The sequence below is a fragment of the Psychrobacter sp. NG254 genome, from assembly GCF_015277735.1.
Classification (GTDB): Bacteria; Pseudomonadota; Gammaproteobacteria; order Pseudomonadales; family Moraxellaceae; genus Psychrobacter.
Map to the genome: position 1 here is coordinate 230,686 of NZ_JADHDA010000001.1, position 57,671 is coordinate 288,356.

A 57,671-nucleotide genomic window follows, 5' to 3' on the forward strand; every position below is an offset into this window, starting at 1 on the left:
CTAAAAATGTTGTCAAAGGGTAATGGTATCTGCCAATTCGACTATCCAGAAGTCTTCGTTTTAATACTCACCGTTATATTACTCACGTTTCATTATGGGTTTCGTCCGACATCGATGGCATTATCGATTATCATTATTCTACCCAGTTTAATGATTTTTATTTATAACTATCGACGCAAAACCAGTTTTTGGACGTCCAATATTGTCATTATTTTACTGGCAGTAGTGATTGGTGCGATACAGTTCTGCATGGTTATATCGCTCAGTCTAGCGTCTTTAATTGCTATGCGAATCATCCTAAACAAGCCTGAAAACCATTTACGACTATTTACGGTCGCTTTAGTGACCACTATTGTCTTCTATTATGTCAGTAATATTTTGGATGCTGGTGGTATGGACTGCAATGACAGCTGGTTGCCACCTGTTATATTGCTGGCAAGCATGGCGGTTATTCTCTGTCAATTTCGCCGAACTCATAAAAAGCACACTGACTATAAAGAAAGTGCCTATCAGGCAGGCGGACGTTTGAGTACGATGGTTTCAGTCATCAATAAACTGACTCGCTTTGTACCACCCCAGGTTTGGGAGCCTATTGTCAGAGCGGATATGCCAGTTACTGTCTCTAATAAGCGTGCAAAGCTGACCATTATGTTCTCGGATATTGTGGGTTTTACGGAACTATCTGACAGCCTGAGTGCGGATAACTTGGCGGATATCTTAAACACTTATATGCACTGTATGACTATGATTGCTGACAAACATGGCGCGGTTCTGGATAAATTCATTGGTGATGGCATGGTGTGTTTCTTTGGCGAACCTGATAGCCGCGGTTCGCGTCAAGATGCACTAGATTGCGTGGCAATGGCTATAGACATGCGCCGCGAAATGCGCACACTGCGTCAAAAGTGGCGATTAATGGGCTTTGAGGGTTTGTATATACGTATCGGTATTACCACTGGCTACTGCCATGTGGGTAATTTTGGTAGCAACAATCGACTTAGTTATACACTGATTGGTAAAGAGGCTAATTTGGCTTCTAGGCTCCAATCATGCGGCGGCAAAGATGAGATATTGATCAATGAAAGCACTTATGATTATGTGTGTCATAACTATGAATGTCAGTACATTGCAGCACTTGAGTTGAAGGGCTTTGATGATAAGGTCAACGCATGGCAAGTGTTAGACCCTGATAGCCATGGAGGCTATCTCTCTAAATGGGTAGATCATACATTACCTGGATTTAACCTACATCTAAATTTCAAAGATATGAAAGATGAGGATTATCAAGATATCAGGTCACGCCTAAATGTCGCGCTTGAACGGGTTGAGAAAGAGGAAGAAAAAGTGGCTGCAAGCATCGCAGCAGAAAGCAAACGTCATAAGACTGACCAGAGATAACCGTTCAGCGGATAATAATAGCAAGTATGGCCGTGGTTGTCATGACTGACAGCTCGAATGATGATACAAAAAACGACCCGTTATTAATATTTAATAACGGGTCGTTTTTTTGTACACAAGTGAAGCATGCTAAGCGTATTTAGTGATTTTCTTTTGCATGATTGAGTGTGTATTTAGGCACTTCAATAATCAAATCTTCGTCATCGAGCATCACCTGACAAGACAGGCGTGAGTCAGGTTCTAACCCCCAAGCGCGATCAAGCAAATCTGCTTCGATGTCATCCATTTCATCTAGACTATTAAAGCCTTTGCGTACCACCACGTGACAAGTGGTACATGCTTTTGACATCTCACATGCATGCTCGATTTTGATGCCTTTTTCTAATAATGCTTTACACAAGTTTTCGCCAGCTTTTAGCTCAACTTCTGCACCCTCAGGGCAAATTTCGTGATGAGGTAGTACGGTAACCTTTGGCATAAATTATCTGTCCAATGCTAATCAATTTAATATAAAAAAACGTCAACTTAGTACGATAACTAAGATGTCATTTGGAGCGTATTTGCTACCAATCTTGGGCGCTTGTGCCTGCCATGCTGGCTTTAACGCTTTGATTCATAATACGAGCCGCAAAGGCGTCGCTATGTGGTTTAAGCTGTGCCTGTTGAGCTTCGATCACGGTTAGGTCGTCAGTGCCAAGGGCAGTCGATAATGCTTGAATGTGCTCAGCCAAAGTACTTTGTTCTTCAGCAGACAATAATGTGGCAAATTCGTTCAATGCAGATTGTAGCGCCAGTACTTCACGCTCCGCTTCCACTTTGGTTTCGATCAGTGAGCGCGCGTTTTTGTCTTCTTCTGCGTATTTAAAGCCTGCTATTAACAGTTGCTCTTTTTGCTCATCTGATAGCCCATAAGAAGGCACAATCTCGATTTTGCTTTCTGTCTTGGTGGTCGTTTCCTGCGCACTAACTGTCAGCTGGCCGTTGGCATCAATACTGAAAGTGACTTCGATACGAGCAAACCCAGCCTTCATAGAAGGAATGCCATACAATTCAAAACGTCCAAGCGAGCGGCAGTTATCGACAGTTTCACGTTCACCCTGAACCACATGAATGACCATGCCTGTCTGACCGTCTTGATAAGTTGTAAACACCTGACGTTTTTTGACAGGGATAGGCGTGTTGCGCGGTATGAGCACTTCGACTAGGCCACCCATAGTCTCAAGACCAAGTGATAGTGGCGTCACATCCAATAAGAGCAAATTGTTGTTGCTATCACCATTGACCAATTGGTGCGCTGTCTGGGCCGCACCCAAGGCAACGACTTCATCTGGATTGAGGCGACAAAGCGGCTGCTTGGAAAAAAACTCAGTCACAACTTGCTGTATCGCAGGCATACGTGTCGAGCCACCAACCAAAATAACTTCATCCAAATCTGCAGCAGATAGCTTGGCATCACGCAGTACTTGTTCGCACACGCTTAAGGTGCGGCGACTGACTGGCTCGACGATCGTCATGATGTCTTCACGGCGTAATATACCTTGATAAGACTGGTCGTTAACGGTGATGTCGATATCGACTTGTTCGGCATCCGTCAATGCTTGCTTGTAAGCTTTGGCTTGTTGCGCCAGTATCGACTTATCGTGGCGACTGACGTCTTTTGGGTCAATATTAAGTTGTTTGATGAACCAATTGGTAATAAGACGATCGATATCATCGCCACCTAGGGCGCTATTGCCACCAGTTGCCAAGACTTCAAAGACTCCATCGTTCAATTTTAAGATAGAGACGTCAAACGTGCCACCACCCAAATCATAGATTAGATAATAGCTTTCTTTATCACTATGCTCGTGATGCTGGTCAAGTCCATAAGCGACTGCCGCTGCAGTAGGTTCGTTTAATAAACGAAGTACATTGATGCCCGCCGCTTGCGCTGCGTCTTTCGTTGCTTGGCGCTGCGCTTCATCAAAATAAGCCGGTACAGTAATGACTGCACCCTCGATACTGTCTTCAGGTAATGCACTCGCTGCACGTTGCTCAAGCGCCGCTAATATACGGGCAGACACCTCAACAGGAGAGACTTCACCTTGAGCAGTCACAAACGCTGGCATAGCATCTTCACTGCCAGACAACTCATAAGGATGTGAGAATTTGATATCAGCTTGGCTACGACCCATAAAACGTTTGGCCGAGACGATCGTATTTTTTGGATCATCCGCTAAGTGAGCCAATGCATCATAACCGACTAAAGGATTACCAGTCGCTGGATAATAGACCACAGAAGGCAATAGGGTATCTGTTGCAGCACTGGCCTCTAAAACTTGCGCCTTACCCGAACGTACGACAGCGACCAACGAGCGCGTCGTGCCAAGGTCGATACCGAGACCAAATCGATGTTGGTGAGGTTGGGCGCTTTGATTGGGTTCGGCAATTTGCATTAAAGACATAAGACAACTCAGAGATAAAGTAAATAAGAGAAACGGAGCAAATACAGTATGGGTACTATGACAGCGTCAAGACGGTATTTTCACTCCAAATATAGGAGGATTTGCCAGTCAAGGGTGTTGGCAATCAAAGATTACATATACAAATCATCGTCATCTGATTGATCCGCTGTGGCAACATCATCGAGACCCGCTGTAACGTCAGCATTCAATTTGACCAAAAACTTTAGCTTTTGCGTCGCATCGATGGCTGTTTGCCAATCTTGAGTGATATAAGCGCTACTAAACCGCTCAGATTGTTTGGCTAGTCGTTCTGTGATTTGAGGATGTAACTGTTGCAAGGCTGACAGATTTTTTCCTTCAATGGCGTCATCTAAATCCATTCGCATTTCCATCGCATCTTCTAAAAAATCTAAATCAGCGATAGAGTGCTCTATGTTTTGCGCTTGGTTCGCCATATCTAATAGGTAACCTGCACGGCTATCAGGCGCACTCAACGTCTGGTATGCTTGATTAATGAGTGCGGAGGTTTGCTCTGACTGCTGCTTTGCTTGTGCGGTATCGGCTTGGTTTTTTGCGACGTTGTCAGGATGATAGAGTTTTTGCAATAGACGTAGATGCTGATCGAGACTGTCTTGATTGATTTCAAATTGTACAGGCTGCTCAAATAAGGCAAAAAAGTTATCGAACTGCGTTTTTGAAAGAGTGTCTGTCATATCTTACGCCTTGCTTTTTTATTGATTTTTAAAATGCTGATCTGGTTCAGGATTTATCTACCACCTTATCCGATGGCCAGACATATCATGATTACGATGGTTCTGATCATGAAGCATCGCCGTTCGAGTATTCACAGTTAGTAACGATGGTTTTTAATTATACAATTAAATGCATAGATTCAGTGAATCATTAAACGGTAAAGGACTCACCACAACCACATTCGCCTTTCTGGTTAGGGTTACTGAACTTAAAGCCTTCGTTGAGACCTTCTTTTTCATAATCCATCAACAAACCATCTAAATATACCAAGCTTTTAGGATCGATAAAGATGCTAACGTCTCGGCTTTCATAACGTGTGTCGTTTTCGTCAGGTGTATCTACAAACTCTAAAACATAAGCTAGACCTGAGCAACCCGCTGTGCGGATACCGACTCGAATGCCTTCGCCTTTGCCGCGATTGTCCAAAAAGTCTCGAACATGCTGAGCGGCGCGTTCTGTCATTTCAATCATGCCAACTCCCATTGACTATTAATTATAAGTATCAATAAAAAAATCTGTATAGACTGGCAACTGAAATTACGAGATTGCCAAGATAATATGCTAGCGGCTCTTAGAAAATAAAAGGTGACAATTACATAAGTGTCATTGTCACCTTTTTAGCATCAGTAGCTGTTTAACGTGTTGCTACTATAGCGCTGCTAAGACCACACAGTGCATAGGCTAGTAGGTTTAGCCTTAGATAACAGCTTCTTCAGTTGCTGCTGCTACGCCATGCTTACCTTTATAGTCGCTAATAGCGGCTTTAATAGCATCTTCTGCAAGTACAGAGCAATGCACTTTTACTGGTGGCAATGCCAATTCTTCAGCAATGTGACTGTTCTTGATTTCGCCAGCTTGGTCTAGACTCTTGCCTTTTAGCCACTCAGTAACGAGTGAGCTTGAAGCAATTGCTGAACCACAGCCATACGTTTTAAAACGTGCATCTTCGATGATACCGTTATCATCAACTTGGATCTGTAGACGCATCACATCGCCACATGCTGGGGCACCGACCATACCGGTACCGACATTTTTGGCATTCTTATCAAGATTGCCAACGTTGCGTGGGTTTTCGTAATGATCAATAACTTGGTCGCTATAGGCCATGGGGTTTTCTCCTGGTTAGATGATGAGTAGTCCTTTATTAACTTTAAGTGTCTAACTACTCATCGATAATTGGGGTCAAACGTTAGTTTACATTGTCTGATTAATGTCTTGTTCGACAGGGTTTGTACCCTGTCTTCTTAATATTAGTGCTCAGCCCATTCAACTGAATCTAAATCAACACCTTCTTGATACATATCCCAAAGTGGCGATAGGGCACGTAATTTATCAACTGCCTCATGCATCTGCTTGATAACGGTGTCGATATCTGCTTCAGTCGTATAACGACCAAAGCTAAAACGGATTGAGCTGTGTGCTAGCTCATCTGGACGGCCAATAGCACGTAATACATATGATGGTTCAAGCGTCGCTGACGTACAGGCTGAGCCTGATGAGACAGCTAAGTCTTTTAGTGACATCATGAGTGATTCACCTTCAACGAAGTTAAAGCTTATGTTCACAATGTTAGGAACGCTATGCTCTAAGTCGCCGTTTAGGTAAATCTCTTCAATATCTTGTAGACCATCCCACAGCTTTTGACGTAGTTTTGCTGCATGGGCATTATCTTCTTTATAGCTGTCATTGGCTAGAGCAAATGCAGCACCAAGGCCGACGATTTGATGCGTTGGCAAAGTTCCTGAACGCATGCCACGCTCATGACCACCGCCATGTTGCTCAGCTTTTAGACGAATACGTGGCTTGCGGCTAACAAACAAAGCACCGATACCTTTAGGACCGTAGGCTTTGTGACCTGAGAAGCTCATCAAGTCGATTTTCATCTCTGCAAGGTCGATCAATACTTTGCCTACTGATTGCGCGCCATCCACATGGAAGACCACACCAGCTTCGCGAGTGATTTCACCAATCGCAGTAACATCGGTAAGCGTACCAAGCTCATTGTTCACCATCATGAGTGATACTAAGATAGTATCTTCACGTAGGGCTTCTTTAACTTGCTCTGGCAAAATAAGACCGGTGCTTGGTTGCGGCTCAAGATAAGTAATTTCAAAACCTTCTTGCTCAAGCTCACGGCAAGTATCTAATACTGCTTTGTGTTCAATCTTACTGGTGATGATGTGCTTACCGCGAGACTGATAAAAATGGGCGGCACCTTTAATAGCAAGGTTATCAGATTCGGTTGCACCAGAGGTAAAGACGATTTCGCGTGGATCAGCATTGATCACTTCCGCCACTTGGGCACGAGCAGTTTCTACTGCTTCTTCTGCTTGCCAGCCGTAACCGTGTGAGCGCGAGGCTGGGTTGCCAAAGACGCCATCTACCGTCAGATACTCGCTCATTTTAGCAGCTACTGATTTAGCTACTGGAGTAGTGGCGGCATAATCTAAGTATATAAGGTTGTTATGTTGGCTCATGCTGGGTTTGCCTCGCTGTTCGATAGAGTAATAGTGTTAATGTCTTTTATGGAGAAATCTTTTGTAGAGTTGTGCTGACGTTCTGAAACTGACTGCACGTTTTCCATATCTAATAATTGCGCTAATGTGATATTTTTCAAGTACTGTTCAATATGATTTGATAGTGCACACCATAGATCATGGGTTAGACACATGGTACCACCTTGGCAGTCACCGCGTCCTTCACACTGCATTGCATTGACGGATTCATCAACGGCAGATATGATGCTCATCACATCAATCTCATTCAATGGTTTGGCTAAATGATAACCGCCAGCTGCGCCGCGAATACTGGTGACAAGGCCACGCTTGCGAAGTTTTGAGAACAGCTGCTCAAGGTATGAGATGGAGATTGATTGCCGCTTGGCGATATCAGATAAAGATACTGCGCTTTCTTGTTGGCTAGTCTGTAACGCTAAGTCTAGCAATGCAGTAACGGCGTATCTGCCCCGAGTAGTCAAACGCATGTGTTATCTCCAAACTTTTATGTCATTTTGTTTAACAACGATTTATTCAACAGTAACTTTAACCAAAAATGCTATTAAAATACTAATAAGCGACATGCTGGTTAAGTCATGTTTTATCGCTAGTAAACAGCAGATGATGAACTCGATGTGTGTAACGATTAAGTCAATTATACTTAATCCCGAGTAATTTAGTCAAGATTAAAGTGTGGATGAATGGTTAATCCAGCTTATCGCGATGATTGATAAAAACAATGGTATTTAGAGGCGGTCATAGAACCGTTTAGTGGTGGTGATTATAGAGATTGTGCTTAGAGCTTTTGAATGTGTTAAAAAGCAGAAGATTGTAAGTTTGTCTGCGTACTATGTTGAATAGACTAATTATTGAGTTGATTAAGTATTGAGGTGGTAAAGAAGCAAAAAGCGGCTGATATCCTGTAATAGATATCAGCCGCTTTTTTATCAAGCTATTGTTTTAAACTACGATGTACCATTGAAATCAATTCATCACCAGTGCGATGAGGGCACCAACCATAACGACTAAAGCGGCTATGGTAACAATCATTAATGTTTTTTGCTTACTTTGTAGTTCCTTTACCGTGGTTTCAAGTTCACGATTTTTGATGGTCAAAGTGTTGATTTGGGTTTGCTGCTCTTTGATGCGTACTTTATAGTGTTCTTTCTTTTCTGCCATTTCAGCATCAGTCGGCTTGGGCTTTGATTTGCCACCTTTTATCTTTTTGATGATACCTTGAATCAGACTGCCAAGACCCAGCTGCATAATGAACTGCTTAACCAATTGTACTTGAACCGTTTCACCGCGCATTTGTAGTTTTTCGGTCGTTTCGCTGTCATGAGTGGTGATGGCATTGATGACTTGAAGACTATAGGCATTGATGACCACGTCCGGCTCACTACGGCCAATAGGCAACTGTGCATCGAGCAATACGCCTTTGGTACTAAACGTCGCAAATACCTCTACATGAGGTAGATATAAGCGAAGTGCGACCACGGTGCCTTGCTTGGCAAGTGGATAAGCGGCCTTACGCAATTCAGGGTCCAAACGTAACAGTAGTGTCAGCGCTGACTCGATAAACACTAAAATGATATTAAGAAAAGAGTGAGACAACGTAGAACGCTTCATGTAAATAATCCGTTTTTTATTTAGCAAATTGAGTGTATCAAAGCCATGTGGGATGGCACTTATGCAAAATTTGCAGTGATATTTTGCTTATAGTAACGTCTTTATAATAAAAAGTAACGCTAGTTTCTGTCAGCAGCTACATTATTACAGTACAATTTAGTCCTCAATAAAGACACTGCTATTTGTGACTCGCAATATAAAATATAGACAAATAAGCGTTTCAAAAGCCAAAATTTAATTACACTAAAACTGCTTAGATTGAACTGCGTCATTCAAACAATAATAATGTTGGCTATTTGGGCTACAATCGTAGGCTATATGCGCCAGATTTGCGTTTCACGCCATAATGGTGAGCCTATTGTAAAATAGCTTGGGCGTGAAGATTGCAAGATTGTACGGGCGTTGCAGATGTTTTGCGTAACATTAGGTGTCAAATACGTAGTACATGGCACAAAAATATGTAAAATCGCTTGCACTCCTTATGCTGCCTTGATATAAAGACGATAACAATGCGAGACCTGTTGATACGCCAGTGCAGTATTTTTTATTGCGTAAGTACCGCGTGAGCGTTACAATATTTGGCGTGAGCGTTTATTACCCCCTTAAACTTGAAGGAAATTTTATGAATAAGTCAGAATTAATTGATAGCATCGCAGACAAAAGTGGTCTAAATAAGACTCAAGCTGGTGAAGCTCTGAATGCTGTTATGGAAAGTGTTGGCGAAGCGCTAGAAGCTGGCGATAGCATCTCATTAGTTGGCTTTGGTACTTTTAGCGTAAAAGATCGCAAAGCACGTACTGGCCGTAACCCTAAGACTGGTGAAGAACTAAGCATCCCAGCAAGCAAAGTACCAAGCTTTAAAGCGGGTAAAAACCTAAAAGAGCGTTTGAACTAAGCCTTTTTTAGTCGTAATATGATTTAAGGCTGCTTTGGCTGTTGTTTTAAGCCAAGCGCCAAGAGAGCACCTAACTATTAGGTGCTTTTTTTGTCGCTATAGTTTGTATCATATGATGTGAATATTTTGAGTCTGCATCAAAAATCACGTATCATAGGGCGCGCGATAGATGCGTTGTTTGGGCAAGGTTTTTTGATCGAGCCTTTTTATCAAGTCCTGTGTCGTCTTATATAACGCACACGTCTTTACTCTTACCATTGCCAGCTTAGACAGCACTGATATTAATGGGCCGTATTGAACATGCCCAAACAGTATTACAATGGTTTTTCATCAATATAGGTTAATAAAGCAGAGATAACTATGGATAAATTGCGCGATTTCTTAAAAAGCTGGCCAGGTCGCATTTTATTGATTTTATGCCTATCGCCACTTGCCTTATTGGGTGTCGAAAGTTATTTTGGTGGTGGCGTTGACCCCAACCAGATCGCTCAAGTAGGTGATGCAAGCGTAGGACTGTCCGAGTATCAGACTGCCGTAAATAATCGTCGCACTGAAGTATTGGAGCAGGTTGAGGATGCCAGTCTACTGAACGAAGATGTATTGCACGAGCAAGTATTGAAAGGGTTGGTTGATCGGACTTTGCTCGAGCAGCAAGCAGGTAAGCTTGGTATGACAGTCTCTGATGACACGATCAATCGTCTGCTGCGTCAAGAAGAGATATTCCAAGATGCAGAAGGCAATTTTTCTAATGATCAATTTGCCAACTTTTTGCGTCAGCGCGGCATGAGCAAAGACCAGTTGTTTGCAGAGTTTCGCAATCAGTTGAGTCTCGATCAGCTAAATGCCAGTATTGTTGGCACGGCTGTATATCCAATGCAAGCAGTCAGTCAGCTGATTGATCTACAACTTGAGTCGCGCAACGTGTGGATACACCGTTTCAATTGGCAGGATTATCAAAGCCAAGTTAAGCTGAGCAAAAGTGATATTCAAGGGTACTATGATGCCAATAAAGACACACTCAAAAGTGCGGCAATGGTCGATCTGGCTTATATCCAACTCAGTCCGCAAACCATCAAAGTAGATGATATCACTGCTGAAGATTTACAGCAGCAGTATGAGGCCTACAAGCAAAGCATAGCGGCCACCGATGAGCGCAAAGTTAGCCAAATTTTATTGACGGGTACTGATGCTAAAGCCAGAGCCGATAAGGTAAAAGCGCGTCTAAACAAAGGCGAGGCCTTTGCTGCACTGGCCAAAGCTGAGTCAGATGATCCATCAGGAGACACAGGTGGCGATATCGGACGCTTCAACCCTTCAGTGTTTGGCAATGACGCAGATACGGTTCAAAAAGCGCTAGAAGGCTTGAGCGTTGGTGACGTTACTGCACCTATCAAAACCAGTTTTGGCTACCAGATATTTACCGTCACTGAAGACAATGGCAAAAAGACACCAAGTCTGGACAGCATGCGTGATGACTTAACGGCCAAAGCCAAAGAATATAAGCGTCAGGAAATCTATGCTGATAAAGTAACGTCGATTAATGATTTGGCAGCAGATGGTTTCAGTATCGAAGACATCGCTCAGCAAGAAGGTGTGACACTAAAACGTCTCAAAGATTATCGCAAAGAAAATAACAAGTCAGTACTGTCGCAACCAGCCGTGGTCAAACAAGCCTTTGATGAATTTACGATTCAAGATCAGGCAGTGACGTCAGGTATAGAAGTGGGTAATGGCAATGTATGGGTACAACCGACCAACTATCGTCCTACCAAGACACTGACGTTGGCAAATGCAACGCCAAGAATCACTCAAATATTGCGTCAACAAAAAGCATCTGCGCTGGCATTAAAAGAAGCCAAAGCAATTGCTGCTGGTATCAAAACGCCAGCTGATATTGCTAAGCAATCTGTCAGCTTTCAAGCATTGGGTGAGATTAATCGTCAAACCACCAGATTGACAAACAAAGAGCGTGGGTTGGCATTTAGCCAACAAGCGGCTACCAATGGCGTGTCAGCTATCGCTAGTGAAACCGAGATGGGCGTAACCCTACTGGTAGGTGATCGCATCAAAACGGAGCAACAGTCGCCACTCTCTGATATGCAACGTGCACAAACAGCGAGCATCATTCGTGATAACTTAGGTCAAGATCAGCTACAAGACTACTTAGACTATCTGCGTTTGGTGTATCCGGTTGAGATTAATGAATCTAACATGGCAAACGCACAAGGACGCTAAGTACTTATCATTTAAGCAGCCCTAAACGTTGAACATAAAAAAGCCACTGTCGCAATTGAGACAGTGGCTTTTTTAATGGGTGCTGCTTTTATCATAGACCGTTGTAAAAAATTATCACAAAGGCTAAACATGAATGACAGTCAAATATAGCGACTACCATTCATATCAATCTGCTAAGTCACATAACCATCTAATGACGGAAGTGGCGCATACCCGTGAATACCATCGCAATACCATGCTCATTAGCGGCTGCAATCGTCTCGTCATCACGCATAGAGCCGCCTGGCTGAATGATCGCAGAGATACCTACTTCGGCTGCGTTATCGATGCCATCACGGAAAGGGAAGAAGGCATCTGATGCCATTACCGCACCTTCAGTGGCAAGTCCTGCATGTTCAGCTTTGATAGCCGCAATACGTGCTGAATTGACACGGCTCATTTGACCTGCGCCAACCCCAATAGTGCGCTGACCTTTGGCATAAACGATGGCGTTTGATTTGACGTATTTTGCCACGTTCCAGCTAAACAATAGATCGGCGATTTGCGCCTCAGTAGGTTGTACGTCAGTCACGACGGTAAGATCGGCTGCGGTCATCAGACCAAGATCTTGCTCTTGCACAAGCAGGCCACCGTTGACACGTTTATAGTCAAGTTGGATATCACGTTGATCTGGCGCTGGCAATTCACCGCACACCAACACGCGTACGTTTTTCTTAGATGCCGTTGCCTCAAGTACACCGTCTTCGATACTAGGAGCGATGATCACCTCGACAAACTGATTGTCGATAATGGCTTTTGCAGCGTCTAGTGTCAATGGACGGTTGAATGCAATGATACCGCCAAAAGAAGATTCAGGATCTGTGCTAAACGCCGTACGATAAGCCGCGACTTGGTCGTTATCCACTGCCACACCGCAAGGGTTGGCATGTTTGACGATGACGCAAGCGGGCGTACTAAAGGCTTTTACGCACTCAAGAGCGGCGTCGGTATCAGCGATATTATTATAAGATAAGGCCTTACCTTGTAATTGCTTGGCTGTAGCAATAGAAGCTTGCTGGCTCTTTGATGACTGGTTTTCAGTATAAAAAGCGGCGTTTTGGTGTGGGTTTTCGCCATAGCGTAGGTCTTGTGCTTTCACCATTTGCACGTTGAATGTGCGAGGGAAGTTCTCAGGCGTTTGTGTCTCATTGACACGGCTGCCCAAGAAATTTGCAATCATGCCGTCATACTGTGCGGTATGTTCAAAGGCTTTAACGGCTAAGTCATAGCGTAGAGTAGTCGTCAATTCAGTGCCACCATTTAAGGCTTCAAGGACGCGATTATAATCTGCTGGATCGGTCACGATACCTACGTGAGCGTGGTTCTTTGCGGCTGAGCGTACCATGGTTGGGCCACCAATATCGATATTTTCGATGGCATCGTTCATGGTGACATCAGCGCGTGCAATGGTCTCAGCAAACGGATATAAATTCACGACAACTAAGTCAATGCGCTCAATGGCATGCTCGCTCATCACAGCATCATCAGTACCGCGGCGACCCAAAATGCCACCATGGATTTTAGGATGCAGTGTTTTGACACGGCCATCCATCATTTCAGGAAAGCCTGTATAGTCTGATACTTCTGTCACAGCGACGTTGTTTTTTGTGAGCAATCGATAAGTACCGCCAGTAGAGAGCAAGCCGAAACCTGCTTTAATAAGGCCTTGAGCAAATTCAATGATATCGGATTTATCAGAGACTGATAATAGGGCAAGTGGGGTTGTACTCATAAAAAATCTTCCATAAAAAAAGCCTGACGTAAACGTCTGGCAAGGTGATGATGACAATAACGGTAGACTGCATCACGACAAATGACGCCGTGAACAGCGAATGGCCAAGCATGATGATTGGCAGTGATAATGGCTGAGCTCATATAGCAGGGTTACATCAAATGGTAGGTTTTGAGTTTTTTACGTAATGTGCCGCGATTAAGACCTAAAATTTGCGCACATTTTGTTTGGTTGCCACGTGTTTTTTCTAGCACAACCGATAATAGAGGCTCTTCGACCTGTTTTAAGATAAGCTCATATAGGTCGGTCGGTATCTCATCGCCTAGCATCGCAAAGTACTGACGGACAACGCGCTCGACATGGACACGTAGCGGCTGCTGCATGTGACCGGTGTGGCTATCTAGAGATAACTCAAAATCATGAGTAGGGGAGTGGTAATCTTCTTTATTATAATCGGCAAGGTGCTCAGAGCTTTTAGCAAAATGATTGGCATTATGCTGTGCGTGAGGTGCCATAAGATACTATCCTTAAGATGAAAAAAGAGTCAAACTATTAAAGGTCAGAATAACAGTATATCAAATTAATATCGTCTAGCGCTGACAGATTACTCGCAATCTAAATAGAACAATTGCTCAAACTGACATCGATTATAAGTAGCCTACAGAATCAAAGCTATTCTATGAAGTACCACTTAATAAAGTGGCGTCATAGTCACCTGACGAATTTGGGTATTGGCAATGGGTACTGTAAATAGCAATCGGCGTTGATCAGCAGCAGGCAGTTGGCTTTGTTTGCCCAATAGGTAGTCACTAGGCGCTGCGATAAACACGCCAATGAGAGCGTTATCACCATAGACGCTGACTTTTACATTCGGATACAGTTGCGCCTGAGCGCTTTGGTTATTCAAAGTTGCGCCGATGTCACTAAAGGCGCCCGTTGTTTTTATTTGACTGGATCGATGAGTGGTATTGCTGACTGTGAGTGCTGATAGATCTGCACTTGGTAACCGGCAAGCAGCGATAGAGCATATTGCTTGCAAGCGCTGAGCATGGTTGGGGTTTTTAATTAACGTGTCTAAATTGAACATGACATACTGCGCTGCAAGCAGCAGTGCCAACACCAAGCAGCCAAGCACCCATAAAATAGATGCAATGGAATGTGTCGTTGGTGTTGAAGCAAAATGTGACTGCGATTTTTTCAAACGTTCTTCAAGTGAGCTCTCATCTGTTCTGATCGGCACACCCATATCTAACAAAATTTGCGATAAATCGGTATCATCAGCGGGCATCTCTTCGCGTTTACTTTGCTCTTCGAGAAGTTTTTCTAACCATGAATGATCTGAGGTACTATCGACATTGGCATGAATACTATTGGCCTCGGAGGAGCTGATAGATTTTTTTGAAGGTGGTGAGGATGCTGCTGACGTCTTGGGTAATGAGGAAGGTGCAGCTACACTAATATTCTGGTTAGTGTGCTTGGATATTGTAGGCTTATCCGTAACTGCGGCTATAGGTTCGCTATGGCTCACTTTTGTCAACCAAGCGTCCATGCCGTCTAAGGACTCGTCGATGTCCATATCATCATGGATTAAACCGTCAGGAATTGAAGATTTGGATGCTTGCTGTTTAGTCACTGACGGTTTAGCATCGTTTGATAGGTTTTGACTCTGCTGCTGACTCTTAGGCGATTGTACCGCTTGCTTATTTATAGTTTGTTTATTGTTCGATGCGGTTGGCGCTATCTTTACTTTAGGAGGTGAGGTGCTAGCCACATCATGACTAACCACCAAATGCTTATTAACCAAAAAACTTTGGTGACATTGATCACAGCTGACCGTGGCATTGACTGTATTGAGCTGAGTTTGTTGGACTTTAGAGTAAGCTTGACAATGAGGGCACTGAGTTTTTATTGGCGTGGTCATAAGCGCGAATCCAAAAAAGTATGGTTATCAATACCGCATAGCCACTCACCAATAGCTCCCTATAATACAAATCGTACTTTTTGATTTCGATGTCATCATGGGCGACGATAGAGTGGCGTCAAATACATAACATTTGACTGCCACCTATCGTAACAGATGTAATGAAATGTTGCTAGCTAGTAAATGTACCAGACAAACGCTGCCAGTGTTGGTCTTCTTGCGCAGTAAAAGCATGCTTTGGATCGAGTGCAAAATAGGGCTGATATGCCTCAGTGACTTGTTCAGTTTGTGATTCGATTAATCCTGCTAATACGATGCGACCCTTTGGCGCGATTAGCGTAGAAAAATACGGTGCCAATCCGATGAGTGGTTTTGCCAAAATATTGGCGACAATAACCTCTACCGGTATGACCTCGTTTTGTGAGCAATAATCAGTGAACTCTTCTGGCAAAAATGCTTGCAGACGATTACCAACTTGGTTACGTACGGCGTTTTGATTGGTTGCAAGCACGGCTTGTGGGTCGATATCTACTGCATAGACGTGGCGTGCACCCAGCAATAAAGCGGCAATGCCTAAGACGCCTGAACCACAGCCATAGTCAATAACCACTTTATCTGCCAAGTCTTGCTCGGTTAGCCAGTCAAGACATAAGCGAGTCGTCGCATGATATCCGGTGCCAAATGCTAGGCCTGGATCCATGATGATATTGGTTGCCTCTGGATTGGGCGGTGTGAGCCATTCTGGCACAATCCATAAATCATTAGCACATTGAATAGGATGGTAGTTGCTCATCCATTCGCGCTCCCAGTCCTTATCATCAACGGCAGTTAGCCAAGTACGAGTCGCTTGCACTTGGGCGGCGATTTCGTGACTGAGTTGCTCAATAGCTTGTTGAGAGCCCGCATCGGTGGTTGCATCAAACAATCCTGTTAGTATGACCTCATCCCATAGCGGTGACTCACCTGGTAGTGGTTCAAACAAGGGCTGATCGCCTGCATCGTCCAAGGCAATTGATAATGCACCTGCTTCTAGTAATAGCGCTTCAGCCAAGTCGACGTTTGATTTTTCACATTGTAAATGCAGTTGTTGCCATGCCATAAAAATAACCTTAAACGAAAATAAATGTATGTTTTGAATAAATCATGATGGCGTCGTATGTAACAAGCTAATGGATACTATTCTTGTGACCATCGCTCACACATAAACGCCTTAGTAAATTAGAAGCCAGTAAGCATTAACGCAGGGCTTTTTTTGCCTCACTGACCACTCGTGAATTGCCCTGAGCTTGTCCTGATTGCAATATGATTTGCCAGAGCGCTCGTCTGCGATTGGCATCCTGAGAGACACTAAGACCACGCCTAGCCATTGCTTCTGCTTTACGAGGTTGGTTTTTTTTCAATGCCACTTGTGCCAAATAAAAATACACCGCAGACGATTTCGGTGCCAAGCGCTGTGCACGCGTAAAGCTGTTCTCAGCATTGGTCAATTGACCTGATTTTAGCTGACTGACACCCAATTGCATCAAATTGCGAAACGCTGGCAAATTACTGTTGTTACTGGCCGCTTGTTGCGTTCTTTGCTGTGAGTTTCTGCGGGCGTGCTCTAGTAAATCGCTGTGTGACGGCACAGAGGACTCGGAGATTATATAGTCATTGCGAGAAGGTGCAACGACAATCTCCTCCGGTTGTGTGAATACAGGCGTAGGCGGCGTATAAACAGGCGTCTCTTGAGTCAGCGGATTCGATGGCTCAGATGATTCGGGTGGAATATAGGGCTCGACTGGGTATTCGTTCTCATCATCAGATCTGACCATTGGTGCTTGAGTCACGGTGGTTGTGGTCACTGGCGTCTGTGATGATACTGCTGGCTGAACAGGCATTGTTTTCATCGGCGCCGATGAACTGGGTACTGTCTGACACGCACTTAGGCTCAGCATGCCAATGAGCGCGCTACCTGCCAGTGCTGTATTGGCTGACATGAGTTTTTGCTGCCACCGAGTCATTGTCTGTTTCATTGAAACCTTGTGCTGTGAAGATGAGACCATGTTCAGACCCTTTTTAAACGTTAAAAGCTAAATATTACGTATCATATTAAAACCACTCAACAGCACGGTCATACCAAGTATCAGCACGGTCTTGACCTTCACCATCATTTTGCCCATTGCCGTCTTCTGAGCCATCAGCATCAACCGCTTCACCATTTGGAATCTCTAAGCCTTCACGGCGACGTTGCTGATTGATCGCACCTTGTTGGTTTTGGAATTGGGTTTGTTCACGGGCACGGTCTTGTTGATATAAGCTCATCGCACAGTCACTGGCTTCTTCTGGTAGGTGTGCTGACATCACTGGCAAGTAACGTGCGTTGGCACAGCGTTCGTTAGACAACTTACCTGAGTTGTTTTCTAACCACAACCACTCAATACCTTCAGGCTCTGGCAGGGCTACAGGGGTCAGTTTGAGGCGTTTCATATAATCAACCCACACTGGCAATGCCCCAGTACCACCGCTCAAACCAATGGGCTTGTTGTCGTCACGGCCAACCCAAACGACGCTGACATAGTTGCCACTGTAGCCTGCAAACCACGCATCGCGGTAGTCATTGGTGGTACCTGTTTTACCCGCGAGGTTTAGATTGCTACCAAGCGACTGAGCACGTTTGGCCGTACCATTTGAGACCACTTGCTGTAGTGCATAGTTTGTCAAAAAATTGGTCTCAGGCGGAATGCTGCGCTGAGTGTTAAGGCCGGTACGCTGCAAAATACGGCCGCGATCATCAATCACGGTGCGAATACTGTGGATAGGCGTACGGAAACCACCAGTTGCAAAGACCTGATACACACCAAGCATGTCCATTGGGCTAAGATTGACTGAGCCTAATAGTGCTGATGGATAAGGTGGGATTTTTTCTTTGACACCCATGCGCTGTAGCTGTTTGGCAAACGTATCGACACCAAACTCCATGCCCAAGCGCACTGCCGCTTGGTTATAAGATTGTGCCAGTGCCGAGGTAAAGGGCACATAGCCATGATCTCGGTTGTCGTAGTTTTTTGGGTTCCAATCGGTGCCGTCTTTTAGATTGACTGTGATGGGCGAATCATCTACTGAACTGGCCAAATTATAACGGCCACTCTCAAGCGCAGTCATATAAATAATAGGCTTCAATAGAGAGCCTACTTGGCGTTTTGCGTCGACAGCTCGGTTAAATCCGGTAAATTCACTGCCACTACCCACCACTGAAACCAGCTCGCCAGTCTCTGGGTTGGCACTGACTAACGCGCCTTGCAAATCTTTGGTTTTGCTACCACTACGGCGCAGCTCGCCAAGCTTTTGATCCACGGCTTTATCGGCGGCCAACTGAGCGATAGGGTCTAAGGTACTGATAATGATCAGACCTTCGTTTTTGAGATCGTCAGAGTAATAGACGTCATTCAGCTCACGTTTGACAATATCCAAAAAGTCAGGGAATTGGCTCTTGCCTTCAGCAGGCTTATCCACGATACCAAGCGGTTGTTTTAGGGCTTTGTCATAGTCTGCTTGGCTCAGTGAGCCCACACCCAGCATATTGTTCAATACCACATCGCGACGTGCTTTTGAATCATTAGGGTTACGACGAGGGTTATAAATACTAGGGCCTTTTGCCATACCAACCAACATGGCTTGCTGGTCTAAGCGCAGCTCGTTGAGTGGTTTGTCAAAATAGAACTGTGAGGCCAGCCCAAACCCATTGATAGAGCGGTTGCCATTTTGACCCAAATAAATCTCGTTCAAATACGTTTGTAGGATTTCATCTTTACTATAATGCAGCTCTAGTAATACCGCCATGAGTGCTTCATTGGCTTTGCGTTTTAGCGTACGGTCTGAATTGAGATAAAAGTTTTTGATCAACTGCTGGGTGATAGTCGAGCCACCTTGTCTGGCACCACCAGTAAAGTTATTGATCACAGCACGTGCAATACCACGTACTGATATGCCTTTGTGCTCATAAAAATCTCGGTCTTCGGTAGCAATGAGGGCGTCAATTAATGGCTGAGGCACGTCATCTAACGACACCACCATGCGATCTTCGTTACTGTCTGGGTAGATACCACCGATATTGACCGGCTCTAGGCGAATAATGCCACTTTTGGCAGGCAAGGTACTTTGAATAGATTCGACTTTATTGCCAGCAATGGTCATCTTAATCACTTGCTCAGCGTCTTTGTCGCTTGAGCTATAAGTGAAGCCGCGCGTATGGATAAAATACGTATTGCCCGATCTATGATATGTACCTGTACGATCGTACGATTTATTGCTTTGGTAATTGAGCAGCTCAAGCCACGTCTTCATGGTGTCTCGATCGACATTAGCCCCTTGATACAGCTCAAGCGGTTGAGAGTATACTTTGGCAGGGATGTCCCAACGCTTACCCTCAAACTTATGAGTAATAGTACGATCAAGCTTCACCAAATATAGTGCCAACAGCACCATACCTGCGATGATAACAATCAATAGAAGGCTACTAAACACCAAGCCGCGCTGCTGTGAGGGTAGCGTGTTTATAGCAGACCTAGAGGGCGGTGATATTTTGGTATTTGGTAACTTAGAATCGGATTTTTGCACGGATGTCGCACCATTTTTGGATAAAAAACTGCCTCATAATGACGCAAATTGACAAATTTTTCAATCTATCATCGTTAATGCAAGCATTAATTGGTCGCAGACTGTGAGCGATGATACTGCTCACAGCAATTGCTTATAGTATAATCACGATTAAAATACCGATAATTATCTTAAAGCACATGAATTATTAATCACTTTCAATCGGGTAGATAAGCACCATCTAAGATAGCAATTTATGATTGCTCGCATGATGTATTTTGTATGAATCCGCCGTTGCTGATTATTCATTATTATTAGCCCTCTGCTATTAGTCTCCTGCTACTAACTTTGTGCATCTAGTGGTGCCAAGGCTGTTAAAAGTGGCTATTTTGAATAAATAAATGCATTTTGAGCAAGCCTGTTAAAGGAAGTAAGCGCGATTATGTCTAGTATTCCCTCATCCGTATCAGCTGTTGCCAATCATCCTTATGAAGACAATTCTATCATCGATGGCTTAGTGCTCCCTCTTGCCGATCACTGTTTTCATTGCGGTGATCCCGTACCTCAGCCACCGTTTCATGCTCAGATATTGGGCAAGTCGCGTGAGATGTGTTGTATGGGCTGTCAATTGGCGGCCCAAAGCATTGTCGAGGCGGGTCTGGAGCAGTATTATCTTGATCGTTCGGAGATTAACCGCACGGCAAGCCTGCCAACTCAGCTGACGCGTCTTGAGGTCTATGATCATGACGAGATAAAATCGCAATTCGTTTATGCGCAAGATGGGATGTCGGTGGCGGAGCTGTCAGTCAATAACTTACGCTGTGCGGCTTGTACTTGGCTGATTGAGTCGCGTCTCGATGAGCTAGAAGGTATTCGTAAATGTCAGGTGAATTTGACCAATCAGCGCATGCGAGTCATTTGGAATGAAGACAAATTGCCGATCAGTCGCATTCTAGCGGTCATCAATGAAATCGGTTATGAGGCCAAGCCTTACAGGCAGGACACTCACGAAGCCATGCTGGCACGTCATAATAATCAGATGCTGCTACGCCTTGGTATTGCGGCACTGGGTTCGATGCAGGCGATGATGTATGCCGTCGCGCTTTATTTTGGTGAATACAGCGACATGCTGATATTCCAGCGGGACTTTTTGCGTTGGGTCTCTTTATTTGTTAGTACGCCAGTTTTTTTCTATGCTGGTATTCCTTTCTTTACCTCAGCATGGTCAGCGATTCGGGCGCGTCAAGTCAATATGGATGTGCCGGTCAGTCTGGCTTTGATCATTACGTTCTTTGCCAGTCTCTATGCCACTATCACTGGGCAAGGGGAGACATACTACGACTCCGTCAGTATGTTTATTTTCTTTTTGTTGGCAGGGCGTTATATCGAGCATAATGCCCGTCTAAAAGCTGCCACTATGGCCAATGATTTGGTTGTGGTCGAGCCAGTCTTGGTTCAGAAAATCGCTGAAGACAAAGCCGCGGCAGCGCTTATTTTACAGCAGCTCAAAGACTATGAGTCTCAGCAAGGTGAGAGTGCTAAAAGTGACACTATGATAGGTGATACTGCTACGATAAATGACAATACCATCACACAGAGCAGTCATCTAGCACTTGATAACGCGCAAGGTGCACCGAGTGTCATGGTAGAAACAATGCCTGACTTTATGAAGCAGATGGGTGCCCCTGTCCATCAGCTTACCGTACGTATTGCTAAGGACTGGCAGCTGTCACGCAACCACCGGACTGCGCCATCACAGCGAGAGGATGAGGTAGGCTCAAAGCAAATGGTGACCGCGCATAGCTTGCAAGTGGGCGACATTATTTTGGTTGAGGCAGGCTCAGAGATTATCAGTGATGGGATTTTGCTGAGTCCGACTGCGACAGTGTCACAAAGTCTGCTCACAGGCGAAGGTGATTTAATCATTAAGTCTCAAGGGGATTATGTCGTCGGCGGTGCACAAAACGACAGCCAACCGTTTGAGATGCTAGTCACCGCATTACCAAAAGACAGTCAAATCGGTTTGATTGATAGGCTAATGAACCGTGCTATGAGCGAAAAACCCAAACTGGCGCAGCAAGCGGATAAGCTGGCACGCTGGTTTGTCGCACGTATTCTAGTGTTGTCCGTCTTGGTATTTGTCGGCTGGTATATCGTTGATCCAAGCCAAGCCATTTGGGCCACCGTTGCAGTATTGGTCGCCACTTGTCCTTGTGCACTCTCATTGGCCACGCCGATTGCCTTGACGGTCTCGACCAATCGTTTGGCAAGCTATGGGTTTTTGACCACTCGTGGGCATACGCTGCAGACATTAGCCGAAATCACTCATGTCGCCTTTGATAAGACAGGCACGCTGACTTATGGTAAGCCAAATTTATTAAATATTGAATTGGTAGAGCAGGTAAGCGATAACAAGTCTGATGGTTCAGTGTTAAAGACACAGACTGCCCAAAAAGATACGCTATTAGCCATCGCTGCAGCTTTAGAAGTAGGGAGCCGTCATCCGATTGCACATGCGCTATTGACCGCTGCTTATCAATTGCATTTACCTCAAACCCAAGCATTACAGCATTATCCAGCAGGCGGCGTAGAGGCAATGATTGATGGTGCCAGATACCGTATCGGCCACAAAGACTTTGCGCTAGATAAAACCAATAACAGTGCTGATGATAGTATCAATACAAATAATGATTTGACCATCGACTTGGTAGCACAGCGAGCGAGCTCTGCGGTGGTCCTCTCTCATAAAGCTGCTGATGCAAATGAGTGGCAAGCGCTGGCATGCTTTTATTTTAATGACAAGGTGCGTGATAGTGCCCAGTCTATGCTAGATACGCTGAAGGGGTTAGGTATCGAGTCTGTGATGCTGACAGGCGATCCTAGCCCGCAAGCACTGGTGATGGCTGAGCGTCTAGGCATACAGTCGGCCTATAATGGTCTATCTCCAACTGATAAGGTCAACCATATTCAGCAATTACAAGCCAATGGTGCAGTTGTACTGATGGTTGGCGATGGCATCAATGATGCACCAGTATTGGCAGCGGCAGACGTTTCTACCTCGATTGCAGGCGCCGCAGATTTGGCACAAGTGTCGAGTGATAGCATAATTTTAAATGGTCAAATAGAAGCCATCACTGCTGCCAAACGTATCTCTGATAAAACTGAGCGTATCATTAAGCAAAACTTCCGCTGGGCGCTCGCTTACAACAGTATTGTCCTGATACCCGCTGCATTGGGGTATGTCCCGCCATGGCTTGCTGCGATAGGTATGTCACTCAGCTCGCTGTTTGTCGTGTTAAATGCACTGCGTCTAAAACGTGCTTAGCAATTAAATTTACGACATCAGTAAATTCTAAGTATGAGCGAGTATGACTGAGCATCGTGCATAAAAAAACGCCTTTAACTATAAATAGCTAAGGCGGTTTTTTATGCAGTTATTTTTGAGCTGTAAAATTAGTCTTGTAGATAGCTCAAGAGACGCATAAATTCAATATACATCCACACTAGGGTGGCAAGAATACCGATGCTGAACAGCCATTCGTAGTCTTCTGAGATGCCCATCGCTACACCGCGATCGATATTATCAAAATCTAATAGCAGCGTGAAAGAGGCGATAACAATCACAAATAGGCTAAAACCGATAGCAATAGCACCGCCTTCAAATAAGAATGGTAAGCTCGAACCAAACGCTAGCGAAAGTACCCACTGTGCTACGTAAACTAGCATAATCGCAATAACTGCTGAGGTTACAATAGAGCGGAACTTTTCAGTGACTTTAACCAGACCTGAGCGATATAAACCTAGCATGACTGCGGCAGTCACAAAGGTCGCACACATCGCTGTTACTGGTACGGTTGGGTACATTCTCATGAAGAACAGTGAGATACCGCCCAAAAAGATACCTTCTAGCAATGCATAAGGCACGGCCAATGTCTTCGCTTTTTGTGGCTTAAAGGTGATAAACAAGGCAAGCACAAAGGCAGCAATCATACTACCAAAAGCTGCCATCGTAATGAAACCTTGCGATAAACCAGCCATAAGCGCATAAAAGAAAAAGCCCACACCAGTAATAGCAGATAAGCCAAGTAACAGACTGGTCTTTTGAATCACACCTTTGACCGTCATTGGAGTACCGCCGATCGCAAGCTCTGCGCGACTGACAATAGGGTTGGCCATACATAAGTCCTTAATAATAAAATATAAAAATAGAATGTCAGTTACTTTAGCAAAACTGCCATTATTGTCAACTGTGTTTACGTGACTACTAGCAGGGTTTTGCAGCGCCCTAATACGGATTATTCACGAACGTACAAAAATCTCAAAGTAAGAAGATAATCCTGTCTAAAGTAAGGGGTTGATTACTCTAAGATGGGGGCGGTTACGACAGTTAACAACGATAATTCACAAACATGCTAGTCTAAGCGCGCATTTATCGCTATCATTGCTCTGTACTTCACCGTTATACCGAGTCGTTTTATGGAAAACTCAGCGCAGTCAGCAAGATTGCCACACTTAGATGAATCAGAGCTATTCCACGCTATCAAAAACCCTGCTTTTAGGCGTATTGGCCTAATGGGCCGCGCTGGTAAACGCAGCGTCACCAAAAGCTTGGTGCAGATTGCCCAAACCATCAATGATATGAGTCTCACATTGATAATGGACGTACAGACCGCTCATCTGCCAACGCTAAACCTTAACGAGATCGAAAGAGTCAAAATCGTTAAGCGCGCTTTGATTGGAGAGATTTGTGATTTGGTCATCGTGGTGGGCGGCGATGGGTCGATATTACATGCCGCTGAAGCATTGGCGCGCTACCGTGTACCCGTATTGGGTGTCAACCGTGGCCGCTTAGGGTTTTTGGCAGATGTCAAACCTAACGAAGCGGCTTTTAAGCTGCGTCAAGTATTGATGGGCAACTATCAGCTGGATCATCGATTTTTGCTCACGATGGAGATACGAGAAGGGCGCAATATCATTCATGAGGACATGGCGCTCAATGACATCGTATTGCATGCTGGAAAATCTGTACACATGATCGATTTTCAGATGAAAATTGATGGACATGATGTTTATAGACAACACAGCGATGGCTTGATAGCTGCCACACCGACTGGCTCTACCGCTTATGCCTTGTCTGGCGGTGGTCCTATTATTCATCCCAGTATGGATGCTATTTGTTTGGTGCCTATGCATCCGCATACCTTGTCTAGCCGTCCGATTGTGGTCAGTGGTAATAGCGAGGTCTGTATTCGCATTCACGAAGACAATCGCACGCAGCCAATGGTCAGCGCCGATGGCAAACCAAGCGTACCGCTTGAACAAGAGCAGCGGCTATATATTCGTAAGCATCCTGACAAGCTCACTTTATTGCATCCGCCCGGGTTTGATTTTTATGAGGCCTGTCGCACAAAGTTGCACTGGAACGTACATGCCGAAGAATTCAGTCTTGATATCGATGATGATATGATGGACGACGAATAAGTGTGCCCGTTATATAAAAACGTTATATCGAATATGTTATAAAAAATAGTTGTGGAGAGTAGGTAAGATGGACAAACAAACGATACTAGAGAGTCTGACGCCTGAAGTGGTTGATAAGTTTCGTATGGCAATTGAGCTAGGCAAATGGCCTGATGGTCGTAAGATTACTGCTGAACAGCGCGAAACCTGTATGCAAGCGGTGATGGTATGGGAGCATGAGCATCTAGCGCCTGCTGAACGTACGGGTTACATTCATAAGCCAGTGAAAGACGATGGCTCTGTCGTTGGGGCTGAATGTGATGTCGAGCACGAGCATTATTATCCCAATATGCCCAATCCTAAAGGGGCTGTGCAACCGGTGAAGTTTCGCGACAAATAAGCCACTCTAGAATAAGCCGTTCTTAAATAAGTTACATATAAAAAAGCCACGCTAATCAGCGTGGCTTTTTTATATGTAACTAGAGGCTTTACCGTATAGATAATTTTTTAAATTCACAATTGATCAAAGTGCAGTCGTATCAACACTAGGGCGAACGGTTAGCGGATTTTTTTGCATCAAAAAACCTTGCCAGCCCCAATGTAAGAAATTGCGAATATTGGCATGATCAGTACCCTTTGGGGTTGCTTGAACCTTGGCATAGTGCTCACCAAACAGTTTTAGCGTGTCCAATTGGTTCAGGCCATGATGCTTAGCAAAACCAAAAACCTTTGCGCTGCCTTCGTTTTCACCAGCGGCATTGTGTACCATGCCGTTGACAAAAGGCGCAGGCGCATAGCGATAAAAATCATCGATAAAGCTGATAACATCATTGAATCCAATGGCTTTTTTGTTCAAACCATTAAGTAATGCCGATACATCTGATTGGCGGATACTCATAAATAAATGACCTCAGAGCAGATTAAAAACAATACAATGCTTATGTATGTTCAGTTGTGATTGATAATTACGTATTGACGCATTGACGCATTCGTTACTATTAACTAGCGATTAAAGTAATCTTCGTCATCGAAAGAAGGCGAAAAGTTGCCTTGCTCAAGATGCTGCATTTGCGACTGTACAGAACGCTCATGCTGAATACGTTGATAAATTTCTTCACGATGTACAGCAATATCTTTAGGTGCATTCACACCGATACGTACTTGATTGCCTTTAACACCTAACACAGTCACACTTACTTCATCGCCAATCATTAGCGTTTCGCCCACACGGCGTGTCAAAATTAACATGCGTCACACTCCTTATGTCGCATCAACAAATTATTACTCATCAGCTCACTTCTCAATTGCAGGACATTACCGTCTTATTCAACATCTCATACATCAATGACTATAATGTTTGATAATCATCATAGGCGATGTCGTATCAATAACGGCAATGATAGGTAGATTCATTTAGCCCAAATGAAAGCCCCATTATAGGGGGCATAACAGATACTGTCACGGTTTTTCACAAAACTATTAGAGAATTACTTGGACCAGTTCTTACAAAAAACAAAATAGGATCTAAAAAGATCCTATTTTTTATTTACTATTCAAAGTTATTAATAGTCGCTTTGCAAATTACCGTCACGGCTAAAAATGTCTTTTAATAATATTGTGTATTATAGCCCAGCGATTTTACTTTCACCGTCTTCACGATCGAGGCCAAATGCGGTGTGCAATGACTTAACGGCTTTTTCTAAGTGTTGGTCTTGAATTAAGACAGACACTTTGATTTCGCTGGTCGATATCATTTGGATATTGATGTTATTTTCAGCCAATGTCTGGAACATGAGGCTAGCAACCCCTGCGTGTGAACGCATACCAACGCCGACCAATGAAACTTTGACCACTTCACTGTTGCCTGAGATCTCTTTGGCACCAATCTCATTTTTGACTTCTTCATTCAGTACTTTTAGTGTCTTGTCTAAGTCAGAGCGGTTGACTGTGAAGGTAAAGTCAGTGGTGCCATTGTCCGAAAGATTTTGTACGATCATATCGATTTCGATATTGGCGCGGCCAATGGGGCTTAGGATGGCAGAGGCAATACCAGGATGATCAGGTACACCGCGTACTAAGATTTTTGCTTCGTCTCGATTGAATGCGATGCCTGAGATGATTGCCTGTTCCATATTGTCTCCTTCGTCTATCGTAATTAGGGTGCCCACGTTGTCTTGAAACTCTTGGTCAAAGCTGCCGTCGGTGTTTTCATCAAAGCTTGAGAGGACACGCAGTGGCACGCCATACTTACCAGCGAATTCTACTGAGCGAATCTGTAGAATCTTAGAACCCAGACTTGCCATCTCAAGCATTTCTTCAAACGTAATCTTTTCAAGCTTTTTGGCTTTTGAGGTGACACGAGGGTCAGTGGTATAAACACCATCGACATCGGTATAGATCTGACACTCATCAGCACCCAAAGCTGCTGCAATGGCAACGCCTGTGGTATCCGAACCGCCGCGCCCTAACGTGGTCGCGTTGCCGTCTTCATCAATACCTTGAAAACCTGCGACGATGACGATATTGCCAGCATCTAACTGCTCACGTATGTTTTTATCATCGATGCTTTCGATACGGGCTTTATTATGGGCATTGTCTGTTTTGATCGCGACTTGACGACCAGTCATTGAACGCGCGCCAATACCAAGCTCTTTGATCGCCATAGCGAGGAGCGAGATAGACACTTGCTCACCCGTTGAGACCATTTGATCGTATTCACGCGGGTCAGGCTGTGTGCTAATTTGGCGGGCAAGATCAATCAAACGGTTGGTTTCGCCGCTCATGGCAGAGACCACAACGACGATTTGATGGCCATTGTCATGCCAGCGTTTGACTCGTTTGGCGACGTTTTTGATGCGGTCGATACTGCCCATCGAGGTGCCGCCATATTTCTGTACTATTAACGCCATAAAAATCTACCTATTATTCATTAATGACCTTTCATTATCATTGATGAGGGTCAATGTGATACTCGTCAATGCTAGTATAGATAAAGCCAGATTATAAGAGTTACGCCCTATGTTTTTCATTCATCTAACAGTCGCTGTTTTAAATGTAGTGAATGAGTAATATGTCCAAACGTTGACCTTTATACCATATCTACATCGTAACTTTAAGCCTTAGCGTCACTTAGATATATGGCGATTGGTTATAGTGCTTATAACCAATCGCGTGTCCTTTGTGCAGTAGACTAGAGTAATACTCCGTGTCCATGGCTTTTTCAGGACTGGCTAAGTTGGGTTTCAATCCAAGCAGGTAGGGCGCTCACAACTGCGCTAGTATTGGCCGCTTTTGGTGCGCCGCCTTGCGCATAGTCAGGCTTACCGCCACCTTTACCACCTAGCTCACCTGCCAAGTGACGAATGATATCACCCGCTTTTACTTTGGCTGTGATAGATTTCGCCACACTGGCTGCTAGGGCTAACTGATCGTCTTTATCACCCACCAATACAATCACGCTATCTGGAAGTTTCGATTTGATATCGTCCATCAGCGTACGGATTGATTTACCATCGACACCGCTTAACATGCTGATAAGTACAGGCGTACCTGCGATAGTCTGCACGTCATCAAGTAAGTTGGCGGCTTGGGCACTGGCTATTTTTTGTTGCAAGCGCTCTAGTTGTTTTTCTAGATCGCGTTGCTTATCTGCCATGGTACGGACACGCTGAGCAACTTCAGGACGTTTGACCTTAAGCTGACCGGCAAGCTCACTCAATTGTTGCTCGCTTTGCTGAATGTTTTTGACCGCATTCATACCAGTGACGGCTTCAATACGGCGAATACCAGCGGCGATACCTGATTCGCTAGTGATTTTTAGTACACCGATATCGCCAGTGCGCTGTACATGCAAACCGCCGCATAGCTCGATAGAGAAAGGCTTGCGTTGACCGTCTACGATGCTATCTGTACCCATCGTAAGCACGCGAACGTCAGTGCCGTACTTTTCACCAAACAGCGCCATCGCGCCTTGGTTCATGGCTTCATCAATCGACATGTGCTCGATACGAGCAGGGGTGTTGGCTTGGATTTGTTCGTTGACGAGACGTTCGATACGGCTGATTTCAGCAGTACTAACGGGCTTGTCATAAGAGAAATCAAAACGCAATACTTCGCTTGAGACCAGTGAGCCTTTTTGCGTGACCGCGTCGCCCAATACTTCTCTGAGCGCTGCGTGTAATAGGTGAGTGGCCGAGTGGTTTTTGGCACTGGCTGCACGGATGCTTGAGAGCACTTGGGCATCTGCCGTTTGCTTGGTCGTAATCTCACCCATAGTGACAACACCATAATGGATAATAGCCTGACCAGATTTTTTGGTGTCTTGTACTTCAAAGACGCCAGATGCAGTACGAATCTCGCCCAGCTCACCGACTTGACCACCACCTTCAGCATAAAAAGGCGTGCGATCGATTACCACGACACCCTCCATGCCTTCACACAAGCTCTCTGCTGGATTGCCGTCTTGATAAAGCGCCTCAACCGTCACGCCTTCTTCTTCAAGTTGCTCATAACCGATAAAGGTCGTTGGTGTTTCTACTTGGATCACACTGCTGTAATCAACGTCGAATTTGCCCGCATCACGCGCACGCTCACGTTGCGCTTGCATATGCTCATCGAACTCAGCTTCATCAATCACAATACCGCGCTCACGAGTGATATCAGCGGTCAAATCAAGCGGGAAACCATAAGTATCGTACAGTTTAAATGCCGCTTCACCAGAGAGCGTATCACCATCTTGCAAGCCTTCAAGTTCAGTGGCTAATAGTCGCAAACCTTGCGCTAGTGTCTTGGCAAACTGTGTTTCTTCTTTTTGAATGGCATTTTCGATAACGCTTTGCTTGTCTTTTAGATCAGGATAGGCGCTGCCCATTTCAGCGACGAGCGGCGCCACCATTTTATAAAAGAAGTCACTATCAGCACCCAGCTTGTTACCATGACGTACGGCACGGCGAATGACGCGGCGTAGCACATAGCCACGTCCTTCATTGCTTGGCGTGACGCCATCAGCAATCAAAAATGACACGGCACGGATGTGATCGGCAATCACTTTTAGTGAGGATTGTTGCTCATTATTTATCTCTAAAATCTCAGCCGCGGCATCCATTAGATGAGTGAACAAGTCGATCTCATAGTTGCCATGCACGCCTTGCATGATGGCACTGATGCGCTCAAGACCCATCCCAGTATCGACACTTGGGGCAGGTAGCGGCAATAGCGTGCCGTCTTTTTGACGATTGAACTGCATGAATACACAGTTCCAAATCTCAATAAAGCGATCGCCATCTTCTTCAGGAGTACCTGGTAAGCCGCCTTCGATGTCGGCGCCGTGGTCATAAAAAACTTCGGTACAAGGACCGCAAGGACCAGTGTCACCCATCGTCCAAAAGTTATCTGACGCATACGGCGCGCCTTTGTTATCGCCAATGCGAATGATGCGCTCGCTTGGAATACCGATGTTTTTATTCCAAATCTCAAAGGCTTCGTCATCGGTTTCATAAATGGTGACATACAAGCGGTCTTTATCAATCGCTAGCCACTCATCTGAGGTCAAAAATTCCCAAATATATTCAATACCTGATTGTTTGAAATAATCACCAAACGAAAAATTACCCAGCATCTCGAAAAACGTATGATGACGGGCGGTATAGCCGACGTTATCTAAGTCATTGTGTTTGCCGCCAGCACGGACGCACTTCTGTGACGTCACAGCACGGGTATAGTCACGTGGCTCCATACCCAAAAACGTTTCTTTGAACTGATTCATACCGGCATTGGTAAATAGCAATGTCGGGTCATTGTGTGGAATCAAGCTAGACGATGAAACTTGGGTGTGCTGCTTGCTTATGAAAAAATCGATAAAGGCTTGACGAATATCGGCTGAGCGAAATGGCTGGCTCACAGCGGCTCCTTACTGACGGATAGAATTGAGTAGATGACATAAAATAATTTTGCAAGCGATTTTAGCACAAACGCCCAAGCTCTTGGTACAAGAGTTACATCTGCTGAGTTATTCTTCAAATGCAGCCATCGCTCATGTCACAAATTATAGAGGCTAATTGGTTAAGATTGCCGCATCAGTCTTATCAAGCTTGTCTGTTACCAACGGATTGGATTCAATTACTTGTACGGGTAAGTAACGCAGTTGTAGCTTGATGGGCAAATAATCAGGGAAGTTGTCAGCCATATCTTGAGTAATAATGGTTTCTATTTTGCGGACATCTTCTGAGGTGGGTAAGGTTTCACCGCGAATGACCGCCCGCACCACTTGATTGTCATCGAGCGTGTCGAACTGGGTATTGGTCAACACATTGCCTCGACCAATAAAGTAGCTATTGATCGTTTCTTTGACGCTACTCTCAAATACTTGTTGCTTGGCATTGGTTTGTAAATTAATGGTTAAGTAAGCACCTAGCGCGCCCAATAGTAATAAAGTCACGGCGTTACGCTGCAAAAAAGTCAGATAGGTATTTGATTTATAGTCGTCATCGACCAAACGTCGAAACCCTAGCAGCCAAAGCACTAGGGCATTGGTAAATTGAATGGCAATGATGTTGGTCACTGCCAATAAGAGCGCGCCCAACCCAAGCTGCATCTCGCCATTGGCAAATAAAATACCACTGGCGGCAAGTGGTGGCACCAAAGCAGTCGCAACAGCAACACCGACGACAGCCACTGATAGATGCGGGGATACCATCGCATAAGCACCAGCTGTACCACCAGCTAAGGCAATCATCAAATCCATAGAGGTGGGCTGGGTGCGTGATAATATCTCTGCTGTTAGCGGTTGATCCTTATGTAGCCAACCAACAATAAAACCGACCAACACCACTAGTGAGACACCAGCAATGACAGTAATCAGCGACTTCCGTAATAGCGGCATCCGGTGGTCAATGATAGCCAGCGCTACGCCAGTAATGGGGCCTAACATCATGGCAACCAGCATGGCGCCAATGACGACTGCTGCTGAATTGGTCACTAGTCCATAGCTGGCAATGATGGCAGATAGTATATTCATGATGAAATACATCTTGCTAGGCAGCGCATTCGCCTCAATCCTAACCCTTACCTCTGGATAATCTACCTTTTGATTGCTAAATTGTTCGGCGACAAATTGCTTATAAGATTCAAGCTTGTCCTCTTTTTCTTTTTGGCCCTCTTCTTCATCACTTTCTGGTGCTTTGTCCGATTCAGTATCGGTATCTTGGCCACTATCCTGTGAGACGTTAGATTTATTCTGATGATTGTTATTAGATTTAATGTTAGTTTTAGGCTTACCTGCTATCTTCTTAGCTGTTGATTGCATAGCAGCATTTTGACTATCGGTTACGGGCTCACTTTCAGCTTCTACAGTTACCTCAGCATTAGTATCCTCTTGTGAGGTGTGCTCTGCTGCCTCTGAAGCATCAGCATCTGTCTGAAAAAAGTCTGACCCTTGCTCTAATTCTGAGACCGCCTCTGATTGCTTGTCGACGGATTGTATTTCAGGCTCTGGTTCAGATGACTCTAGTGTCACGACGACCACCTCCTCACTGATTGACTCCATCTTTATCTCGGCTTCAGGAGCCTTGGCATCTGCGGTCGCTTCATCTCCGTCTTGATGAGTATCTGATTTCTCAGTATTGTCCGCTATTGAATCATCTGCTATTGAGCCATCTAAGGTATCTTTCGGACGTAAGTGCGCCATAGTGCTTGACGATTCGTTCTCAGATATTGAGTCAGTCTTATTTGGTTTTTCAGATGAGGTCATAACAGATAGCATTCTTAATAGATAAAGAAAGTCATTATTGTAATGATAAATAAATAAAAATATAGAATATTTTTAAGAATAAGAGGAAAGCATTGTGAGGAAACAAGCGAAAAAAACGAGCGTTTTTTTGACTAAGCATAAAACCTTAATAGTAGCATGGTTTTTGGTATAAAGTCTTCCGTTATAACTGGTACAAGGGTTCACGTTAAATACTTACTTTTTTTGTGGAATTAAGGCTAAATATGTTATATCCACAATAAATATAAGGAATAACTTATGAACTGGCCTTTATTTTCTGTTATCTACTCAATGGCAGTAACCGTTACGACTGGGCTTTTTATGATTGGTGCATTAGTTACAGGGTTTGATGAGATATTTCATATTCAAATAGCAGTAGGACTGGGTATTTTGGCATCGATACCTGCAGGGCTGATCTTTACCAAAAAAATTGGCAGTATTACTGGAAATGAAGAAGGCTATAAAACATAAAGTCAGATAGCATGATCGATGTAAATAGACATTAGGGCGTGTTGAACATTCAAATATTAGGGCTGCTGATCGATGTAAATTTACATGACTTATCAGCAAAAAAAAGACCTCAATATTGAGGTCTTTTTTGTCATTACGAATTAGAGCCGTGAATCAGCGTTATTGAAGTTCGACAACCGCGCCGTTTTCAACGTTGGCGTAAACCTCTAATACATCCCAGTTAGTCAAACGGACACAACCTGCTGAGCCTTGGCGGCTGATACCTTCAGGTACTGGTGAGCCATGTAAACCATAAGAAGGTTTTGACAGTCCCATCCAAACAACACCTACTGGGTTATTTGGTCCTGGTGCGATCATATGGACTTTCTTTTGAGCCCCTTCGCCAACCGTTGACTTATACCAAGGCATTTTCACTTTATTGATGATTTTGAAAGTACCTTTTGGTGACGGTGTAGCAGCACTACCGACAGTCGTTGGGTAGGTAGCAACCAGCTTGTCACCGTTGTACGCATACAATGTTTGGTCTGCTTTATTAGCGACGATACGGTTGATACGCTGGTTAAGCTCACCGCGGTTGTTCAATACGGTGATCGTTTCACCGACTTTGTACTCTTTATTCTTGTTGAGTTTGTCTAAGTAGCGTACGTCCATGTGGAAACGTTCGCCGAGCATCTCTTTGATGTCTTGATAATACAAACCTTTCATTTTCGATTTGGCTTCTGAACCAGAAGGGGTGGTCGCAAAGTTGGTATCAAGATCTGCTTTAGTCAGCGTATAAGTAACCAATACGGGCTTATTAGCAGGAATGTTTTTGATCAAGGCACTCCATGTTTTTTGATCCATTTTACCCGTTGCTGGCAAGCCTTTCATGGTTTGGAAGTTGACAAGGGCTTTTTTACTGTTCATACCCCAACCACCATCGATAGGGCCAGGAGACGCATGGTTCCAATCAAGTAATGCCTGCATCTTGATAGTCATTGCAGAATTGACTTTCATGCTGGGTGACCAAACAGCACTATTCACTTGCTTGGCATAGTTTGATAAGTTAAGTGTGGTGTGTCTTTTACCATCTTTGTCTTCGATGTTTTTGATGGTAGGATCATCACTAAAATCTTGACGTTTTTCGTTTTCAGGTAATTCAAAAGCAAGTGGGTCAGATGAGTTGATAGATGAGAGGTCGCTTGGGGCAGCAACCGCTTGACCTTCACTTTCATCATCATTACGGTCAGCTTGCTCATCCTTACGTGTCAATTCTGCGGCACTCATATTATCTGCCGCTGGTGCCTCTTTTGAATCGATTAGCTGAGTCATACTGTCAGTCGCGCCGCGGCTGTCTAATGAGCTGCTGCGATTTTCTTGTAAGTTCAGGCTAACTTTTTTGGCAAGCGAATCAACTGTACGTACTGGCAATGTGCGAGTCGTATCAGCAGTGGCGGCAATGGCGCTAACGCTAACAGCAGCGATAGATATAGCAGTAATAATAGGCTTTATTTTCATCATGTTGGATCACTTGTGGTTGCTACTAATGCGGCTATTATGCGCATAATTTAATAGGTTCGCAAACTTTTGACACATGTTTTTGTATTTAAGACTCATCAAACGTCAACTGCTGACGTATTCGCTACAGTTGGGTAATATTTTGACAGCGATATGTATGGCATTGTGCTCGATTCTTACGCAAATCGCTCATGAGTTCCTTACTTTTATTCAAGTAAAAACGACAGTGATTGGCGCAACTTAGTGTTTACGTCTATAATGTATGATTAGATTTTTACTAAATCAATCGATTTTTGCAAAAAGTAATTTAACCCATCAGCATGTAATCCGCTAGCATGAAATCAACAAGGTGTGATATGTCAGAAGACCAAACAATGAGTGCAGAAGAGTTTCAAAATCAATACTTCGATGACAATGAGTCTGAGGGCTTAGAAAGTGAGATGACGTATGATTTAGAGACAGGGCTCCTAGGCGAAGACGATCAGTTTGCCAACTTATCTGCAGAGTTAGAAGAGGCGCGCGAGCAGCTGGTGAGTATTCGTGACTTCATTCGTTTTTCAGTTACGCAGCTGCGTAATTACGATGTGGTCGTGGCACAAGGCACCACGGACGAGTTTGCAGAAGCCGCTGCCATTGTTTTGCATTCTCTATCGCTTGATTGGTCAGCCAATGAGCAGATTTTGGATTGCCGTTTAACAAACACAGAAAAGCTGTCAATACTGAGCTTACTTGAAGAGCGCATCGCTGAACGTAAGCCACTGAGCTATTTGATTAACTTATCGTATTTCTGTGATTTGCCATTTTATGTCGATGAGCGTGTATTGATTCCTCGCTCACCCATTGCAGAGCTGATTCGTCAGCAGTTCCACCCGTACTTTGATGTGACTGAGTTGGCAAAGCCTCTGGGTACTAGCCCTAATGAGCAGTCAGCCGTGTTTTATAACCACGGTCTAGATATCAAGCAGTTGTCACAGCCTGAGCGTATTTTAGATATGTGTACGGGCTCTGGCTGTATCGCCATTGCACTGGCGACTCGTTTTGTTGATGCATTGGTCGATGCGGTCGATATCGATAAAGGTGCACTAGAGGTGGCAATGGTCAATGTCGATCATCATGATCTTGGTCATCAGGTCAATGTGATTGAATCAGATCTGTTTGCCAAGATACCGGCTGAAAACCAGTATGAGCTTATCGTGACCAATCCGCCATACGTCGATGCGGCCATCATGGCAGATTTGCCACCTGAGTTTTTATATGAGCCTGAGCATGCACTAGCTGCTGGTCAAGACGGTCTTGATTTGGTACATCGTATCTTGTTTGCAGCGCCAGATTATCTGAGCCCAGAAGGCTTGCTCGTCTGTGAAGTGGGCGACAGCGAATGGGCATTAAATCAAGCATATCCTGATATTCAATTTGATTGGTTGAAGTTTGCCCATGGCGGACATGGTGTGTTTGCGATTACTTATGATGAGTTAGTGTCACATCGTTCGCTATTTGCCGCTTATGTTCAGCTATTAGACAGCATTCAATAGCCAAGCATGAATATCGACAGTCACCAATGATTAAGTAGTCATCAGTAGCGTTTACTTGTTTAAGGACAGTTATGGCAGGCAATAGTATAGGGCAGGTTTTTACGGTCACCACTTGCGGTGAGTCGCATGGCGCAGGTCTTATGGCCATCGTCGATGGCGTTCCACCGGGTTTGGTATTGTCTGCAGAAGATTTGCAGGTAGATTTGGATCGCCGCAAGCCTGGGTCTTCTAAGTACTCAACCCAGCGCCGCGAGTCTGATGAAGTCGAGATTATATCTGGTGTGTTCGAAGGTAAGACGACGGGTACATCGATTGGTTTGTTGATTCGCAATACCAATCAAAAATCAAAAGATTATAGTGATATCAAAGACACTTTTCGTCCGGGTCATGCTGATTATACGTATAGCATGAAGTATGGCTTTCGTGATTATCGTGGCGGCGGACGTTCGTCAGCACGTGAGACTGCCATGCGAGTAGCGGCTGGTGCTATTGCGAAGAAGTACTTGCAAGAGCGACTGGGCGTGCAAATCCGTGGTCATGTGACCCAAATCGGCAATGAGTATAGCAATGTACTGGACCCAAGCCAGATCGATTGGGATTTTGTAAACAGCAATCCGTTTTTTTGTGCAGACAAAGAAGCCGTTGGTCGTTTTGAGTCATTAATCGATAACTTGCGCCGTGAAGGTACGAGCTGCGGTGCTCGTCTTGAAGTGATTGCTAGTGGTGTGCCAGTCGGACTTGGCGAGCCTGTATTTGATCGTTTGGACGCTGATATCGCTCATGCGATGATGAGTATCAATGCGGTCAAAGGTGTTGAGATCGGTGATGGTATGGCCGTAGCTGGGCAGTTTGGGCATAGTGCTCGCGATGAGCTGACGCCAAATGGCTTTGCGGCTAATCATGCGGGCGGTGTGCTGGGCGGTATCTCATCTGGGCAAGACATCCGTGTCAGTATTGCGCTCAAACCAACGTCTAGTATTACCACCGCTGGCAAGAGTATCAATACGCAAGGGGAAGCCGTCGACATGCTGACCAAAGGTCGTCATGATCCTTGTGTTGGTGTCCGTGCGACACCCATTGCAGAAGCGATGCTAGCAATTGTATTACTTGACCATTACTTGCGTCATCGTGGCCAAAATGCGGATGTGAAGCCGCCGGTAGAGTCTATTACCTAACCTGCGCTGTACGGTACGCAGCTTAGGAAGTATTCAGCCCTTTATCATGTTTAATCTTTGATGATTAGACGCGATCAAGGGCTTTTTTTGACTGAAATTTTTGATTGAAAAATGTGAATCACTGATACCTAATGTTGCTAGATTGGTATTGATAGATTGAGCTGCTCATATCAAGCCACCCATTGATATCGATCTATAGCCACACACTGCTGATGGCGAAAAACCAATAATAAACGTTGACTGGGAATGGCGAGCCAATGCCCAAAATCGGTACTGTCGATACTTTGATTTGATAATACCTGAAGGCAGTGCTGACGGTTATGTCCCATTAGATTTTTGATGACAGGGTTTTCGGTCAATAAATGTGACATAAAATAGCTGCTCCTGATGTGTGTTACGACGGTGAATAACACTATCGTAAAACAGTCACATAGAAAGTATGTGCAGCCATGATGGAAAATTGATGAACTATCGCTATTTTTTATTCTTAGGCCAACGGCAGGGTGATACTAACCATGACGCCAGAATTCAGGTCTTCATTATTAGACAGATGACTGGCATCAATATTAGCAATAGTGACAGAACCACCATGATGTTCGATCACTTGTTTGACCAGTGTCAAACCGAGGCCAGTGCCTTTTTTTGGTGTGTTATTTGCATGACTAGGGCTTGCAGGTTCAGTGGCGTGATACGCAGTCTGGCTTTGGTGAGACAAGCTAAAATAACGCTCAAACGCTTTATCAATGGCATAGTCTGGCAATAGCTTACCGTCATTAAATATGTCAATGGTGACTGTCTGTGCGGTACTGTGCAAAGCTATATAGATAGTGCTAGCAGCGAAATGAATGGCATTGTCTAATACATTTTGTAATACCTGTATCAACCAAAATTGATCCGCAAAGACACTGGTAGACGCTAAGACATCTGCTGGTAAGTTCACAGTGTCAGTCATTTTTTTATCATTAATATAGATATTGATAGGCTTGAGATTTTGCTGCTGCTGTTTGGCAGAATTGTCCTTGATAAGGCTCTGTAGTAATGGCAGTAAAGACGTTAGCTGCCGATTAAGCTTGAAGGTTGGTTGTTCGACTTTGGCAAGTAATAGCAGGCGGTCGATAAGCTGCTGCATTTTGATGCTTTGCTCACCCACAGTCTCGATAAGCATCTGCCGATCGTCATGATCTAATATATGACCATCTAACCCATCATCCTCTAATAACTCACTGCTGGCACGTATCGCGGTAAGCGGGCTTTTTAGCTCATGGGTTAAGGTATGAACATAATCGGTGACATAAGCTCGATTTTCCAATCGATGCTTCATGGTTTCAATCGTGTCTGTCAGGCTATTGAGCTCATGACCTAGATAGAAGTAGGGCTTTTTGGTGTCCTCAGCCAGTGCGCTGGTATATTGGGTCACCAACGTAATGCTTTGCTTAAGCCACCACGCAACCAGTCCTGCCAGTATTAGGGCGGCAATACTGATCAGTAGCGCGGTGATGAGCATACGATTGCGCGTGTCATCTAAGTAGGGCAGCACGCTAGCGACAGGCTTGCCCACACTGACCACACCAATGATGTCACCAGCATTGTCTTTTATTGGCTGTGCCACATACATGACTGAGCCATCACGCTGCTGATAGTCTCGCAGCGTGCTTCTAGCACCATATTGGCCTTTTAGTGTCAGATAGACATCATTCCAGCGCCCATAGTATCGACCCTCACTGCTCTCAGATTTAGGTAAGGAGTCATAAATGACTACGCCTTTGCTGTCTGTCACATATATCCGAAAGCTACTATAGCTTTTGGTTTGATTGACATCTCCTATTGATTCGTCCATCGCTGGCACGCCAATAAATGCGGCATCAAGTTGCGCTTGATAAGCCTCATCATATATCTGCCCAGTAGAGAGCGGTATTTGCAAGCTAGCGGCCAACAGTTTACTGGTATCTAATAAGGTGTCCTCGATGACTTGCTGCGCAGTCGGCTTGACGTAGCCAAATAACTGAGTAAACACCACCACACCGCAAATAATCAATACCAATGCGACTGCCAGCCAAATCCTGAAAAATATACTCAAGTTCAGCAGTTTTTTGCGTTTGGGTGTCTGCTGTGTCGTGCCAATAGGATGTAGCTTGGCGTACCAATTGCTATGCTGAGTGTCATTACCAGCACTGCTGTTGGCGTTGGTTTTATGATTCATAGGTATAAAACCATAATAGAGCGTATGAGTGCTGATAAGGCACAATCCTATAAAAAGGCGTATGCCAAAAATAGCTGACTAGGCAGGACATAAGGCATAGCCCAGACCGCGATGTGTATGAATCACTTCAATATGCTCATCAATCACCGCCAACTGCTTACGAATTGATTTAATATGGCTGTCTATCGTTCTTGCCAATCGATGATCAGGATAGTCGCTCACAGCGTTCAGCAGTTGCTCACGACTGAATACTTGATTGGGTGCTTGTAATAAGGTCAATAAGATTTTGCGCTCGGTATTGCTCAGCTCTAGCTTTTGCTCTTGCCACATTAACGAATAATTGAGCGGTTGGTAATGCCAAATGCCAGACTGACATTCAAACGTTAATGCTTGCCTAGTCATATTATTAGACGGGTTATCATTATCTACTGAGTTAGTAGGAGCGGATGACTGTTGAGACAGCAATTGCTCACGTCGCCAAATGGCTTTTAGGCGGGCGACCAACTCTCGCGGGCTAAAGGGTTTGGCACAGTAATCATCGCCACCCATCTCCAAGCCCAAAATACGATCGACCTCATCACTACGAGCGGTCAAAAATACAATGGGAATGTCTTTTAGCGCTTTGATATCAGGTGTATGACGTATTTGTTGGCATAAGCTGAGACCGTCACCATCGGGCAAGCCGACGTCCAAGATAATGGCCGATAGTGTCTGTGCCGCGTCACTACGCAGCATCGGTAGCACACTACTGGCATTGTCTAGCCAAGTAATCTGCCAACCTTCACGCTTGCAAGTGACCTTGAGCGACATAGCAATGGCGGGATCATCTTCTACCAGTAAAATATGAGTCATGACGGTATACTTATTTTAGAAAAATGTGTAAAAAATGGCTGCTTGACGTGACGGTTAATAGATAATAATCGCATAGATACTGTCAGTGCCCACTCTGCTGAATACAGTTTGTATTTGGAGTCATGGAAAGACTCCAAAGTTGTTGGGATTATCCTAGCATAAAAGTCCCAAGGCATTTTGTGAATGCTGGTCAAAACCCATGAAAAATTGATGGAAAAACAGGAACGTGATTAAGTTTGCAGTACAAAAAAGGTCAACCAAGTGGCGACTCAGTTGACCTTTTGGTTATTAGTAAACGTTATTTATAACTATTCAATACGGCCTAGCTCAAACCTTTACAGTTGGCGTAATATGTAACGGTGGCGGGCCAATCTGAAAAAATACCTTTGACCCCAACGTCTTGTGCCAGCACATCGATATAACTCATCATGTCGCCATCATTATTAATGGCTTTGCCTAAGTCAGTATAATACCAGTCGCCACCTGCTGCTAACGGCCCTGAACGCTCAATTGACCAAGTAATAATATCTAAATTAAGTGCTTTGGCTTGTTTGGCATAAGCGGATGGTATCATTTTACCCGCCGTGTCAGTGGTTACCAGTATCCACGGTGGTGGGGCAATGGTTTTAATGCCACGCGCTTTTATGTTGGCTAGTGAGTGCTTCCACGTGCTAGGATTATTTTTATCAAAGGTTTTGCCAGTTGCGGTCTCATTGCTATCGTCAATTAAATAGATAGCATTGGCACCAAAAGCAGGCTCATTTTTAATCCAGTAATCCACATCTTCAATATTAAATGACTGCGCAAACACGTCACTGGCAGCCACACCTGCATTTTTATAAGTGTCAATCAGCTGTTGACGATAAGCATCTAGGCTATAGCCGTTGAATGGCATGGTAACGGCTGGTGCTTTTAGCTCTGGCGTGTGCTTCATACCGAGGCTTTGAGCAAGCTTAATATGTTCTTTTAATGTGAGCACTTGACCATTTTGTGAATATAAATCAGTTCGCCATGCAGCCGTTGCATTCATATAATCATTGAGAGTGGTAGCTGTTTTATCCGCGGCATCCATTTTGCCTGTGAGGGTCTTGAACTCATTTGTGCTAATGTCTGAGGTACGGCATTCAATGCTGTCAGCATTGGTTAGCACACCGTTGGCGTCTATCATTGGCGGCACGGTGCACTGTTTGGCTAGCGGGGTAGCCAGAATATTAGTAGTGGTATGCAGGTCGTCTTGCGCATGGCGGCAGACCAGCTCGCCGTCATTGGTAAAGGCCACATCGCACTCTAAGATGCCTGCACCCATTTGCGCTGAGGCAACATAGCTGTCATAAGTGTGCTCTGGCAATTGCAAAGGCGCGCCGCGATGCGCGATAGAAAAGTTGGTTTTGCTAGGCGTTTGCGCACTACAAGCCATCAGCTCGTCTTTTAATAGTCCTGCGTCCATGTCATTGACCAAGTAAAAGGGCCGCACACCATAGGTATAGGCTTGAGGCTTGGCAGGCATGTTTTTTGTTAGTTGTTTTAGGGATGGCTTAATGGTTTGATTGGATGTCTGAGTCAATGTGGTATTGCGTATATCGTCTGCGGCCATTGATAGGGTGCAAGTGGCCCCTAGTGCTATGGCTATACTGACCGTCTTAACGGTTTTAAATGGCGTTTTTTTGAGTTGATTGAGCGTCGCCACTGAATTATCTAACATTGTCATGTAAACTGTCCCTACAAAAAGTGAAAAATAATAAGTACAATATTGCGGTCATTGACCCGTCCTTTACGTTACCTGATAATCTTTAAAAGATAATGACAGGCAAACAATTGTTACAAAAGTATTTCAATCTCCATCATCAAAACTAAGCTATCAAAATAAGCTATCAAAAATATATTAAGGATCAGTCATGACTGACTATTTAGACGCTGTTATCGTTGAGCATAACCCTAGCCAAAAAACCATCAACCGTGCTGTCATTTGGCTTCACGGCTTAGGTGCCAGTGGCCATGATTTTGAGCCTGTAGTACCACAGCTGGGCTTGGCTGATGATATGGCTGTACGCTTTGTTTTCCCACATGCGCCAAAGCGTGCAGTGACGGTAAACGGTGGCATGGTTATGCCAGCATGGTACGATATTTTAGAGATGAGTCTAGAACGTAAAATCGATGTCGCTCAGATTGAAGAGTCTGCCCAGCAAATCAATGATTTGATCAGCCGTGAGGTTGAGCGCGGTGTATCTCCTGAGCATATCGTTATTGCAGGGTTTTCGCAGGGCGGGGCAGTGGCTTATCACGTAGCGCTTGGTTATCCTAAGCGCTTAGCAGGTTTGATGACGCTCTCTACCTATTTAGCGACGAACGATAACATCGACTATAGTGCTGCTAATAAGGACATGCCAATTTTGATTGAACATGGTACTCATGACCCAGTAGTTCCTGTTATTTTAGGCGAGCAAGCACAACAATTATTGTCTGATAAAGGCTATAACGTGGCATATCATACTTATCCGATGGCGCATCAAGTATGTATGCCGCAGATTCAGAACATTGGCAAATGGTTAAATAACGTTTTGGCTTAAATAACTGAGCTGTAACGTAATGTAATACAGGATTTATAAAGGTTGAAACCTGCCCACTACCTACTATATAATGGTCGACCTTATTGGGGATGTTCTGGCTTCGACGCTGGTAATGAAACTCAATGATGCATGTCGAGAGTATATGTCCTCTCGTTAATCCAACATATATTGTTATAGTCGCAAACGACGAAAATTACGCTCTAGCAGCTTAAACCCTGCTTACTAAGTTGCTGATCACCTACAGTTGGTCAACTAAGTTGAAGCGTCCGCATGTAGGCTCGCCACAAGGGATTGTCTCAATCGCTTGGGTTCAAAAGTAGAGAATCGGCTAATCCATCCTGACTGTCGGATCGGTGCAGACTAAAATTAAAGACAGAAACTAAACATGTAGATTCATGAGCGTAATGCTGGCGGACGCGGGTTCAACTCCCGCCATCTCCACCAAATATTAAAAATCCGATCACTTAATGTGGTCGGATTTTTTTGTCTAAATTTTATGTGTTTCTATCTAAAATGACCATGAGCTATCGTTCAGAGCTGAAGTCTAGGAGAGCAAACATTATTTTTTCATCAATTGAGGTCATAGTATTTGCTTGTTTTAACCAATAATTCTGATTATTCTTAATTGTGGCCTATTCGGAGTATCAGATGATATACCAATAAGAGTAAGCTGACGTTCAAACAACTACAGGGAATGTACTATGTTAGGAAAAATGATGTATCAGCCATTGCTGATCAGTGGTCTAATCGAACATGCTGCACGCTATCATGGTGATACAGCGGTTGTATCGAAAGAAGTCGACGGACAGATAACGCATACTGACTGGCTTAGTGTGTCAAATAATTCAAAACGTTTGGCCAATGCACTGGCTACACTTGGATTAAAGTCCTCAGAACGAATCGCTACATTGGCTTGGAATAACCGTCGCCATTTAGAAGCATGGTATGCGATTTCGGGTAGTGGTATGGTCTGTCATACTATCAATCCTCGCTTATTCCCTGAGCAGCTCAGCTATATTATCAATGATGCTGACGACCGCGTATTGTTCTTTGATGTGACTTTTTTGCCGCTGATTATGGCAATTAAAGAATATATCAAAGGCGTCGAACATTTTATTTGCTTGAGCGCTAGAAATGAGAAGGTCGTAGAGCAGTTACCGAATGTACTGTTCTTTGACGAGTTGCTAGCAGAGCATTCTCCTGATTTTGAGTGGCCTCAACTTGATGAGGCGACAGCCAGCTCCTTATGCTATACCTCAGGCACAACAGGCAATCCTAAAGGTATTTTATACACTCATCGCTCCTCTGTACTTCATGCAATGTCACTATGTATGCCTGACGTCTCAGCACTCTCTGCGCAAGACGTTTTACTACCGGTAGTACCTATGTTTCATGTCAATGCATGGGGCACGCCTTATGCTGCTGCATTAACAGGTTGCTCTCTGATATTACCTGGCCCCAATCTAGACGGTGACAGTCTGGTCTCTCTCATTGATGATTATCAGGTGACAGTCGCGCTAGGCGTTCCAACGATTTGGCAAAGTCTATTGACCGCTGCGAAATCTAAAGGCAGCAAGCTTGAGAGTATGACGCGCACTATCGTTGGTGGCGCAGCGTGTCCGCCATCAGTCATCAAAACATTTAGAGAAGATTTCAACTGCGATGCGATACATGGTTGGGGCATGACGGAAACCAGTCCGCTTGGGACGATGAATCAAATAAAAGCCAAGCATAAATCACTGAGTAAAGACGAGATTAATGATTTACGTAAGTCTCAGGGTCGTCCGCCTTATGGCGTTCAGCTACGTCTGATAGACACTGATGAGCCATTGCAGCGCGTAAAAGAAGATGGTCTGTCTCAAGGTCGTTTGCAGATTAGAGGGCACTGGATTATCAATGACTATTACACCGAGAACCCTGATGCCATCACTGAAGACGGCTGGTTCGACACGGGTGATATTGCCACTATCGATGCAGATGGTTATATGAATATCCGTGATCGCTCAAAAGACTTAATCAAATCTGGTGGTGAGTGGATATCTTCGGTGGAGCTTGAGAATATCGCAGTCGCGCATCCGGAAATCAAAATCGCGGCGGCCATCGCTGCAAAGCATAAAAAGTGGGGCGAACGTCCAGTCTTGATCGTCGTAAAAGAAGAAGATTCAGAAATCGATGAGGCGCAAGTACTGAGCTTTTATCAAGATAAAATAGCCAGCTGGCAGATACCAGATAAAGTTGTTTTTGTAGAGAGTATTTTGCTTAACGGTGCTGGAAAAATGGTCAAAAAGGACTTACGTGATGATCATGGTGATGTGCTGTTGGCTATATCGTAGTATATTTTGACGGGATAAATTCATAAGACGTGTCATCAGTGAATTGGTATTGAGAGATCACTATTCATCAGCCCTATCGATTAGAATAGAATCGCGCAATATAAACAATGAAAACAACAAAGCCTCTGATATCAGAGGCTTTGTGTATTTATACGTACGACGATTTGCTGGAATTATTCAATAAAATTATATTTAAGTTAGCCAGCTTATTTGGTTATCACTATCAGTTACTTAATCAGCATAACAGCAGGGCATTTTTTTCCACTGACCATTGACTCGCTCAAGTAATGCGTCTTTATTTAAGTAAAGCTGCTTCTTATGCGGATAGCGATTGGGATAACCTGATATCGCCTCCAAAGTCTTATTGCGCACAAACTTTTTGCTATGAGAATCATAGAGCCAGTAGATATATTTTTCATCCATGACATCGTCTCCGACATCTAGCACGATATCAAAATAGCCATCATAGTTCATGTCTGCATATGTGACGCTATATGACTGTGCTTCAAAACCCTTTAATGTCTGCACAATAGCCTTAGTATCTTTATTAATAACCTCGACGCGGGTAATAGTAGCCCGATACTGATTTGGGTCTTCAAAACCATAGTATTTAAAAGTATATTGTGGGTATGTTTTTTCTTTAATAGGAATTGCTGGGGTAAACGTCGTCTTCCAGACGGTAGCGGCACCCTCTGGATAATGTGTCACTGATCCTATTAAGGTATTGCTGCGTAGATTCAGTGCGCCCGTGACAGCATATTCTGGCGGCGCTTCTAAACCAATTTCTGGATCAAATGACGCTACGGTAATGTTTAAGCCTTTTTGAAACCCCTCAACCGAGAGCCCGCCTCTTTTCTTTAGAAAAAATAATGTACCATGCGGATTCCATACTCCTGAATATAACGTCAAAAAGAACTGTCCATCGTCTGAGCGCCAATCACGTTCTACATAGGTAGTAACGTCGGTAATTAATTTGCTAGATTGTGGATTGCTGGGCTTTATAGGAGTCGCAGCTTGCGTACTTCCTATAGCACTCATTAATAAGCCTAGTAAAATGACGCGGCTAGGGTGGTTGAAGCAGTTATCGTGACTGTATTGATGGTTTGATTGAAGCTGTGGCATACGTCATCTCCTTGTATTACCATCGGGGTATGCTTATGCAGTTCTTATCGATTTAATAAAATTCGTGCACTGCATGTACTTTCCTTGTCCACATAGTTGCTTCTATTATGGATTAATAATAGGGCGTTATTTCCGATTATAAGTCAGTTTGATGAGCACAATTGAGCATTTACTGTTAATGCGATGGGTAAGTTTGGTTGTAGCAAATCATTAAGATGTTTTGAAGGAAATTTAGAGGAAAGCTAGCGAGGACACGCTTAATAATATGGATCGGTAATGCCGTAGAGCGCTTAACTGCTTCTACTACTCGGTAAGTTCAGAATGATTTATAGAACGCCAGATACAACAAAGCCCCTGATATCAGGGGCTTTAGCTGTTCTATAAGATAGTATAGGACTATGTAATGGTACCCGGAGCCGGACTTGAACCGGCACGCTATTACTAGCGAGGGATTTTAAATCCCTTGTGTCTACCAATTTCACCACCCGGGCAAAACTTGTTTTATCTAAAATGTAAGCTAGCTGATAGACCATCTAGTTACTAGATAAGTGGTCGCTATTATAATCGGTTGGGATAATAATGCAAGCCAAAATTAACGTAAAGTTAATAAATAATTGGAGGCTGGAGTCGGAATCGAACCGGCGTTAACGGAGTTGCAGTCCGCTGCATGACCACTCTGCCATCCAGCCAATCAAGGTGGCCTATATTAGCAAAAATATAGTAAATTACAAGTCCTTTTTTCGTTAAAGACAGGTTATTTATTATCTTATCTATATTTAGCGCCAATTTAGGGATATTTATGCTGTTAATAGACTTCATCAGGTCATTAGCAAGCTAAAGCTGAATGATGATTGTTTGAAATATAATGCGCTAAACAATATCTCTATTGTCACGTTTGGCATTTTTAACATCGCGATAAGTAGCTGTACAAATTAATACGAGTACCCCAAGGGTGATTGCTGGCCAAATCAAAATATATAAGCCATAAATAAAAACGTTGTCCATGATATCTCCTTATAGTATTTCTGAATAAGTAGCAACTAGCCAGATACTACTGACCAATCACTACTCGGATAAAACGACTTCGGTTTAAGATTTAGGCGGCGATGGTACTTCCGCTTTTTCATCATAATTGCCCACACGTTGCTTAATTAAGTCGAAGTCAAAGTACTCGTCTCCCATCAGGCTGATAATCACACAGACGACGGTACTAGCACCGTAAGCCGTTAGAGAAGCTAGCAGGACCATATATTGACGTAAGAAGCCAGTAGCGAAGATAAGCATCAACACTAGCGTGATAGCTGCGGCTACCATGCCAATCTTACGACCTAAGAAACCAAAGACCATTAGCCCAATAACGACTGCTGCACCGACGCTTGCCAGTATTTCAAAGAATAGGGCAGTGATGCCAGTGATTGGGAGCAATTCGAAGCGGGCAACGCAAAATAAGAGCAGCCCAACGATAACTGCTGAGGTAAAGGCAGTATTGGTGACGCGATTCCAAAACACACTGGCGATAACAGGGAAGACAATAGCACCCCATAGCGCACCGACGAAAACCAGCATGACGAGAATATCGAGCTTAAAGCTCGCAAAAATTAGTCCAGCTGCTGTCGCAACAATCATCGTGCCGCGACCAATCAGCATCATCGTTTTAGGTTTAACATGGCCTTTTTTGGCGATATTTTTACCGTAGACATCCGCCATCATAATGGTTGATAGCGCTGATAAATCTGAGTCAGCGGTTGAGGATAATGACCCAATCACTAAAATAAAGAATAAGGCGATAAAGACAGGATGCAAATAAGTACTGACCATTTGAGGAATGAGGTTATTCATATTGCCATCGAGTGGCTCGACGCCAATCGTCACAGCCATTAGTCCAATCATCCCAAGACCAATAACGATACCAGCGTAGCCGACTGTGGCAGTGATAAACGTCGCTTTAATCTTGGTTTTATCGATCGCGAATAATCGCTGAGTGATGGTTTGGTTACCGATAGCATATGCTAATACCGCGACAAAATAGGGCGCACCTTGTTGAAAGAATGCCTCAGAGGAGAAGAAGTTCTGCTGCTCTAATGTCAGGTTTGATAGTCCGCTGACCATGACTTCAGGGCCACCCATGGCAAATAACACAGCGGGAATAATAACAATACCAATGGCCATTAAAGCGACCAACTGGGCGAAATCGGTAAAAACGGACGCTCGAAACCCTGAGGTCAATGTATAACTCAGTACACCGATACCTGCGATCATTACCCCTGTCTGGAACGATAGTGGAGACAGAACTGACACCAATGCTCCAGCAGCGGTAAAGTTGACCATCAAGCTAATTAAACTGCCCATAATATTGGATATGGCTAAGATTAATTGGCTTGATGAACCGTGGCGGGCATGAATCAGTTCACCTAGTGTATGACCGTCTGGTGCTAATTCACGAAAGCGCATACCGAAAGGGTAAATGAACAAAATCATCAATGCACCCCAAAAGCCATAATGTATTGGCCCTGATACGCCGTACTTGTAGCCAGAGGTAGCAGCAGCGTAAAACGAGGCTGCCCAAATCCACGTGGCAGTCATGCTGGCTGCACCCATACCAAAGCCAACACCGTGACCTGCGACCATAAATCCAGAAGTCGTCTCTTTGTCTTTTTTGATTAATAAGGACAGTAAATAGGTGCCGCCATAAAATGCTAATAATAATAAAATAATCGTTAATGATGAAAATTGGAACAATGACTCAGTTTTCAAACTCAGACCTCGCAATTGTTGGTTGATGAATAAAGTTCAGTAAAAATGAAAGATACCAAACCATTAGGAATACAGCACGGTCTAAATTAGCCTCATACCGAACGTATGTGGCTAATATAAATAGTGAAAACACCAACGGTAGTGGTAAGCAAGCGCTAAATGTCATGCCGCTGTTTGATGACTCACATAGTGTCAAATCAAAACGACAGGGACTACTCTCAATAGGCGTCAGTTAATGGGTAAACCATCACGCTGTTAATAGGCATACACAAAGGTAGCTGTGTGCTAAAGAAACCTCATGTAATGAGTGTCTATAGCGGAATTACGAATAAGCACTAAGCCATGATGGAATGACCCGAACTCGATTTAGACAGTCTTATTAGCTGTAATAAGCAATAGATGATAAGTCTCTACTCATCTATTGCGATTGATGTATTACTAAGCGGCATTAATAAATAAAATTACATATTTGTTAAGCATATGTAACATATCTGCGCCATAAGGGTAACCTATTATGTCGGCAACCTCAAACCTTATCCGGTATTTATCAGATAATGACTGAGGATGACATATAAGTATATATTTAGAGATATTTGATAAGAGGCTGAAAGGTAGGGTTTTACCACGGTCAATATCGAATGATATATCGCTATTAGCTAAATTATAACTATAGATAGTTAGCTGAAGTTTTCATTAGAAAATATAGATGATGAGCGATAGACGGGTGCTCTCAATGAATAAGTAGATGTGATTTTTTAGATATCATTATGATTTGTATAGTAAGTCACTCGGTTGTCACGTAAGAATCCAGCCAACCCAAGGCCATAACGCTCAGCCACACGTACTGCTGTGCTGGTAGGTGCCGACATACCAATTAGCCAAGGAATTCGACTTCGAATGGACTTTTGAACCAGTTCAATAGAGAGGCGTGAGGTCATCAGCACACAGCTAACGTCTATTTTTTCGCGTAGTTGCCAGCCAATGAGTTTATCAAGCGCATTATGGCGGCCAACGTCCTCAAATGAGTACAGCTGCTGATTATGCATCGTCGCTGCGGCATGCACAGCGCCCGTTAGCTGATGCGTATGCTGCGCGGCATCTACCTGCTGGCGTAGTGTCAGCAGATAGTCAAGGCTTGGTACGGTCGTATTAGCGCTATCAATGCGTGTCGGCTGGTTGGGGCCGTGCTGTATATGGTCTTGTGAGTAGGGGCTTAGATCGGGCAGTGCCTGAGATAGACCGGTAATACCGCACATACCGCAGCCTGTACGCCCTGCGAGCTGCCGTTTTTGTGCTTGGATACGTTGATGGCAGCGTTGGCTTAATACCAACTCCACGACATATATATCGTAATCTTGAAATTGTTCTAAGCTTTGCTCAATTGATACTGAGTCAAGTCTTTCATCATTCGAATCTTGAGCAAACTTCTGGTAGCTAGCGATATCTGCAAGATGAGTCACTTCCCAGTCGAGTAGCTCGTGACTGTATTGAATTAATCCTTCGCTAAATAAAAACCCGACCGCTAAATACTCTAGCTGATGTGGACTGGCCATCAACACAGCATAATGAATGCCATTAATAATGATAGAGACCGCAGCTTCGACTGCTAAGCTGGTGGTCTGAGATTCAATTTGAAGATGAGAGTCATGATTAGGATCACTACTAATTGACGGGTAATGATGCTTTTGTGCCAAATGACCACGAGCAAGGGGTGTCTCTGACAACCTATCACCGTTAGGCAGCTCAGTTGCTACTATCTTAGCACCAGTTGAACTATCTATCACAGTAGGGTCGATAAAAGCCTCACTTTGCTCAGCGTTATCTTCAATGGTTATCACGGTTTATTATGGCCTAAAATTATGAGCGTGCTTATGGTCATTTAGAGGAGTAGCCAATGAAAATGATATGTTCATTGGCTATCCGCAGTCGGGCTTAGGTAGGATCAGGCAGGTTCAGCGGTGCTTGCTTCTACGCGCTCCAAAACGATGGTGGTCGATTTGTACGCTGGTATATGAGAATCTGGCGCATGCGTATCCAAATCAAAAAGGTCATTGCATTCTGGATAGTAAGCAGCAACCGCGTTGGAGGCAATGTCCATCTCAGTCAATACCAATGGCCCTAATATTCGTGGTTGCTCTAGGCTGTCATCAGCGCGCTGGCGAGAGACCATGACACGATCCCCTTTTTGCCAGCCCAAACGGCTTATCTCATCTGGATGCATGAATAGCACGTCACGGCGATCGGTTTGACGATAGCGGTCTTTAAACCCGAAGATCATAGTGTTGAATTGATCATGGCTACGGACACTGGTCAATTGCCAAACCTTTTGCGCTGTATCTTCACTATCATCGATATCGTTTGCGGCTGCCATTTGTGCAGCGACAAAAGTAATCGGATATTGTGGTACTTCAAACTGGGCTTTGCCACTTTCAGTATTCCATACACGATGACGCGCCGCATGATATAAATGAAAGCCACGCTCAGTGGTGCGGATGCGCTGATTAAAGTCTTCAAATCCATTAATCGCTTGAGCAATATAGTCTCGAATAATATCAAAATCTTCACTCATCGCAAGCCAAGGAATAGATAAGTCAGCACCGAGTACATGAGTCGCGATATCTGCCACGATTTGCGCTTCAGATTTCAGAGTATCGCTAACGGGTTTGAGCGTGCCCTGAGTAGGTACGATCTGACACATAGAATCTTCGATAGTCGCAAACTGATCACCCTTTGTCGTGACAATACGCTCAGTACGACCCAAGCAGGGCAGGATCAAATTATTTGCCCCTGGGTATAGCATGGTTTCATTGAGCTTGGTACCGACAAATATATTCAGCTGAGTGGTGGTTAAGGCTTGCTCAATGGCACTGGTATCTGGTGCCGCTACGGCATAGTTACCACCCATGCCCATAAAGACTTTTAGCTTACCTGCGATAAGAGCCTTAGCACCAGTGACAACGTCATAACCATGCTCTTGCGGCATAGGATGCTCAAACACACGCTCAAGACTGTCTAGTAAGCTCTTGCTAGGGCGTTCATGTATACCCATGGTGCGATCACCCTGTACGTTGGAATGCCCACGTACGGGAGAGGCACCGGCACCATCGATACCAATCATGCCCATCAGTAATAGCAAGTTGGTAATCATCGCGACGTTGTCATCACCCTGCACATGCTGAGTAATGCCCATGCCCCATGTACAAATCGTCGCTGGGCTATCAGATACCAACTCAGCAAGATTGATAATCTCCGCTTGAGATATGCCGCATCCAAGCGTGATATCTGTCCAGTTTTGCGCTGTTAGCCACTTTTTTAAAGGCTCAAAACCTGACGTGTGAGTGGTAATAAAGTCATGATTGATTTTATCGTTTTCGATCAGCCATTTGGCAATGCCTGTTAACAATGCAGCATCCCCACCGATTTGAATCTGAATGACCTCATCGACCATGTCATCACTTTGACCGGCTGCCATGTGAGTTGGTTTTTGTGGATTTCTAAATTTGCTTAGGCCTTGCTCACGCATCGGATTGATTGAGATGATTCGGCAGCCTTGCTCGTGAGAATGTGCAAGCATTTCCAGCATCCGTGGATGGTTGGTCGCTGGGTTTTGTCCAAACATTAATATCAATTTGGCTTGCTCAAAATCTTCTAGCTTGACCGTTGCTTTGCCAATGCCTAGCTGTCTGCCTAGCATCACAGAGGTCGGCTCGTGACACATATTAGAGCAATCAGGCAGATTATTGGTTCCAAAGCAGCGAACAAATAGCTGAAATAAAAACGCAGGCTCATTGGTGACACGGCCTGAGGTATAAAATAACGCTTCATGGGGTGAATCAAGCTGCCCCAATTGCTCAGCGATGATGCGATAAGCATTTTCCCAAGCAATAGGGACGTAGCGATCTTGCGCGGCATCATAAACCATCGGTTCTGATAGGCGGCCACTATGCTCAAGCTCGTAACCAGACCATCCTTGTAGCTCAGTGACAGTATGACGTGCAAAAAACTGGGCATCTGCCTTATGCGTCATAGTCTCACTAGCAATGACCTTGATACCATTTTCACAGACATCGATGGCTTTGTGCGATTTATGGTCAGGCCATGCGCAGCCTGGGCAGTCAAATCCGCCTTGAGGTTGATTGCTTTTAAATACGCTGATACTACCTCGCAAAAATGTCTTATAGTCCATAAGCTTCTGAGTAGAGGAGATTAGCGCAGGCCAACCAGCGGCAGGGTGGGAGTAAATAGGAATTTTGCGCATGACAGACCTCATATATAAGTGAAAACAGCGAAGCTTTGATAGACGACAACTATATAATGGACAATGGAAAGTTCCTATGAGCATTAACTATAGATAACAAAAAACCCCCAAGAAAAATCAATTCTCTTGGAGGTTTGGGGGGAATGTCATATTTGATAGGCTAGCTTAAAATCAGGCTATCATCTTCAACTTTTTCGCCACGTGTTTGCTCAAACATATCGAGCAAGTCATGCACAGTCATGCCTTGACGTTTGTCGCCTGACACATCAAGTACTACTTGACCTTGGTGTAGCATCACGGTGCGTGTACCATGTGCCAATGCTTGTTGCATGGAATGTGTGACCATCATCGTGGTCAACTTATTGTCCGTGACAATCTTATCAGTCAATTCTAAGACAAACGCCGCTGTCTTTGGATCAAGGGCGGCTGTGTGCTCATCAAGCAATAAAATCTTAGATGGCTGTAGCGATGCCATAAGTAGACTGACCGCTTGACGTTGGCCACCAGATAGCAGCCCCATACGGTCTGTTAAGCGATTCTCTAGCCCAAGCTTGAGCACTGATAGTTTTTCTCGGAACAAGTCGCGGTTATTCGGATTTAGGGCAAAGCTTAAACCACGTTTACCGCCGCGCTTGTAGGCCAATGCCATGTTTTCTTCGATGGTCAGCGCTTCACAAGTCCCAGCCATCGGATCCTGAAAGACACGAGCTACCCAGTGTGCACGCTGGTGGGCTGTTTTTTTGGTGACATCAATGCCATTGAGCAGAATTGAACCGCTATCAACACGTGTCGTACCACTTACTGCATTTAAAAAAGTCGATTTCCCCGCGCCATTGGTACCAATCACGGTGACAAATTCACCATCCGCAATATCAAGGTTAATACCACGCAGCGCAGGGTTTTCGATTGGCGTGCCTGGGTTAAAGGTCAGCCGTAAATCAGTGGCTTGCATCATAATCGTTATTCCTTATTGTCTTATCAAGCGTCGCAAGGTGTATGAATACCTGCTGTAGTTGTCGTTAGGCGCGCACCTTACGAGATAAAAACTTGGTTTTCGCTTTTGGCAATACCAAGGCCAATACCACAAGAAGTGCGGTAATCAAGTTCAAATCCTGCGGGCCAAAGCCAATGCTGCGCAGTGTGTCGCTTGATAGTGCCACTTGAATAAACAATTTATACAATACTGCACCAATAATAACGGCAAAAGTAATCAGCCAAATACGCTTGGCAGGGATGATGGTCTCACCAATGATGACAGCTGCTAGACCAATGACGATCGTACCGATACCGATAGAGATGTCTGCACCGCCTTGGGTCTGGACAAACAGCGCCCCTGCGAGCGCAATCAAACCATTAGAGACGGCCATACCGATGATGGTCATCCATGAGGTATTGATGCCTTGTGCCTGCGCCATACGTAAGTTGGAACCAGTTGCGCGCATGGAAAGGCCGGTTTCAGTATTATAAAACCAGTCTAGCAATAGTTTCGCAGCAATAATGACGACCCCAATGATTAAGCAGCGCATCCAATAGCCGTTGCTGTCGGTCACCAAGCTACTAAATACCGTGGTTTCACCCAGTAGCGGTAAGTTTGGCGCGCCCATAATACGCAGGTTGACAGAATACAATGCCACCATGACCAAAATACTGGCCAATAGCTGCAAAATGCCAAGTTTGACATGCAACCATGCAGTTACAATGCCGGCAACCGCACCTGCAAGCATACCAAAGGCACAGGCTAGCCAAGGGTTAACCCCTGCCACAATAGAGATACCAGCGACAGCGCCGCCCAGCGGAAAACTGCCATCTGCGGTCAAGTCTGGAAAGTCGAGCGTTCGGAATGAGATGAGCACGCCAAGTGCTACTAGGCCGTAAATCAAGCCACTCTCGAGTGCACCAAAAAAAGCAATTAAGGACATAAGATATTAGTCGGTTATCATCAAGCGTTTAGCGATTATTATCATAAGCACACAGTAGCAAAGGTTTTACCCATGCTATCTATAGGCCTATATAACCCAAACGGCTAAGCGGTGAATTTAACAGATTAAGCAATCTGCGGTTAGGGTAAACCAAAACATCTTCCTATGAGGAATGAGCATAAAATACCTTGGTTCGAAATTCGGTTTTAATGCTTATATCACATTAAAAATAACCCAGCTCATATACCAGTAGCTGGGTCATTTTTATACTGAAATAATAGCAGTAAATATCAGCAACAATCTAGGATTAAACCATTAATATAATCGTTTGACATGATGCTTATATTCAGAGGGCGCTATTCTACCACTTCTTTTGCTTTATCGATAACCGCTTGTGGCAATGTGATGCCTTCTAATTTGGCATTTTTTGGACTGACGTACAAATCAAGTGCTTGAGGGGTATAAACAGGGATATCACCCGCTTTTTCACCGTTCAAAATACGCACCACAATTTTACCGGTTTCGCGGCCAAGTGCATAATAGTCAACGCCCAACGCAGCAATAGCACCACGTGCAACAGAGCTGGTGTCTGAGGCAACCAGTGGGATTTTGCTTTCTTTGGCGACTTGGAATAGCGACTCGTAAGCAGATACCACGTTATTATCGGTTGACGTGTAAATCATATCGACCTTGCCAGCTAGACTACGTGCTGCCATAGCAATATCCGTACTGCGCTGAGCAGGTGCTTCGTGTACCGTGATGCCCATTGGGGTCAGTTTTTCTTTTAGATTTTTTAGGATGATAGTCGAGTTCACTTCACCTGGGCTATAAACATAGCCCACATTTTTCAAACTTGGAATGATTTGGCGCATCAATTCAATTTGTGGCTCATAAGGGAGCGCATCAGAACCGCCAGTCACATTGGTGCCAGAACCATCAAGCTTAGAGACCAGTTTGGCTTCTACTGGGTCAGTCACCGCAGAGAATACCAAAGGAATAGTGCTGGTAGCTGCCGCAACCGATTGTGCTGATGGCGTACCAATGGCAACGATAACGTCTGAGTTGTCTGCAACAAATTGCTTGGCAATCTGACCAGCGGTTGCGGTGTTACCCTGTGCACTTTGGAAGTTAACGGTTAAGTTTTCACCTTCTGTAAAACCTGCTTCAGCAAGCTCTTCAATCACCCCTTTACGCACGTCATCAAGGGCTGGATGCTCAACGATGGCCGTAATGGCAACGGTTTTCATAGCGGTTGCCGCATCGGCAGTGGCCGCGCCATCATTGGCCGTGGTGTCTTCTGCTGACTGGCTACAACCGGTCAAAATAGCGGTACAAACACCGCCCCATAGTAAGGCTTTAGCAAAACGATTCTGATACAACATGGGTGTTACTCCTAAAAATAATAATGTGTCCATACATAAATAGTTAATGTGCTTATTAAGCGTTTACTGCTGGTTGTTGCTCTTATTGCGGGTTACTTGTTATCGGTTTTTGCTTTGGTATCCACATCAACAGCGTTTTTCATCATCTCTGCTGATAGGCTAACGCCTTGTGCTTTGGCATGTTTCGGGCTGACATATAACGTTAAGTCATTCATGATCTCAGGCTTGATGGTGCTGACAGCCTCGCCATTTAAAATTCTATAAA

The 57,671-nt window shown here is 44.4% G+C and carries 45 protein-coding genes, 2 tRNA genes, 1 other RNA gene and 1 pseudogene (2 of these 49 only partly in view); 13 read left to right on the forward strand and 36 right to left on the reverse strand.

The features are described from left to right. A protein-coding gene (locus IP510_RS00920; RefSeq protein ID WP_194362927.1) for an adenylate/guanylate cyclase domain-containing protein crosses the window boundary here: on the forward strand, positions 1 to 1,398 show its 3' portion. The gene continues 24 nt to the left of window position 1, outside the view; 1,398 of the gene's 1,422 nt are visible here — the last part of the coding sequence; its start codon lies off the left edge, out of view; it ends in the stop codon at positions 1,396 to 1,398. A 139-nt stretch (positions 1,399 to 1,537) separates the two neighbouring features. Here the strand turns inward: IP510_RS00920 and fdx are convergent, their stop codons facing one another. The 8 genes from fdx to IP510_RS00960 all read right to left on the reverse strand — a co-directional run bounded on the left by fdx (position 1,538) and on the right by IP510_RS00960 (position 8,719). After that, the gene (gene fdx, locus IP510_RS00925; RefSeq protein ID WP_194362928.1) at positions 1,538 to 1,876 is read right to left on the reverse strand and encodes an ISC system 2Fe-2S type ferredoxin; all 339 of its coding nucleotides are present in this window, start codon (positions 1,874 to 1,876) and stop codon (positions 1,538 to 1,540) included. An 85-nt stretch (positions 1,877 to 1,961) separates the two neighbouring features. Beyond that, a complete protein-coding gene (gene hscA / locus IP510_RS00930) occupies positions 1,962 to 3,842 on the reverse strand; it encodes a Fe-S protein assembly chaperone HscA (RefSeq protein WP_194362929.1) in 1,881 nt (626 codons plus the stop codon). 131 nt (positions 3,843 to 3,973) lie between these two features. Further along, positions 3,974 to 4,555 carry a Fe-S protein assembly co-chaperone HscB gene (gene hscB, locus IP510_RS00935; RefSeq protein WP_194362930.1) on the reverse strand — a complete coding sequence of 194 codons (582 nt, stop codon included), beginning with the start codon at positions 4,553 to 4,555 and terminating at the stop codon, positions 3,974 to 3,976. 190 nt (positions 4,556 to 4,745) lie between these two features. Beyond that, positions 4,746 to 5,066: an iron-sulfur cluster assembly protein IscA gene (iscA, locus tag IP510_RS00940; protein WP_110922414.1), complete on the reverse strand. Its 321-nt coding sequence runs from the start codon at positions 5,064 to 5,066 to the stop codon at positions 4,746 to 4,748. Positions 5,067 to 5,291: 225 nt separating this feature from the next. Next, positions 5,292 to 5,702 carry a Fe-S cluster assembly scaffold IscU gene (gene iscU / locus IP510_RS00945; RefSeq protein ID WP_110922415.1) on the reverse strand — a complete coding sequence of 137 codons (411 nt, stop codon included), beginning with the start codon at positions 5,700 to 5,702 and terminating at the stop codon, positions 5,292 to 5,294. Between the two features lie 143 nt (positions 5,703 to 5,845). Then, a complete protein-coding gene (locus tag IP510_RS00950; RefSeq protein ID WP_194362931.1) occupies positions 5,846 to 7,072 on the reverse strand; it encodes an IscS subfamily cysteine desulfurase in 1,227 nt (408 codons plus the stop codon). Further along, positions 7,069 to 7,578, reverse strand: coding sequence for an Rrf2 family transcriptional regulator (locus tag IP510_RS00955; protein WP_194362932.1), 510 nt, complete (start codon positions 7,576 to 7,578; stop codon positions 7,069 to 7,071). Before IP510_RS00955 ends, IP510_RS00950 begins: the two co-directional genes overlap by 4 nt. A 496-nt stretch (positions 7,579 to 8,074) precedes the next feature. Then, entirely contained in the window at positions 8,075 to 8,719 is a 645-nt protein-coding gene (locus IP510_RS00960) for a hypothetical protein (RefSeq protein ID WP_194362933.1), read from the reverse strand. Positions 8,720 to 9,302: 583 nt separating this feature from the next. Here IP510_RS00960 and IP510_RS00965 point away from each other — a divergent pair. Both IP510_RS00965 and IP510_RS00970 read left to right on the forward strand, forming a co-directional pair. Beyond that, positions 9,303 to 9,614 (forward strand): HU family DNA-binding protein, encoded by a 312-nt coding sequence (locus IP510_RS00965; protein ID WP_320154166.1) that lies wholly within the window; start codon positions 9,303 to 9,305, stop codon positions 9,612 to 9,614. 360 nt (positions 9,615 to 9,974) lie between these two features. Then, entirely contained in the window at positions 9,975 to 11,849 is a 1,875-nt protein-coding gene (locus IP510_RS00970) for a SurA N-terminal domain-containing protein (RefSeq protein WP_194362934.1), read from the forward strand. 190 nt (positions 11,850 to 12,039) lie between these two features. On the opposite strand, the gene purH is transcribed toward IP510_RS00970, so the two are convergent. From purH to mrcB, 6 genes are all read right to left on the reverse strand, one after another. Beyond that, the gene (gene purH / locus IP510_RS00975) at positions 12,040 to 13,620 is read right to left on the reverse strand and encodes a bifunctional phosphoribosylaminoimidazolecarboxamide formyltransferase/IMP cyclohydrolase (protein WP_194362935.1); all 1,581 of its coding nucleotides are present in this window, start codon (positions 13,618 to 13,620) and stop codon (positions 12,040 to 12,042) included. A gap of 152 nt (positions 13,621 to 13,772) precedes the next feature. Next, positions 13,773 to 14,135 (reverse strand): DNA-binding transcriptional regulator Fis, encoded by a 363-nt coding sequence (gene fis, locus IP510_RS13800; RefSeq protein ID WP_194362936.1) that lies wholly within the window; start codon positions 14,133 to 14,135, stop codon positions 13,773 to 13,775. Positions 14,136 to 14,311: 176 nt separating this feature from the next. Further along, complete coding sequence (locus IP510_RS00985) at positions 14,312 to 15,541, reverse strand: DUF3426 domain-containing protein (RefSeq protein ID WP_194362937.1); 1,230 nt, start codon at positions 15,539 to 15,541, stop codon at positions 14,312 to 14,314. Between the two features lie 172 nt (positions 15,542 to 15,713). Beyond that, positions 15,714 to 16,640, reverse strand: coding sequence for a 50S ribosomal protein L11 methyltransferase (gene prmA, locus IP510_RS00990; protein WP_194362938.1), 927 nt, complete (start codon positions 16,638 to 16,640; stop codon positions 15,714 to 15,716). Positions 16,641 to 16,776: 136 nt separating this feature from the next. Next, positions 16,777 to 17,586 carry a tetratricopeptide repeat protein gene (locus IP510_RS00995; protein WP_194362939.1) on the reverse strand — a complete coding sequence of 270 codons (810 nt, stop codon included), beginning with the start codon at positions 17,584 to 17,586 and terminating at the stop codon, positions 16,777 to 16,779. Between the two features lie 46 nt (positions 17,587 to 17,632). Continuing rightward, positions 17,633 to 20,140, reverse strand: a complete 2,508-nt coding sequence (mrcB, locus tag IP510_RS01000; RefSeq protein ID WP_194362940.1) for a penicillin-binding protein 1B — start codon at positions 20,138 to 20,140, stop codon at positions 17,633 to 17,635. 421 nt (positions 20,141 to 20,561) lie between these two features. Here mrcB and IP510_RS01005 point away from each other — a divergent pair, with 421 nt between their 5' ends. Beyond that, positions 20,562 to 23,444, forward strand: coding sequence for a heavy metal translocating P-type ATPase (locus IP510_RS01005; protein WP_194362941.1), 2,883 nt, complete (start codon positions 20,562 to 20,564; stop codon positions 23,442 to 23,444). Positions 23,445 to 23,572: 128 nt separating this feature from the next. Here the strand turns inward: IP510_RS01005 and IP510_RS01010 are convergent, their stop codons facing one another. Beyond that, positions 23,573 to 24,295, reverse strand: coding sequence for a Bax inhibitor-1/YccA family membrane protein (locus IP510_RS01010; protein WP_194362942.1), 723 nt, complete (start codon positions 24,293 to 24,295; stop codon positions 23,573 to 23,575). Between the two features lie 300 nt (positions 24,296 to 24,595). Between IP510_RS01010 and IP510_RS01015 the strand changes: the two genes are divergently transcribed. Then, entirely contained in the window at positions 24,596 to 25,600 is a 1,005-nt protein-coding gene (locus IP510_RS01015) for an NAD(+) kinase (RefSeq protein WP_194362943.1), read from the forward strand. 67 nt (positions 25,601 to 25,667) lie between these two features. Beyond that, complete coding sequence (locus tag IP510_RS01020; RefSeq protein WP_194362944.1) at positions 25,668 to 25,979, forward strand: YeaC family protein; 312 nt, start codon at positions 25,668 to 25,670, stop codon at positions 25,977 to 25,979. Positions 25,980 to 26,102: 123 nt separating this feature from the next. On the opposite strand, the gene IP510_RS01025 is transcribed toward IP510_RS01020, so the two are convergent. The 5 genes and pseudogenes from IP510_RS01025 to IP510_RS01045 all read right to left on the reverse strand — a co-directional run bounded on the left by IP510_RS01025 (position 26,103) and on the right by IP510_RS01045 (position 33,326). Continuing rightward, a complete protein-coding gene (locus IP510_RS01025) occupies positions 26,103 to 26,477 on the reverse strand; it encodes a HopJ type III effector protein (protein ID WP_194362945.1) in 375 nt (124 codons plus the stop codon). 182 nt (positions 26,478 to 26,659) lie between these two features. Further along, positions 26,660 to 26,827, reverse strand: a pseudogene (gene csrA, locus IP510_RS01030) (carbon storage regulator CsrA); the annotation flags it as partial. A 374-nt stretch (positions 26,828 to 27,201) separates the two neighbouring features. Then, positions 27,202 to 28,488 (reverse strand): aspartate kinase, encoded by a 1,287-nt coding sequence (locus tag IP510_RS01035; protein WP_194362946.1) that lies wholly within the window; start codon positions 28,486 to 28,488, stop codon positions 27,202 to 27,204. Positions 28,489 to 28,799: 311 nt separating this feature from the next. After that, complete coding sequence (gene alaS / locus IP510_RS01040) at positions 28,800 to 31,478, reverse strand: alanine--tRNA ligase (RefSeq protein WP_194362947.1); 2,679 nt, start codon at positions 31,476 to 31,478, stop codon at positions 28,800 to 28,802. A 153-nt stretch (positions 31,479 to 31,631) separates the two neighbouring features. After that, the gene (locus IP510_RS01045) at positions 31,632 to 33,326 is read right to left on the reverse strand and encodes a DUF389 domain-containing protein (RefSeq protein WP_227669404.1); all 1,695 of its coding nucleotides are present in this window, start codon (positions 33,324 to 33,326) and stop codon (positions 31,632 to 31,634) included. A 276-nt stretch (positions 33,327 to 33,602) separates the two neighbouring features. Here IP510_RS01045 and IP510_RS01050 point away from each other — a divergent pair, with 276 nt between their 5' ends. Continuing rightward, positions 33,603 to 33,815, forward strand: coding sequence for a hypothetical protein (locus IP510_RS01050; RefSeq protein WP_194362948.1), 213 nt, complete (start codon positions 33,603 to 33,605; stop codon positions 33,813 to 33,815). Between the two features lie 159 nt (positions 33,816 to 33,974). Here the strand turns inward: IP510_RS01050 and IP510_RS01055 are convergent, their stop codons facing one another. After that, on the reverse strand, positions 33,975 to 35,315 hold the full coding sequence (locus IP510_RS01055; protein ID WP_194362949.1) for a L,D-transpeptidase family protein: 1,341 nt from the start codon (positions 35,313 to 35,315) through the stop codon (positions 33,975 to 33,977). Between the two features lie 353 nt (positions 35,316 to 35,668). On the opposite strand from IP510_RS01055, the gene prmB reads away from it, so the two are divergent. Beyond that, positions 35,669 to 36,844 (forward strand): 50S ribosomal protein L3 N(5)-glutamine methyltransferase, encoded by a 1,176-nt coding sequence (prmB, locus tag IP510_RS01060; RefSeq protein WP_194362950.1) that lies wholly within the window; start codon positions 35,669 to 35,671, stop codon positions 36,842 to 36,844. 71 nt (positions 36,845 to 36,915) lie between these two features. Next, positions 36,916 to 38,019: a chorismate synthase gene (gene aroC, locus IP510_RS01065; protein ID WP_194362951.1), complete on the forward strand. Its 1,104-nt coding sequence runs from the start codon at positions 36,916 to 36,918 to the stop codon at positions 38,017 to 38,019. Positions 38,020 to 38,189: 170 nt separating this feature from the next. On the opposite strand, the gene IP510_RS01070 is transcribed toward aroC, so the two are convergent. From IP510_RS01070 to IP510_RS01085, 4 genes are all read right to left on the reverse strand, one after another. Beyond that, on the reverse strand, positions 38,190 to 38,390 hold the full coding sequence (locus IP510_RS01070; protein ID WP_194362952.1) for a hypothetical protein: 201 nt from the start codon (positions 38,388 to 38,390) through the stop codon (positions 38,190 to 38,192). A gap of 116 nt (positions 38,391 to 38,506) precedes the next feature. Beyond that, complete coding sequence (gene creC, locus IP510_RS01075) at positions 38,507 to 40,219, reverse strand: two-component system sensor histidine kinase CreC (RefSeq protein ID WP_194362953.1); 1,713 nt, start codon at positions 40,217 to 40,219, stop codon at positions 38,507 to 38,509. 78 nt (positions 40,220 to 40,297) lie between these two features. Then, complete coding sequence (locus IP510_RS01080) at positions 40,298 to 41,071, reverse strand: response regulator (protein WP_194362954.1); 774 nt, start codon at positions 41,069 to 41,071, stop codon at positions 40,298 to 40,300. A gap of 322 nt (positions 41,072 to 41,393) precedes the next feature. Continuing rightward, positions 41,394 to 42,779: a glycerophosphodiester phosphodiesterase family protein gene (locus IP510_RS01085; RefSeq protein ID WP_194362955.1), complete on the reverse strand. Its 1,386-nt coding sequence runs from the start codon at positions 42,777 to 42,779 to the stop codon at positions 41,394 to 41,396. 187 nt (positions 42,780 to 42,966) lie between these two features. On the opposite strand from IP510_RS01085, the gene IP510_RS01090 reads away from it, so the two are divergent. From IP510_RS01090 to IP510_RS01100, 3 genes are all read left to right on the forward strand, one after another. Further along, positions 42,967 to 43,638 carry an alpha/beta hydrolase gene (locus tag IP510_RS01090; RefSeq protein WP_194362956.1) on the forward strand — a complete coding sequence of 224 codons (672 nt, stop codon included), beginning with the start codon at positions 42,967 to 42,969 and terminating at the stop codon, positions 43,636 to 43,638. Between the two features lie 85 nt (positions 43,639 to 43,723). After that, positions 43,724 to 44,082: a transfer-messenger RNA gene (ssrA, locus tag IP510_RS01095) on the forward strand. Positions 44,083 to 44,339: 257 nt separating this feature from the next. Further along, on the forward strand, positions 44,340 to 45,971 hold the full coding sequence (locus IP510_RS01100) for a long-chain fatty acid--CoA ligase (protein ID WP_194362957.1): 1,632 nt from the start codon (positions 44,340 to 44,342) through the stop codon (positions 45,969 to 45,971). A 231-nt stretch (positions 45,972 to 46,202) separates the two neighbouring features. On the opposite strand, the gene IP510_RS01105 is transcribed toward IP510_RS01100, so the two are convergent. The 5 genes from IP510_RS01105 to IP510_RS01120 form a co-directional block, all read right to left on the reverse strand. Further along, positions 46,203 to 47,093: an XAC2610-related protein gene (locus IP510_RS01105; protein WP_194362958.1), complete on the reverse strand. Its 891-nt coding sequence runs from the start codon at positions 47,091 to 47,093 to the stop codon at positions 46,203 to 46,205. A gap of 404 nt (positions 47,094 to 47,497) precedes the next feature. Further along, a tRNA-Leu gene (locus IP510_RS01110) sits at positions 47,498 to 47,584 on the reverse strand. Between the two features lie 124 nt (positions 47,585 to 47,708). Further along, positions 47,709 to 47,782: transfer RNA gene (locus tag IP510_RS01115), tRNA-Cys, on the reverse strand. A gap of 181 nt (positions 47,783 to 47,963) precedes the next feature. Then, the gene (locus IP510_RS13670; protein WP_227669405.1) at positions 47,964 to 48,098 is read right to left on the reverse strand and encodes a putative transporter small subunit; all 135 of its coding nucleotides are present in this window, start codon (positions 48,096 to 48,098) and stop codon (positions 47,964 to 47,966) included. 84 nt (positions 48,099 to 48,182) lie between these two features. Then, positions 48,183 to 49,832, reverse strand: a complete 1,650-nt coding sequence (locus IP510_RS01120; RefSeq protein ID WP_320154167.1) for a sodium:solute symporter family protein — start codon at positions 49,830 to 49,832, stop codon at positions 48,183 to 48,185. A gap of 122 nt (positions 49,833 to 49,954) precedes the next feature. Here IP510_RS01120 and IP510_RS13805 point away from each other — a divergent pair, with 122 nt between their 5' ends. Beyond that, positions 49,955 to 50,083 (forward strand): hypothetical protein, encoded by a 129-nt coding sequence (locus IP510_RS13805; protein WP_265087547.1) that lies wholly within the window; start codon positions 49,955 to 49,957, stop codon positions 50,081 to 50,083. 519 nt (positions 50,084 to 50,602) lie between these two features. Here the strand turns inward: IP510_RS13805 and IP510_RS01125 are convergent. The 6 genes from IP510_RS01125 to IP510_RS01150 all read right to left on the reverse strand — a co-directional run. Then, the gene (locus tag IP510_RS01125) at positions 50,603 to 51,685 is read right to left on the reverse strand and encodes a formate dehydrogenase accessory sulfurtransferase FdhD (RefSeq protein WP_320154164.1); all 1,083 of its coding nucleotides are present in this window, start codon (positions 51,683 to 51,685) and stop codon (positions 50,603 to 50,605) included. A gap of 104 nt (positions 51,686 to 51,789) precedes the next feature. Beyond that, positions 51,790 to 54,105 carry an FdhF/YdeP family oxidoreductase gene (locus tag IP510_RS01130; protein WP_194362960.1) on the reverse strand — a complete coding sequence of 772 codons (2,316 nt, stop codon included), beginning with the start codon at positions 54,103 to 54,105 and terminating at the stop codon, positions 51,790 to 51,792. A gap of 160 nt (positions 54,106 to 54,265) precedes the next feature. After that, positions 54,266 to 55,060, reverse strand: a complete 795-nt coding sequence (locus tag IP510_RS01135) for an ABC transporter ATP-binding protein (RefSeq protein ID WP_194362961.1) — start codon at positions 55,058 to 55,060, stop codon at positions 54,266 to 54,268. A gap of 64 nt (positions 55,061 to 55,124) precedes the next feature. Next, a complete protein-coding gene (locus tag IP510_RS01140; RefSeq protein WP_194362962.1) occupies positions 55,125 to 56,024 on the reverse strand; it encodes an ABC transporter permease in 900 nt (299 codons plus the stop codon). Positions 56,025 to 56,380: 356 nt separating this feature from the next. Further along, on the reverse strand, positions 56,381 to 57,406 hold the full coding sequence (locus IP510_RS01145) for an ABC transporter substrate-binding protein (RefSeq protein WP_194362963.1): 1,026 nt from the start codon (positions 57,404 to 57,406) through the stop codon (positions 56,381 to 56,383). A gap of 92 nt (positions 57,407 to 57,498) precedes the next feature. Continuing rightward, on the reverse strand, positions 57,499 to 57,671 hold the 3' end of the coding sequence (locus tag IP510_RS01150) for an ABC transporter substrate-binding protein (protein ID WP_194362964.1). 868 nt of this gene lie beyond the right edge of the window; 173 of the gene's 1,041 nt are visible here — the last part of the coding sequence; its start codon lies off the right edge, out of view — the gene reads right to left on this strand; its stop codon occupies positions 57,499 to 57,501.

Bases quoted from the DNA above. Each gene is read 5' to 3' on its own strand.
- fdx (WP_194362928.1), bottom strand. From the start codon at position 1,876: ATGCCAAAGGTTACCGTACTACCTCATCACGAAATTTGCCCTGAGGGT.
- hscA (WP_194362929.1), bottom strand. From the start codon at position 3,842: ATGTCTTTAATGCAAATTGCCGAACCCAATCAAAGCGCCCAACCTCAC.
- hscB (WP_194362930.1), bottom strand. From the start codon at position 4,555: ATGACAGACACTCTTTCAAAAACGCAGTTCGATAACTTTTTTGCCTTA.
- iscA (WP_110922414.1), bottom strand. From the start codon at position 5,066: ATGATTGAAATGACAGAACGCGCCGCTCAGCATGTTCGAGACTTTTTG.
- iscU (WP_110922415.1), bottom strand. From the start codon at position 5,702: ATGGCCTATAGCGACCAAGTTATTGATCATTACGAAAACCCACGCAAC.
- IP510_RS00950 (WP_194362931.1), bottom strand. From the start codon at position 7,072: ATGAGCCAACATAACAACCTTATATACTTAGATTATGCCGCCACTACT.
- IP510_RS00955 (WP_194362932.1), bottom strand. From the start codon at position 7,578: ATGCGTTTGACTACTCGGGGCAGATACGCCGTTACTGCATTGCTAGAC.
- IP510_RS00960 (WP_194362933.1), bottom strand. From the start codon at position 8,719: ATGAAGCGTTCTACGTTGTCTCACTCTTTTCTTAATATCATTTTAGTG.
- IP510_RS00970 (WP_194362934.1), top strand. From the start codon at position 9,975: ATGGATAAATTGCGCGATTTCTTAAAAAGCTGGCCAGGTCGCATTTTA.
- purH (WP_194362935.1), bottom strand. From the start codon at position 13,620: ATGAGTACAACCCCACTTGCCCTATTATCAGTCTCTGATAAATCCGAT.
- fis (WP_194362936.1), bottom strand. From the start codon at position 14,135: ATGGCACCTCACGCACAGCATAATGCCAATCATTTTGCTAAAAGCTCT.
- IP510_RS00985 (WP_194362937.1), bottom strand. From the start codon at position 15,541: ATGACCACGCCAATAAAAACTCAGTGCCCTCATTGTCAAGCTTACTCT.
- prmA (WP_194362938.1), bottom strand. From the start codon at position 16,640: ATGGCATGGCAACAACTGCATTTACAATGTGAAAAATCAAACGTCGAC.
- IP510_RS00995 (WP_194362939.1), bottom strand. From the start codon at position 17,586: ATGGTCTCATCTTCACAGCACAAGGTTTCAATGAAACAGACAATGACT.
- IP510_RS01005 (WP_194362941.1), top strand. From the start codon at position 20,562: ATGTCTAGTATTCCCTCATCCGTATCAGCTGTTGCCAATCATCCTTAT.
- IP510_RS01010 (WP_194362942.1), bottom strand. From the start codon at position 24,295: ATGGCCAACCCTATTGTCAGTCGCGCAGAGCTTGCGATCGGCGGTACT.
- IP510_RS01015 (WP_194362943.1), top strand. From the start codon at position 24,596: ATGGAAAACTCAGCGCAGTCAGCAAGATTGCCACACTTAGATGAATCA.
- IP510_RS01020 (WP_194362944.1), top strand. From the start codon at position 25,668: ATGGACAAACAAACGATACTAGAGAGTCTGACGCCTGAAGTGGTTGAT.
- IP510_RS01025 (WP_194362945.1), bottom strand. From the start codon at position 26,477: ATGAGTATCCGCCAATCAGATGTATCGGCATTACTTAATGGTTTGAAC.
- IP510_RS01035 (WP_194362946.1), bottom strand. From the start codon at position 28,488: ATGGCGTTAATAGTACAGAAATATGGCGGCACCTCGATGGGCAGTATC.
- IP510_RS01045 (WP_227669404.1), bottom strand. From the start codon at position 33,326: ATGACCTCATCTGAAAAACCAAATAAGACTGACTCAATATCTGAGAAC.
- IP510_RS01050 (WP_194362948.1), top strand. From the start codon at position 33,603: ATGAACTGGCCTTTATTTTCTGTTATCTACTCAATGGCAGTAACCGTT.
- IP510_RS01055 (WP_194362949.1), bottom strand. From the start codon at position 35,315: ATGATGAAAATAAAGCCTATTATTACTGCTATATCTATCGCTGCTGTT.
- prmB (WP_194362950.1), top strand. From the start codon at position 35,669: ATGTCAGAAGACCAAACAATGAGTGCAGAAGAGTTTCAAAATCAATAC.
- aroC (WP_194362951.1), top strand. From the start codon at position 36,916: ATGGCAGGCAATAGTATAGGGCAGGTTTTTACGGTCACCACTTGCGGT.
- IP510_RS01070 (WP_194362952.1), bottom strand. From the start codon at position 38,390: ATGTCACATTTATTGACCGAAAACCCTGTCATCAAAAATCTAATGGGA.
- creC (WP_194362953.1), bottom strand. From the start codon at position 40,219: ATGAATCATAAAACCAACGCCAACAGCAGTGCTGGTAATGACACTCAG.
- IP510_RS01080 (WP_194362954.1), bottom strand. From the start codon at position 41,071: ATGACTCATATTTTACTGGTAGAAGATGATCCCGCCATTGCTATGTCG.
- IP510_RS01085 (WP_194362955.1), bottom strand. From the start codon at position 42,779: ATGACAATGTTAGATAATTCAGTGGCGACGCTCAATCAACTCAAAAAA.
- IP510_RS01090 (WP_194362956.1), top strand. From the start codon at position 42,967: ATGACTGACTATTTAGACGCTGTTATCGTTGAGCATAACCCTAGCCAA.
- IP510_RS01100 (WP_194362957.1), top strand. From the start codon at position 44,340: ATGTTAGGAAAAATGATGTATCAGCCATTGCTGATCAGTGGTCTAATC.
- IP510_RS01105 (WP_194362958.1), bottom strand. From the start codon at position 47,093: ATGCCACAGCTTCAATCAAACCATCAATACAGTCACGATAACTGCTTC.
- IP510_RS13670 (WP_227669405.1), bottom strand. From the start codon at position 48,098: ATGGACAACGTTTTTATTTATGGCTTATATATTTTGATTTGGCCAGCA.
- IP510_RS01130 (WP_194362960.1), bottom strand. From the start codon at position 54,105: ATGCGCAAAATTCCTATTTACTCCCACCCTGCCGCTGGTTGGCCTGCG.
- IP510_RS01135 (WP_194362961.1), bottom strand. From the start codon at position 55,060: ATGATGCAAGCCACTGATTTACGGCTGACCTTTAACCCAGGCACGCCA.
- IP510_RS01140 (WP_194362962.1), bottom strand. From the start codon at position 56,024: ATGTCCTTAATTGCTTTTTTTGGTGCACTCGAGAGTGGCTTGATTTAC.
- IP510_RS01145 (WP_194362963.1), bottom strand. From the start codon at position 57,406: ATGTTGTATCAGAATCGTTTTGCTAAAGCCTTACTATGGGGCGGTGTT.